Origin of the sequence: Sphingopyxis sp. H050 (assembly GCF_001468265.1) — a bacterium.
In the GTDB taxonomy this organism is placed as follows: domain Bacteria; phylum Pseudomonadota; class Alphaproteobacteria; order Sphingomonadales; family Sphingomonadaceae; genus Sphingopyxis.
Genome location: NZ_LNRZ01000004.1, coordinates 1 through 55,650 on the forward strand (window position 1 = coordinate 1; position 55,650 = coordinate 55,650).

Sequence of the window (55,650 nt, forward strand, 5' to 3'; positions counted from 1 at the left end):
CCCCCCCCCCTCGAAGCGTGCCGGGCCATTTTGCATTCCCAACCCGTAAAGAGGTGACTTATGACGTTTCGTGCGATCCTTCTCGCCCTGATGGCAAGCTTTCTGGTCGCTGGCTGCAATACGGTGAAAGGGGTTGGTCGCGATATCGAGTCGGTCGGTCAGGCGGGCAGCGACGCGATCGACTGATCGGGAAGACGACTTACCCACCAGCCTCTTCGAGAGGCTCGACAGGCGCCTCTTCGGCGCCTGTTTTGCGTCGGCGCTGGGTAAACCAGATCGCGACGATCGACATCTCGTACAGGAAGCAAAGCGGGATCGCGAGCAGCAGCTGGCTCAGGATGTCGGGCGGGGTGAACACGGCAGCGATCGCAAAGGCGCCGACGATCATATAGCGGCGCGCCCCAATGAGTTGCTGACGCGTCACCAGCCCCGCACGCTCGATCAGCATCAACAGGATCGGGAGCAGGAAGGCGATGCCGAACGCCATGATGAATTGCATCACGAAGCTGAGGTAGTTGCCGACCGATGGCAGCGCTTCCTGCGTCACCCCACCCACTTCGCCCTGATAGCCGAGCAGGAATTTGAGCGCGATGGGGATGGTGATGAAATAGGCGAAGCAGGCGCCGATGGTGAACAGCACCGGCGTCGCAAACAGGAACGGCAGCAACGCCCGCTTTTCCTTGCGGTAGAGCCCGGGCGCCACGAATTTCCACAGCTGGTTCGCGATCACCGGAAAGGCGATCATCATCGCCGCGAACAACGCGACCTTGATCTCGACGAAGAAGGCCTCGAACAGCTGGGTATAGATCAGCCTCCCCTGCCCGGCGACGACCAGCGGGTGAACCAGGATGCCGAAGATCGGCCGCGCAAAATAAAGACAGACCCCGAAAGCGAGGCCGATCGCCACCAACGACTTCAACAGCCGCGAGCGCAGCTCGATCAGATGGTCGAGCAGCGGCATCTTGCCGCCGCTGCCATCCTCATCGATGGTGACCGGGCTTTCCGCGGTCATGGCAGCGGTCCGCCGCGCGGCGGCATGTCATGCGTCTCGGGCTGGTTCGCCGCGGGCGCATCACCAGGCGTTTCGGACTGGCCATCGTCGGCCACGGCCGGAGCGGACGGCGGCGTGCCCGCCGCTACATCGTCCAGGCGGGGAAATTCGCGCATGATCGCGTCATTCTGCGCGCGCCACTGCTTTTCGAGCTCTTCGAGTTCGGCCTCGCGCATCATGGTATCCAGGCCCGAGCGGAAATGGCGCGCCATGCCGCGCGCCTTGCCGACCCATTTGCCGACAAAACGCATCGCCTTGGGCAGATCCTTGGGGCCGATGACGACCAGGGCCACCACGATGACGAGCAGCAACTCGGTCGGCGCGACGTCGAACATGAATTAAGGCTTCCCCCGCAGGCAGAAATGCGCGGTCAGCGGCTTTCAGTTTCGGCGGTCGGCGTCGGCGTCACATCAGGGGCGCGCTGGCCTTCGATCTGCTTCGGCGCAGGGGGCGTGTCGTCGTCCGCCATGCCCTTCTTGAAACTCTTGATGCCCTTGGCGACGTCGCCCATCATGTCGGAAAAGCGGCCCTTGCCGAACAGCAAGAGGACTAGGATACCGACCACGAGCCAGTGCCAGATGCTGAAGCTACCCATCTCAAATTCTCCTTGAAGGGCTCATCTAGGCTTCTTCGCCGTCTTTTACTAGATCCAGCTCGCCCATCGCCTCCTCGAAAGCAAGATCGACGGGATCGAGCAAGCCGGCCGCGCGCAAATCCTCGATTCCCGGCAGGTCCTTGCGGCTCGTGAGGCCGAAATGCTGCAGGAAGGCGTCGGTGGTCTTGTAGATCAGCGGCCGCCCCGGAACTTCGCGGCGCCCGGCGGGCGCGATCCACTCGGCTTCCATCAGCACGTCGAGCGTGCCCTTCGAGGTCTGGACCCCGCGGATCGCCTCGATCTCGGCGCGGCTGACCGGTTCGTGATACGCGACGATCGCCAGCACCTCGGCCGCCGCGCGCGACAGCTTGCGCGGATCGTCGCGTTCGCGGCGCAGCAGGTGCGCCAGATCGGCCGGCGTCTGGAAGTGCCAATGGCCGCCGCGCTCGACGAGCTCGATCCCGCTGCCGTCATGTCGTTCGGCGATCCTTGCGATGATCGCGCGCACCTCGCCGGCCGTCATTTCATCGCCGAGCCGACCCGCGACTTGCCGGGCGTCGAGCGGCTCGTCGCTCGCGAACAGCATCGCCTCGATGGCGCGTTCCAGATCGTCGATCATGCCGGTTGTTGTCCCATCTGGGCCGCTTTCAGATACAGGGGTTCGAACGCCCCCTCCTGTTTCAGGTCGACGCGCCCTTGCCGCGCAAGCTCGAGCGCCGCGACGAAACTCGACGCAATCGCCGAGCGGCGCAAGGGCCCGTCATAGTCCGCCGGCAGGAAAGCCGACAGCTCCGCCCAGTCGAGCTGAATGCCGATCAGCCGTTCCAGATGGTGCAACGCGGCGTCGAGCGTAATCACGGGACGCCGCGACACCATATGTACGACCGGCTCGGTACGCAGCTTCACCTGCCCATAGGCCGACAGGAGATCATAGAGGCTGGCATCCCAGCGCCGCAGCTTCACATCGCGCAGTCCCTCGGGCCGCGCGCGCAGGAACACGTCCCGGCCGACGCAATCGCGCGCGAGCAGCCGCGCCGCCGCCTCGCGCATCGCCGCAAGCCGCTGAAGACGCAGTTGCAGACGGAGCGCCAGTTCGTCGGGCGACGGCTCTTCGAGCGGATCCTTCGGAAGCAAGAGCGCCGACTTGAGATAGGCGAGCCACGCCGCCATTACGAGATAATCGGCCGCCACTTCCAGCTTCGCGCGCATCTCGGCGATGAAGCCCAGATATTGCTCGACAAGCTGAAGGATCGAAATCTGCCGCAGATCGACCTTCTGGCTGCGCGCCAGCGTCAACAGCAGGTCGAGCGGGCCTTCCCAGCTGTCCAGGCTGAGTTGCAGCGCGTCCTCGCGCTCCGCTGCCGCCGCCGGAGCCAGTTCGAAATCGAGCGGCAGCTCTTCCATCAGGATCTCAGGCGACCGCAAGCAGCGCATCGCGCTGGTCGACGAGCACCCCGAATTCGCGTGGGTCGTGCTTGCCCGAAATGCGGTCCATCGCGCCTTCCAGCCGCGCGCGCGATACGGTGCTGATCGGATCGAGGGCCTTGGCGATCCCGACCATGTCGTCCATCTTCGCCCAACAGTTGAGCGCGATATCGCAGCCGGCGGCAATCGCATCGGCGGCGCGCGAGGGTACGTCGCCCGACAGCGCTTTCATATCCAGATCGTCGGTCATCAACAGCCCGTGAAAGCCCACCCGCTGACGGATGATGCCGTCGATGATCGTCGGCGACAGCGTCGCCGGCAGATGCTCGTCCCATGCCTCGAACACCACATGGCAGGTCATCGCCATCGCCGCGTCGCGCAGCGCCGCGAAGGGTGCGAGATCGGTCAGCAGGTCGTGGTCCGACGCGGATACGCGCGACAATTTCTCGTGCGAGTCGAACAAGGCGCGGCCGTGGCCCGGGATGTGCTTGACGATCCCGACAACGCCGCCGTCCTGCAGGCCGCTCAGAATCGCGCGGCCGAGTGCCGCGACGCGCATCGGTTCGCTGCCCAGCGCACGGTCGCCGATCACGTCGCTCGCGCCGGGCTGACGCACGTCCAGCAACGGCAGGCAATCGACGGTTATACCGACCTCGGCCAGCATCGCGGCAAGCGCCATCGCGTTGAGCCGCGCCGCCTCGATCGCACTGGCGGGCGCGCGCTCATACAGCTCGTCGAACGCCGCGCCGCTCGGGAAATCGGGCCATTCGGGCGCCTTCATGCGCGCGACGCGTCCGCCCTCCTGATCGATCAGGATCGGCAAGTTTGTTCGCCCGTCGAGGCTCCGCAGATCGTCGGTCAGCCGCCGCAATTGCTCGCGATTCTCGATGTTGCGGCCGAACAGAATATAGCCCGCGGGATCGCTGTCGCGAAAAAAGGCGCGCTCGTCGTCGGTCAGGGTCAGGCCCGAAAGGCCAAAAATTGCAGGTATCATCGTGCGTCAACCTCCATAGGTCGGCGCCCCCTCTTTCCGCAATATGCCATGACGATGGTTATCAACCAATGTCCAGTGCGGCCAGAGGAGCCAAATCAGCGAACGACGACACAATTTTCGCCCGCAACGCGCATTTTTGCGCACAATGACTGGGCTCCGGCGGCCGATCCCGCCGAAGCCCTCAGGCGATAGACGGTCTTTTCGCCCGCCTCGGTCGGCGAAATCGATTTTCCGAGATCGGCAAGATACGGGAAACGCTTCGAAAGATTGGTCCACGCCTTGTTCGCGGCCGCTTCGCTGCTGAACGCGCCCAGCTGTATCGTGCCCGAACCGGGGGCCGCGCCCGGTCCCTTGGCGGCCGCCTCGCCGGTCTTCGCCGAGGAGGCGGCTGGCTTGGCCTTGCTTTTGTCGGCGGCGGCGATCCGCGCCGTTTCGGCTTTGGCGGCCGCATCGGCTTTCGCCTTCGCGGCGGTAGCCTTTGCAGCGGCCTCGCGCTCTTCGGGGGTCACCGCCGGCTCCTCGGGCAGGCGGCTCGCATCGACCCTGCCCGATGGTTCGGCGCCTTCGGTCGCAGCGAAGCTCGCGTCGCCCTCGCCCTCGAAGGTCTTGGCGCCGTCGGTCTTGGGGGCGACCTTGTAATCGCCCTTTTCGGCGACAATCAGCTCGCCCTTGCCGCGCGCACCGCCATTTTGCATCCACCACAGGCCGCCCAGAACCGCGCCGATCAGCAGCAAGCCGCCGAACACCATGATCAGCAGCCGCGCCGGCGAAACCTCGCCATCGTCCTCAAATTCATCCGCCGCCTCGAGCCAGGGCAGGCGTTCCTCGCCTTCCAGACCCAGGCCCGCCTCTTTGTCCTCCGCCATCAATTCAGCTCCTCGAGCGCCTCTACCCCCATCAGGTGGAGCCCGTTGCGGATAACCTGCCCGATTCCGTCCGCCAAATAAAGGCGGGTTGCGGTCAGTTCGGGGTCATTTGCCAAAATGACACGAGCCTCGGGACGATCATTACCCATGTTCCACCAGGCGTGGAACGCGGCGGCGACTTCGCCGAGGAAAAAGGCGATCCGGTGCGGCTCGCGCGCCGACGCCGCCGATTCGACGATCCGCGGGAACTGCGCGAGCAATTTGACGATCGCGAGTTCGTAATCGGCGAGCCGCGCCGGGATCGGGGCCGCCTCGGCAACGCCCGCCTCGGCGAGCTTGCGCTTCAGCGACGCGATCCGCGCATGGGCATATTGGACGTAAAACACCGGATTGTCGCGCGAGGCCTCGACCACCTTGGCAAAGTCGAAATCCATCTGCGCATCGGCTTTGCGCGTCAGCATGGTGAAACGCACCGCATCCTTGCCCACCTCGTCGACGATGTCGGCAAGCGTGACGAAATTGCCCGCGCGCTTCGACATCTTGAACGGCTCGCCATTTTTGAGCAGCCGCACCATCTGCACCAGTTTGACGTCGAATTTCTTCGTGCCGCCGGTCAGTGCGGCGACCGCGGCCTTGATCCGCTTCACCGTGCCGGCATGGTCCGCGCCCCAGATATCGATCAGCTCGTCGGCGTCCTGGCTCTTCTGGAAATGATATGCGAGATCCGCGCCGAAATAGGTCCAGCTGCCGTCCGACTTCTTGATCGGGCGGTCCTGATCGTCGCCGAACTGCGTCGAGCGGAACAGCGGCAGCTCGACCGGCTCCCAATCCTCCGGCGTCTCGCCCTTCGGCGCTTCGAGCACGCCGTCATAGACAAGCCCATGATCGCGCAGCCATTTTTCGGCATCGGCCGGCTTCCCCTCGGCCTGCAGCTGGGCTTCGGACGAGAAGAGGTCGTGGTGGATGCCAAGCTTGGCGAGATCGCCCCGGATCATGTCCATCATCGCGCTGACCGCCTCGGCACGGAACAGGCCGAGCCAAGCCTCTTCGGGCGCGCCAACATAGCGATCGCCATATTCGGCCGCGAGCTTCGCCGCGACGGGCTTCAGATAGTCGCCGGGATACAGCCCCTCCGGGATCGCGCCGATATCTTCGCCCAGCGCCTCGCGGTAACGCATGTGCACCGAGCGCGCGAGCACGTCGACCTGCGCGCCGGCATCGTTGACATAATATTCGCGGGTGACGGCATGTCCTGCATATTCGAGCAGCGCGGCGAGCGCGTCGCCGACAACCGCGCCCCGGCAATGCCCGACGTGCATGGGACCGGTCGGGTTGGCGGATACATATTCGACGTTTACGCGCCGACCTTCACCCATATTCGAGCGACCGTAATCGGCCGCCTCGGCATGGATCAAGGCCAGCTCGTCCCGCCAGCTGTCATCGGCGAGGCGCATGTTGATGAAGCCCGGCCCGGCGACGCTCGCTTCGGTCACTTCGCCCAAGGCGCCGAGCTCGGCGACAAGTGCCTCGGCCAGCGCTCGCGGATTGGTGGCGGCGGGCTTCGCGAGCACCATTGCGGCGTTGGTCGCGACGTCGCCGTGCGCGGGATCACGCGGCGGTTCGACGCTGATCGCACTGCGGTCGAGCCCCGCGGGCAACGCGTCACGCGCGACGAGCGCATCGAGCGCGGCGTTGATATGGTCGGTAAAACGGCTGAACAGGGTCACGGCGGATCCTAGCTTGGGTCAAATAGCGTTGCCGCGGGCCTAGCCCAGCTTCGACAACGCGAAAAGCCCTGCGCCGCCGGAAAGGCCACGCAGGGACGGCTCGAAGCGAACGGCGCGAACGGCGCCGCCGCACGCCTTATCGTCGGACGTTATATTCGAGCTGTTCCTGCGTCAGCTGAAAGCCGACGAGCAGTTCAAAGCTCGCCCGCTGCACCGCGGCGCGGACTTCGGGGATGCTAAGCGGGTCGATCGCGGCGTCTTCCTCGCCCGCCTTGCGCTTGCGGGTTATGCGTTCCTGGATGTCGGCGGGCAGCGTCGCGGCGGCGCGATCGACATAGGCCGACGCCTGACCATGGCCGGTGCCGCGCACCTGGCCCTCGGGGAACGTGACCGAAACCTGCCCGATCCGCTTCGCAACGACCGCGGTGCCGCCCTGCACCACCGTCGAAAAATAGGGCAAGGTCAGCGTCCGCGCCGGGCCGGCGTCACGGCGCGTCGCCATCACGTCGAAATCGACGAGCTGATAGACCTTCTCGCCGGTATCGTTGCAGGTCGGCTTCACATTGGTCACCGTCGCGACGACGTCGATCGCGCTCGCGTCGCGGCTCGTTGCGGGATCGAACAGCGTGATGTCGCCGGTGTGCATCGGCACGGCGACCGCCGGGCAGGCGCTGCGCGTCGCGGTAATGCCGACGCCGCCCGACACTTCGATGTCATTGTCCTTCGCGCAGCCGGCGGCGGTCGCCATGGCCGCGGTTCCGCACAGCACGGCGATGAGCTTGCGGGGCGAGGACGAGGTGAACATCATAAAGGTCAGGCTTTCCAAAACTTCTGCAGGGCGCGGCGAAAACGTCTGTTCGACGCTCCATGCGCGCCGCTTCTTATCGGTGCGATGAACGAGGCGCAACAGGACGAAGCGCCTTTACCCGCTACGCCTTGCTGCGCTAGAGCGCGCGCATCATGACCACGCCCGATCCGATCACACGCCCAGAGGGCGGCGAAACGCGAGAACTGAAGGTTTTGGTGGCCGCGCCGCGCGGCTTTTGTGCCGGGGTCGACCGCGCGATCCGTATCGTCGAGCTCGCGATCGAGCGTTTCGGCGCGCCGGTCTATGTCCGCCACGAGATCGTCCACAACCGCTACGTCGTTGAATCGCTGAAGGCCGGGGGCGCGATTTTCGTCGAATCGCTCGGACAGGTTCCCGACGGCGTTCCGGTCGTTTTCAGCGCCCACGGCGTCCCCAAGGCCGTGCCCGCGAAGGCCGAGGCGCGCGGGCTCGACTATATCGACGCCACCTGTCCGCTGGTGTCGAAGGTCCACCGTCAGGCGGAACGCGCCCATGAAGCAGGGCGCCACATCATTTTCGTCGGCCACGCCGGCCATCCCGAAGTCATCGGCACGCTCGGCCAGCTGCCGGAGGGCGCCATGACGCTCGTCGAATCGGTCGACGACGTTGCCGGGCTGTCGCCGTCCAACCCCGAAATGCTGTCGTTCCTGACGCAGACCACGCTGTCGGTCGACGATACGCGCGACATCGTCACCGCGCTCCAGCACCGTTTTCCTGCGATCAGCGGTCCGCGCGGCGAGGATATCTGCTACGCCACGTCGAACCGCCAGGACGCCGTCAAGGCGATCGCGGGAAAGTGCGACCGGATCATCGTGATCGGCGCGCCGAACAGCTCGAACAGCCTGCGCCTTGTCGAGGTCGCCGAGCGGCTCGGCACACCGGCGCACCTCGTCCAGCGCGGCGTCGACGTCGACCCGGCGTGGCTCGACGGCATCAGCACGCTGGGGATCACCGCGGGCGCCAGTGCGCCCGAGACGCTGGTTCGCGAGGTGATCGATGCTGTCGCGGCGCGCCGCTCGATCGTCGAGGAGGTTGTGATCACCGCCGAGGAAAATATGGTGTTCAAACTGCCGCGCGGCCTCGAAGCCGCCTGATGGCCGTCTACACCCTCGTCGATCCCGACGACCTCGCAGCACTTGTCGCGCGCTATGACATCGGCACGGTCATTTCGTGCAAGGGGATCGCCGAAGGCGTCGAAAACAGCAATTTCCTGCTCGAAACGACCGGCGGGCGCTTCATCCTGACGCTGTATGAAAAGCGCGTGCGCGAGAGCGACCTGCCGTTCTTCGTCGACCTGCTCGGCCATCTTGCGGCTAAAAACTGCCGGGTGCCGGCGATGATCTGCGACCGCGATGGTAACGCTATTCAGCGGATTGCCGATCGTGCCGCGTGCATCATCCAATTCCTGCCTGGCATCTCGCTGACGAAACCGACGACGGGCCAATGCGAGGCGGCCGGCGCAGCGCTCGGCGCGATGCACCGCGCCGTCGCCGACTTTCCCGGCGCGCGTGAGAACAGCATGGGCCATCGCCACTGGCGCGACATTGCCGCGTCGGCCGGCGACCTCGACATCGTGGTTCCGGGACTTCAGGCGATCGCGGATACGGAACTCGCGTGGCTCGATGCCCACTGGCCGACCGATCTTCCGGCCCACGTCATTCACGCCGACCTTTTTCCCGACAATGTGCTGATGCTTGGCGAGACGGTAACCGGGCTGATCGACTTCTATTTCGCTGCCACCGACTATCGCGCCTACGACGTCGCCGTAACCCATGCGTCCTGGGTCTTCTCGGCCGACGGCACGCGGTGCGACAGCGGCCGCGCCAAGGCGCTGATGCGGGGATATGCCGGCCAGATCGCGCTGACCGAGGCCGAGGTCGCCGCCCTTCCCCTGCTCGCTCGCGGCGCCTCGTTGCGGTTTCTGCTGACGCGCGCGCACGACTGGGTTCATACGCCTGCCGACGCACTGGTGACGCGCAAGGACCCGACGCCCTTTCTGAACCGCCTCCGCCGCTATCAGGCGGACGACGCCGTCAGCCTGTTCGCCGCCGCATGAGCGAAGGCAGGACGGTGATCGTCGCCACCGATGGCGCGTGCAAGGGCAATCCCGGTCCGGGCGGCTGGGGCGCGGTCCTGCGCTGGGGCGATGTCGTGAAGACCATTTCCGGGGGCGAGCCCGACACGACGAACAACCGCATGGAATTGCTGGCCGCGATCGAGGCGCTCGCCGCTCTCAAGCGCAGTTGCAACGTCGAGCTGTCGACCGACAGCGTCTATGTCCGCGACGGCATTACGAAATGGGTCTTCGGCTGGCAGAAGAACGGCTGGAAGACCGCGGCGAAGAAGCCCGTCGCCAACGCCGACCTTTGGCAGCGGCTGGTCGCCGAAGCGAAGCGCCACAAGATCGAGTGGCTGTGGGTCAAGGGCCATGCAGGGCATGGCGACAACGAGCTTGCCGACAAGCTCGCCAGCGATGCCGCGTTGGAAGTGGCGCGGGCGCGCTAGGCGCCCGCTCGCATCATTCGGCTTCGCGGGTTTCGGCGCCGGGGCCGTTCTTCTTGATCGACTCGATCGCGTTCACAGCGGAGGCCTTGCTGCTGTAGCCCTCGGTCCAGAAGATCGCTTCGCTATTATATTTGAAATAGGCGACAAATTCGCCGGCCTTGTTCTTCTTGATCTCGAAATAATGGGCCATGCCATCCTCCACGGGTCGGGCCGCGTCGGGGGTGGCGCGGCCAAACCTATGTTAAGCCCACCGTTTCCCGGCGCAAGCAGCTAGATGACGGTCAGGCGAAGCGCGACGCCGCAAAAGGCGCTGGATCGACGCGGCCGATCGCACCTTTTGGAGCCGGGGCGCCGAGTTGCGCCGCCAGCAACGCCGCGATCGCCGGCGAGGTCTGGATACCGGACCCGCCCTGCCCCGCGCACCAATAAAAGCCGTCCGCATGCGGGTCGGCGCCGAATATCGGGATGCGATCGGGCGCAAAGCTGCGCAGCCCGGCCCATTTCCGCTCGACCGCGGCAATCGGCCAGTCGACGACCTGTTGCAGCCGGTCGATCGCCAGCGCCACGTCGAACTCCTCGGGCGCGGCGTCGCACGGCTCGGACGGGGTCTCGTCGTGCGGGCTCAGCCAGATGCGGCCCTCGCCTTCGCCTTTGAAATAGAAATCGCCGCCGATGTGGATCACCAGCGGCAGCGACGCCGGAACCGGAACGCCGAGGCGAAGCTGGATGACGGTACGGCGATAGGGCTGGATGGCGAGCGGCGCGACGCCACAAAGCCCTGCAACCGCGTCAGCCCAGGCCCCCGCCGCGTTGACGATCACATGGGCGTGGAGGCTGTCCGCGCCAATTCCCACGTCCCATCCCCCCGCGGTGCGGCGCGCGCCGGTCAGGCGCGCGCCGGTGGCAAGTCTTGCTCCGGCTTGTTTCGCCGCGCGCAGATAGGCGGCATGCAGCGCGCCGACGTCGATATCGCTGCATGCGCCCTCATAGGCGGCTTCGCTCCATGCGGGCCGGATACCCGGGACGAGGCGAGCGACCTCGGCGCTCGAAACACGCTGTATGTCGACGCCTTTCGCGGCGAAGCCGGCAGTGAAGGCATCGACCGCCGCCGCCTCGTCGCGATGCCCCAGGTTCAGCGCGGCGCGCGGAGACAGGAAGCCGCGTCCGGAAAAGTCGGCCGGCGGATCGCGCAGAAAGTCGAACGACGCCGCCGACAGCGGCTGCACCTGCGCTCCACCATAGGTTTCATGCCAGAACGCCGCCGATCGCCCCGTCGCATGATAGCCCGGCGCCCCCTCGGCCTCGATCATCATCACCGACCGGTGCGGCGCCAGCGCCGCCGCAAGGCTGGCGCCCGCGATGCCCGCGCCGACAATCAGCACGTCGATCGAGGAAGGCGGCGCTTCGGTCATGTCGCGGCGCATATCGGCTGGTTCGCGGAATGCAAGCCGCGCCGCCGCGCAACGTGGTTACTTTTTGGTAAGCCATGATCGGTAGGAGAAACCCGATGGAAAGCGGTTCGATCTCCCTTGGCCTGGCGGCCGTGCTCGGCATCCTGATGATTGCCGCCGCGGTCAGCGATCTGCGCTCGCGATCGATTTCGAACGGTCTCAACGCCGCGATGGCGCTGCTCGTGATCCCTTATTGGATCGCCGGCGGACTGCCGTTGTGGCCCGATATTCTAATCCAGTTCGCCGCTGCCTTTGCCGTCTTCATGGTCTTCGCCGGCCTGTTCGCCATCGGGGCGATGGGGGGCGGCGATGTGAAGATGATCGGCGCGGTCATGCTGTGGATTCCGCTGAAACTGTTCATGCCGATGTTGATGGTCATGGCGATCGGCGGTGGAATCCTGTCGGCAGCGATGCTGGCACATTCGAAAATTCGCCCTTCTGACAAGCCGATAGAAGTTCCTTACGGGGTTGCGATCGCGGCGGCAGGACTTTGGGCGCTTCACCAACAATATCTTAACCACTTTCAGTCTATCGCATTGAGTTGAGGGCAAGCGCCACCGCTTCTGGTTGGCGCAGGAGGCGAAAAATCGTCATGGATACGCGAAAGATTATGCTGATCGTCGGCGCGCTGGTGATTGCCATTGGCGCGGCGTTCGGGGTCAACCAGATGATGCGGGGCGCAGCCGCCCCGCAGGCACGCGCCGCAGCGGCGCCGGAAATCAACGGTCCCATGATCCTTGTGGCGACCCGGCAGCTGCCGGTGGGCACGATCATCGGACCGGACAGCTTCCGCTTCCAGCCCTGGCCGCAGGAACTGGTCGAAAAGGCCTACTTCCTGAAAGAAAAGACCGACGTGAACACGCTGGTCGGCACGGTCGTGCGCTATCCGATCACGGCGGGCCAGCCGCTGACGCAGGGGGCCCTTGTCCATCCCGACGACCGCGGCTTCCTCGCCGCGGCGCTTGGCCCGGGCATGCGGGCTGTGACCGTCAAGGTCAGCCAGGAACAGGGCGTCGCCGGTTTCGTCTTCCCGGGCGATCGCGTCGATGTCGTGCTCGCTCAGGAAATTGCGATCGAGGAAGGCGGCAGCTATCCCGACAAGCAGCTTTTCACCGCCGAAACCATCGTCCGCAATGTTCGCGTGCTCGCCACCGACCAGCGCTTCGATGCCGAGGATGAAACCGGCAAGACGCCCGTCCTCACTTTCGGCTCCGTGACGCTCGAGGCCACGCCTGAAATCGCTGAGAAGATCGCGGTCGCCCAGAATATGGGCAAGCTGTCGCTGTCGCTGCGTCCCTTGGCCGAAAGCACGGGCGAGCTGGAATCGGCGATCGCATCGGGCGAAGTCAGCGTGCCGACCAAAGGCGGCACGGTTGCCGAAAAGAAAATGCTGGCGGAAGCCGCTGCCCGGCCGTCGTCGGCCCGGGATTCGGCGACAACCGGCGGCGATGTCTCGCGCTTCTGGATTCCGGTTCGCGGCCGCGTGTCGCAGCGCAGCCAGCAGCCTTCGAACAACGGCGGCGGCGGCGGCGCAGTGACCGTCGGCGCTCCCGCGGCGCCGCGGGGCCCGGTGGTCCGCGTTACGCGCGGCGAAACGGTGACCGAAGTTTCGGTTGGGGGTAAGTAAGATGAACAGCAAAGCCAAACTCAAGGCCGTGGCACTCGCTCGCACCCTGGCCATAGGCCTGGTGGCAGCGACCCTGGTGTCGGCCCCGGCGCAACAGGCCTCGGCCCAGGCGACGCAGAATGCGAACAGCAGCATCGACCTGTCGGTCGGCCGCGGTCGCCTGATCAGCCTCTCGGCGCCGATGACCGACGTCTTCGTCGCCGACGACAAGGTCGCCGACGTTCAGGTCCGCTCGGCCCGCCAGCTCTATGTCTTCGGCAAGAAGCCCGGCGAAACGAGCATCTATGCGACCGACGCCAGCGGCCGGGTTGTCTATTCGACCGTCGCCCGCGTCGGCAACAATATCGAGACGATCGATCAGATGCTCTCGCTCGCGATGCCCGATGCGACCATTTCGTCGAACACGATGAACGGCTTCGTCCTGCTGACCGGCACCGTCCAGTCGCCCGACGACGCAGCCGAGGCCGAACGCCTGGTCCAGGCTTTCGTGGGCGAAGGCACGAAGGTGCTCTCGCGCCTCCGCACCGCGACCCCGCTGCAGGTCAATCTGCAGGTCCGCATCGCCGAAGTGAACCGCACCTTGCTCAAGGAAATCAGCGGCAACGTGCTGACGCAGGACCGCAGCGGCGGCTTCCTGGGCGGCGTCTTCCGTGGCCGCCAGGCCGGGACCATCACGCAGAACCCCGACGGTTCGACGACTTACAACATCACCAATCCCTCGGGCACGAACAGCCTCGCCGCGGCGGGCCGTCTCTTCGGCCTCGACGTGATCGCGTCGCTCGATCTCGGCGAGCGCTCGGGCATGGTCGTCACGCTGGCGCAGCCGAACCTGACCGCGCTCTCCGGTGAAACCGCGGACTTCCTCGCGGGCGGCGAATTCCCGATCCCGATCCCCGGCAACTTTGCCGGCACGACGATCGAATATCGCAAATATGGCGTCAGCCTCGCCTACACGCCGACGGTGCTGTCCAACGGCCGCATCAGCCTGCGCGTTCGTCCCGAAGTGTCGGAACTGTCGACCGAAGGCGCGATCGAGCTCGACGGCTTCCAGATCCCCGCCCTGACGATCCGCCGCGCGGAAACCACCGTCGAGCTGGGTTCGGGTGAAAGCTTCATGATCGCCGGCCTCATGAACAACCGTTCGATCGGCGCGATCGACAAGATCCCCGGCCTCGGCGACGTTCCGCTGCTCGGCATGCTGTTCAAGTCGGACAGCTTCCGTCGCGGCGAGACCGAGCTGGTGATCGTGGTTACGCCCTATCTGGTCAACCCGGTCTCGGCGAACGACATCAAGCTGCCGACCGACGCGTTCAACGACGCCAACGATCTTCAGCGTCTGCTGCTCAACCAGACGACCGATGGCGTAAGCGGCGGCGAGCGTCCGAAGCCGCGGCTCGACACGAGCGTCGGCGATGCCGACCGCCCACGCGGCGGCGGCGCGGATCCGGCGCCCGGCTTCAGCCTCAAAAAGTGACACGCTGGTATTCAGGAGCACATGTGATGAAGAAAATCGCAACTTTTACCGCCCTGGCACTGGCAGCGTCGCTGGCAGGATGCACGGGCGCCTCGCAGGCCAATCGCAGTCTCGACTCGGTTCACCAACCGCTGGTCCGCAACAATGTCTATCAGTTCGACGTTGCCGCGGCCGGCGGTGACCTGGCGCCCAGCGAACAGGGCCGCCTGCAGGGCTGGCTCGACGCGATGGGCGTCCGCTACGGCGACCGCATCGCGATCGAAGATCCTTCGGTTTACGGCTCGAGCGCCGCGCAAGCGACCGTCCGCACGATGATCGAGCGCCGCGGTCTGATGCTGGTCAACGACGTTCCGGTCACCACCGGCACCGTCCCGGACGGCCATATCCGCATCGTGGTGACGCGCGCGACGGCCTTTGTGCCGGGCTGCCCCAACTGGAGCAGCAAGTCGTCGATCAACCTCAACAATGCGACCTCGTCCAACTATGGCTGCGCCGTCAACAGCAACCTCGCTTCGATGGTCGCCGACGCCAATGATCTGATCAAGGGCTCGACCAACCAGACGACCGATCCCAGCGCGGCGACGCGCGCGATCAAGACCTATCGTGAAAAACCGCAGACCGGTGCAGGCGACCTGCGCGGTTCGGCGACCAGCAACCAGGGTGGAGGCAGCCAGTGAACGCTCCTATCAAAGCAGCCGGGCTGCGCGATCCCTTCAACGCCTTCGTCTGCGACGACGATACTTTGGAGCTGATCCGTCTTGCCGCCGCCGACATGGGCTGGCCGATCGAAAAGTGCAACAAGGGCGGCCTCCGCAATGCGGTCCAGTCGCTTTCGGTCTCGGCAAGCCCGAACATCCTGTTCGTCGACATGTCGGAATCGGGCGATCCGATCAACGATATCAACGCGCTGGCCGAAGTATGCGAACCCGGCACCGTCGTGATCGCGGCGGGTCAGGTAAACGACGTCCGGCTCTACCGCGACCTGTTGTCGAGCGGCATTCAGGATTATCTGCTCAAGCCTTTGTCGCTCGATCAGGTCCGTGAATCGCTGACCATGGCGCAAGCGTTGCTATCGGCGCCGAAACATGCCGACATGCACGACGACAAGCCGCATCATATGATGGCTGTCGTGGGCGTGCGCGGCGGCGTCGGCGCCTCCTTGGTGTCGACCTCGCTCGCCTGGGCCATCAGCGAACAGGCCGATCGCCAGACGGCCCTGCTCGATCTCGATGTCCACTTCGGCACCGGCGCGCTGACGCTCGACCTCGAGCCCGGCCGCGGCCTGATCGATGCGATCGACAACCCGAGCCGCATCGACGGCCTGTTCATCGAGCGCGCCATGGTGCGCGCCTCGGACAAGCTCAGCCTGCTGTCGGCCGAGGCGCCGATCCACCAGCCGGTGATGACCGACGGCTCGGCCTTCTTCCAGCTGGAGGAAGAACTGCGCAACGCGTTCGAGATGACGATCGTCGACATTCCGCGTCAGGTCCTGATCCCCTTCCCGCATCTTGTGTCGGAAGCGGGCACGATCCTGCTCGTCAGCGACGTGACGCTCGCCTCGGCGCGCGACACCATCCGCCTGCTGTCGTGGTTCAAGCAGAATGTCCCCGGCGCGCGCGTCATCCTGGTCGCGAACAAGTTCCAGAGCGCGATCGGCGAACTGTCGCGCAAGGAATTCGAATCGTCCATCGAACGCCCGATCGACATCGTCATCCCGTTCGACCCGAAGCTGGTGAGCCAGGCGGCGAAGCTCGGCAAATCCTATGCCGAAATCTGCAAGGGCACCAAGGCCGCGGCCGTGTGGACCAGCCTGATGCGCCTCGTCATCGACGGCGCCGACGAAAGCGCCGACGAAACGCCTGTGGCCGCTGGCAAGGGCAAATCGGGCGGCTCGCTGCTCGGCAAGCTGGGCGGGCTCGGCGCGATGGTGTCGAAAAAGGGCGCAAAGTAAGAAAATCGCGATGGCCGGCTCGTCGGTCATCGCCATTTCCTCGGGTTAAGTGAGGCAAAGGGCGATCATGAACCTGCCAATGATCCTTATCATCGCTGCCGCCGTCGTGGCTATCGGCATGCTCGTGCTGGCATTCGCCGGCCCGTCGGCAGCCAAGGCCAAGGGGCGCCGCCTGGCATCGGTGCGCGATCGTCACGCCAATTCGACCGAGGCTGTCGTTGCCGCGCAGATGCGCAAGACGATCGCGGCGAGCGGGAGCAACGGTAGCCTGTCGAACCTGATGCCGCGCCGCGAGCTGATGGAAAAGCGGCTGAAGCGCACCGGCAAAAACTGGAATCTCAACCAATATCTTTTTACGTCGATGGGCTTGTTCGTCCTCGTGACCGCCGGCCTGTTCCTGATCCGCACCCCGCTGCTCCTCGGCGCGCTCGGCGGCCTGTTCTTCGGGATCGGCCTGCCCTATTTCTGGACCGGACGCCTGATCAAGAAGCGCGTCAACGCGTTCAACGCGCGCTTCCCCGACGCGATCGACCTGCTCGTGCGCGGCCTCAAATCCGGCCTGCCCGTGACCGAAACCTTTCAGGTGGTGAGCCACGAGCTCCCCGGTCCGGTCGGCGAAGAATTCCGGGGCGTCGTGGAACGCATACGCATCGGCAATACGATGGAGGCTGCGCTTCAAGAATCGGCCGAAATGCTGGGCACGCCCGAGTTCCAGTTCTTCTGCATCACGATCCAGATCCAGCGCGAGACGGGCGGCAACCTTGCTGAAACGCTCGCCAACCTCTCCGACGTGCTGCGCAAGCGCGCGCAAATGAAGCTCAAGATCAAGGCGATGTCGTCGGAAGCAAAGGCTTCGGCCTATATCGTCGGCGCGCTGCCTTTCTTCGTGTTCGGCATCGTTTGGATGATGAACCCCGAGTATCTTGCCGGCTTCTTTGTCGAAGAACGGCTGATGATCGCTGGGGTCGGCGGCCTCATCTGGATGAGCATTGGCGGCGGCATCATGGCCAAAATGGTCAATTTCGAGATCTGAGGGCGCAAGACAGATGAACAGCAACCTCCTCCTCTCCGCCTTCAACGGCGCTGCGTCGGGCCCGAAACTGATGGGCGTCGACGTGATCTGGGTCGCGACGATGCTGGCCGCGGTCGGCGTCGGGGCGGTTCTCTTCGCCATCTACAACGCGCTGACCGTCCGCAATCCGATGACAAAGCGCGTCAAGGCGCTGAACGAGCGCCGCGAGCAGCTCAAGGCCGGCATCACCGCCTCGACCGCCAAGCGTCGCGCCAAGCTGGTCCGCAAGAACCAGCATGCCGACAAGATGCGCACCTTCCTCGGCAAGTTGCAGGTTCTGCAGGAAAGCCAGATCAAGGAAGTGCAGCAAAAGCTGGCGCAGGCGGGCATCCGTTCGAAGGATCTGGCCGTCGCGGTGATCTTTGGCCGTCTCGTCCTGCCGATCATCTTCGGCGGCGTCGCGGCGTTTCTCATCTATTGGGTCGATATGTGGCCCGATCTGTCGACCATGAAGCGCTCGGGTTCGACGATGGCCGCGCTGCTGCTCGGCTACAAGGCGCCCGACCTGTTCGTCGATAACATGCGCCAGAAGCGCACGGACAAGATCCGCAAAGGCCTTCCCGACGCGCTCGACCTGCTGGTGATCTGCGCCGAAGCCGGCCTGACCGTCGATAGCGCCTTCTCGCGCGTGTCCAAGGAACTGGGCCGCGCCTACCCCGAACTCGGGGAAGAATTCGCGCTGACGTCGATCGAACTCGGCTTCCTGACCGAGCGCCGCCAGGCCTTCGAGAATCTGGCCTATCGCGTCAATCTGGAGTCGGTGAAGGGCGTCGTCACCACCATGATCCAGACCGAGAAATACGGGACGCCGCTCGCCAGCGCCCTGCGCGTTCTGTCGGCCGAGTTCCGCAACGAACGCATGATGCGCGCCGAAGAAAAGGCCGCGCGTCTGCCCGCGATCATGACCGTGCCGCTGATCCTGTTCATTCTGCCGGTGCTGTTCATCGTCATTCTGGGCCCCGCAGCCTGCGCGCTCAGCGACGCAATGAGTGGCGGCAGCTTCGGCAAGAGCGGCTGAGCCACCCGCCAGGAAAACGGAAAAAGGGCGGGATTTCTCCTTCCCTTTTTTCTGCCCGCTCAAGCGACGCTTTGTTCGATCGCTCCGAAGATACTGTGATGCCGCTCATCGTCCATCCAGATGCGAACGGTGTCGCCCGCTTTCATAAACGGGGTCTTGGGCTCGCCCTGCAGGATCGTTTCGACCGTCCGGACCTCGGCCAGGCAGCTGTAGCCGAGCCCGCCCTCGCTGATCGGCTTGCCGGGCCCGCCGTCGGAATCGCGATTCGACACCGTCCCCGATCCGATGATCGTGCCGGCGCCCAGATGGCGCGTCTTCGCGGCATGCGCGATCAGCTGGCCGAAATCGAAGGTCATGTCGACGCCGGCATCGGCGCGGCCGAGCGGCTGGCCGTTGAGATCGACCGACAGCGTGCCGTGGAGCTTGCCGTCCTTCCACCGGTCGCCCAGCGCGTCGGGGGTCACGAACACCGGCGACATCGCGCTCGACGGCTTCGACTGGAAAAAGCCGAACCCCTTGGCAAGTTCGGCGGGGATCAGGCCGCGCAGCGACACGTCGTTGGTCAGCCCAACCAGCAGGATCAGCCCGCGGGCTTCCGCGGCGCTCACACCTGCCGGAACGTCGCCGGTCACAACCACGACCTCGGCCTCCATGTCGCAGCCCCATGCGGGATCGCCGAGCGGGATCGGATCGCGCGGCGCGAGGAAGGCGTCGCTGCCGCCCTGATACATCAGCGGATCGTGCCAAAAGCTGTCGGGCATTTCGGCGCCGCGCGCCTGGCGGACGAGTGCGACGTGGTTCACATAGGCACTGCCGTCTGCCCACTGATATGCACGCGGCAACGGCGATGCGGCTTCGCGCTCGTGAAAGCGATCCTTCGGGATCGCATCATGGTTCAAATCTTCGGCCAGCGCAGCAAGCCGCGGCGCAGCATAGGCCCAATTGTCGAGCGCGGCCTGCATCGTCGTCGCGATCGCGCCCGCATCGGCGTACCAGGCAAGATCGTCGGAGACGACCACCAGCCGGCCGTCGCGGCCGGACTTGAGCGAAGCTAGTTTCACGAAATTCCCTTTGGCTGCGATGCCGCGCATCGCAGATCGGGGGAGCGATGATCAGCGCGGCATCTGGATCGATGCGAAACAGGTAAAGCCGCTCTGCCCCGCCTGCAAGCGCCGGATATATTGAAGATAGGCCTGCGACTGGTTGTAGGTCGTGCCGGGGAGCGTCTGGCCACGGAAGGCGCGCTTCACTTCTTCGCCGGTAAACGGCCTTGCGAACCCCGGAAAAGCGCCCTTCGTACCGGGTGCGACGGGCTTACCGTTCGGGTCGATATATTGCCCCGCCGCCGCGGGGCCGGGCACCGGAATCTGGCAATTCATCACCGACACCGCGGTCTGCGCAAAGGCCGGACGGATCGTCAGCGCCGCCGAAACGCCGAGCGCGCCTAGCGCCAGCATCTTGCGCCGCGACGGCACCGCTTCGTCGGCGTCAGGGCTGTTTTCGGTCGGGTTGTCGCTGTTTTCCATCACCGGGCGCATAAACCAATGAAGCGTTTAGGAAAAGCGAAAGACCGCCCGCCCGCCATCGCTTCCCGCTTTGGGACATTCGCGCGCCAGCCGTTAATCGCGGCGAAGCGCCTTGCGCCCGCCGCCGCTTCATGCGAGGCGCGCAGGCGATGTTCGATCGCCTCTCGAGCCTTGTCGCCGCGCTGACCCTGATCGCGGTCGCGGCGATCTTTGCCGCGCTGGCGGGCGGCGATGCGCTTTCGATCATCCTTCTCGCGCTCGCCGGAGGCGTCGGCGCCGCTATCGTCCATAACGCCCTTCCCTCGCTGCCTGCCCAGCCGCATTCGCAGCCTGCGGCGGCCGCGCCCGTCTCCCTTCTTCGCCATCCCGACTTCGCGCTGTGGGTCGATCAGGAAAAGGAACCGCTGATCGGCGTCGCCGGCAATGTCGTGACGATCGTCAACGACCCCGCGGTGCGCCTGCTCGGGCGCCACATCGTCGGCGCCGACATCCGCACCGCGATACGCCATCCCGCGGCGACCGAATGGCTGTCACGGATCAACCAGGACGCCGTCCTCGATACGTTCGATCTCGCCGATTTTCCTCGGCCGGGCCAGCGGTGGACGATGCGGATCGCCGCCTTGTCGGACGGCGAGCGGATCATCTTCCTTTCCGACCGCTCGGCGCTCGATGCCGCCGACCGGATGCGATCCGATTTCGTCGCCAACGCCAGCCACGAGCTGCGCACGCCGCTCGCCGCGATCCTCGGCTATGTCGAGACGCTGCAGGATATGAACGGCGACGCCGACGCGGCGACCCGGCACCGGTTCCTGTCGATCATCGAACGCGAGGCCGGAAGGATGCAGCAGCTCGTCATCGACCTGCTCTCGATCTCGCGCGTCGAGGCCGACCGCTTTCGCCGCCCGACGACGCCGGTCGACCTGGCGGCGATCCTCCGCAGCACCATTTCTCAGCTCAAGGACAGCGAGGCCGCACGCCCGACCGATATCGTCGCGAGGCTTGGCGACGAAAAGCTCCCGATCCTCGGCGACGAAGCACAGCTGGGCCAACTCGCGCACAATATCATCTCGAACGCGATGAAATATGGCCGCGCCGGCACACCGGTGACGGTGGAGCTGTTGCGCACGGGCCAACGCGTCCGCCTGTCGGTCAGCGACGAGGGCGACGGGATCGCCCCCGATCACCTGCCCCGCCTGACCGAGCGCTTCTACCGCGTCGACGAAGCCCGCAGCCGTTCGGTCGGCGGCACCGGGCTCGGCCTTGCGATCGTCAAACACATCAGCGAGCGCCACCAGGGCCAGCTCGACATCGAAAGCGAGCTGGGCAAGGGGACGACGGTCTCGGTGACCTTCCCGCTTGCGAGCGCCTAGTCGATCGTCTCGATCAGCTCCGCCAGCTTCCCGAACATCTCGTCGATCTGCGCCTTCTCGACGATCAGCGGCGGCGACAGCGCAATGATATCGCCGGTCGCGCGGACGAGCAGACCATTGTCGAAGCAGGCGTGGAACAGCTCCATCGCGCGCGCCGTCGGCGCGCCGGCGCGCGGTTCGAGCTCGATCCCGGCGACGAGGCCGATGGTGCGGATGTCGATCACATGCCGCCGCCCCTTCAGGCTGTGCGCGGCATCCTCCCAATAGGCGGCGAGATCGTTCGCCCGGTCGAACAGCCCCTCGCGCGCATAGAGGTCCAGCGTCGCGAGACCCGCGGCGCTCGCCAGCGGATGGCCCGAATAGGTGTAGCCGTGGAACAGCTCGATCCCGCCCGGCACGCTGTCGATCACCGCGTCGTGAAGTTCGCGCTTCACCGCCACCGCGCCCATCGGCACCGCGGCGTTGGTCAGCCCCTTCGCCATCGTGATGATGTCGGGCGTCACGCCCCACGCCTCCGCGGCGGTCGCCGCGCCGACGCGGCCGAAGGCGGTGATCACCTCGTCGAAGATCAGGATGATGCCATGCCTGTCGCAAATCTCGCGCAGCCGCTGGAGATAACCCACCGGCGGCACGAGGACGCCGGTCGAGCCCGCCATCGGCTCGACGATCACCGCAGCGATCGTCTCGGCGCCGTGCAGGTCGACGAGCCGCTGTAGGTCATCGGCGAGCTCGGCGCCGTGCTGCGGAAAGCCGCGCGTGAAGGCATTGCGCTCGATGTCGTGCGTGTGGCGGAGATGGTCGACGCCGGGCAGCCCGCCGCCGAAGGCGCGGCGGTTGTTGACGAGGCCGCCGACGCTGATCCCGCCGAAGCCGGTGCCATGATAGCCGCGCTCGCGCCCGATCAGCCGCGTCCGCGTCCCCTGCCCCTTCGCGCGCTGGATCGCGAGCGCGATCTTGAGCGCGGTATCGACCGATTCCGACCCGCTGTTGGTGAAGAAGATACGGTCGAGCCCCTCGGGCATCAGCGCCGCGACGCGCTGCGCCAGTTCGAAGGGCAGCGGGTGGCCAAGCTGGAAGGTCGGCGCAAAATCGAGCGTCGCCGCGGCGTTTGCGATCGCCTCGGCAATCTCGGGGCGGCAATGGCCGGCGTTGCTGCACCACAGGCCCGCGGTGCCGTCGAGGATCGTGCGCCCGTCGCTCGACCGATAATACATACCGCTCGCCGAGACGAGCTGGCGCGGGTGCGCTTTGTAAGACCGGTTGGCGGTGAACGGCATCCAGAAACTCGCCAGCTGGTCGTTGTCGCCCCTCATCGATCATCTCCATGCGGTGGCGGGATATTGGCTTGTCCGCCCCAAAGTTCGCCAAAGTTCAGCCTCGTGCGGCTTCCCGCTCCCCGCCGGCTTGGCGGCGCAACATATATCGCGGAACAGGACGTCGACATCCTGCGACGCTATCGCGCCCCAACAATGTAGGACAGCGAAAAATTGGGGGGTGGGGAGCGGACGTTAACATAGTCCGTCGCCCCCGCGAAGGCGGGGGCCGTCGTCGGCCTTGCGCAACGGCTCCAGCGGCCCCCGCCTTCGCGGGGGCGACGGCAACTACCCGTCGCTTTCGGTCGTTCCCTTATCCGTTCATGTCGAGCGAAGTCGAGACACCCATCGACCTCACATCGCGCCGAGGCATCAGGCGGCAACCGGTCGAATCCAGACGCCCCGCTCGCGCAACTACACCGCGAAAAATGGCCGATAACGGCCCCTCTGGCGCTTCGTTCAAGCTTGCGATAGGCTGGCCTTCCACAAACGGGCCGGCTCCTCGGCCCAATCGGGGGCTCATGTCAGTCAATCTGGAACAATGGATCAGCGACCATAAAATCGACGAAGTCGAATGTATCGTCCCCGACATCAACGGGGTGCAGCGCGGCAAGGTTCTGCCCGCCAAGAAGTTCCTCTCCTCGGTCAAGGACAAGTCGCTCCGCATCCCGGGCAGCGTCTTCATCTGCACGATCGACGGCCATTATCCCGAGGATATCGACGATATCTGGGACAAGGATCCCGACAAGATATTGATCGCCGACCCGAGCACCATCTGCGTCGCGCCCGGCTTCACCTCGCCGACCGCCTTCGTCATCGCCGACGCCTTCAACGGCGACGGGACCGAGGTCGACATTGCGCCGCGCACCATCCTCAAGAAAGTGCTCGGGCTCTATGCCGACAAGGGCTGGAAACCGATCATCGCGCCCGAGGTCGAATTCTACCTCGTCTCGCAGAACGCCGACCCCGATTTCCCGCTGACCCCGCCCATTGGTCGGTCGGGGCGCAGCGAAAGCGCGAGCCAGCCCTATGGGCTGGAGGCGATGAACGAATATGAGGATATCATCGATCATATCTATGACGATTGCGAGCTGATGGGGCTCGATATCGACACGATGATCCACGAAATGGGCGCCGCGCAGCTCGAGGTCAATTTCGAGCATGGCGACCCGCTGCGGCTCGCCGACGAGGTCTTCCTGTTCAAGCGCGTCGTGCGCAACGTCGCGAAGCAGCACGACGTCTATGCGACCTTCATGGCCAATCCGATGGCGGGCCAGCCGGGCAGCGCCATGCATATCCACCAGTCGGTCGTCGATGTCGCGAGCGGCAAGAATCTCTTCTCGACCGCGAACGGCCGCGACAGCGCCGCCTTCCGCTCCTATGTCGCGGGCCTGATCCGCTTCATGCCGCAAATCTCGCCGATGTGGGCGCCCAATGTGAACAGTTTCCGCCGGATGCGCCCTGACAGCGCGGCGCCGATCAATGTTCAGTGGGGCGTCGACAACCGGAGCTGCGGCTTCCGCGTGCCGGTGTCGGACAAGGCCAATCGCCGCGTCGAAAACCGCCTGCCCGGCGCCGACAGCAACCCCTATCTGGCGATCGCGGCGTCGCTCGTCTGCGGCTATATCGGCATGGTCGACCGGATGGTCCCGCCGCAGCCGATCACCGGCAGCGCCTACAACCGCGCGCGCACCCTGCCGCGCACGCTGGAGGCCGCGCTCGACCGGTTCAGCTCGTGCAAGAAGGTCCGCAATCTGCTCGGCGACGATTTCTTCGAAATCTTCTTCGCGGTGAAGGATTATGAGCTGTTCAACTATCAGTCGGTGGTGTCGAGCTGGGAGCGCGAACATCTGCTGATGCGGGTCTGACCGTGAGCATGCCCTACCCTCTCCCGTTCGCGTCGAGCGGAATTAGGGTTGGTGTCTGAATGACCGATCCGCTCAACCACAGCCATTATGCCGCGACCGCGCATGCATGGCGCCCACGCGCGTTCGACGGCGACAATTGTAGCTGCGACGTCGCGGTGATCGGCGGCGGCTTCACGGGCCTGTCCGCCGCCCTCGCCTGCGCCGAGCGCGGCTTTTCGGTCATCCTGATCGAGCGCGAACATATCGGCTTCGGGGCATCGGGACGCAACGGTGGTCAGTTGATTCCAGGGCTGCGCTGGACGGCATCGGAGCTGGAAGAGGAGTTCGGACGCGACCGCGCCGATGCACTGTTCGACCTCTGTTGGCGGGATAATCGCGTGAAGGCGCGGATCGAAAAGCACGGCCTCGTCTGCGACCTCAAGGCTGGGCATCTGGAGGCTGCATGGACGCCAAAGGATTTCGACGCGATGCGGCGCGAGGCCGACTATCTGGCGGACCGGTTCAGCTACCGGACCGACGTCGTCGCGAAGCCCGATATGGGCGTGCATATCGCCAGCCCGCTCTACCACGGCGGCGTCCACGACCCGCAAGGCGGGCATTTCCATCCGCTGAGCTATGCGATCGGCCTCGCGCAGGCCGCCGAAGCGGCCGGCGTTCGCATCTGGGAAAATGAGCGCGCCTATCGCATCACCGACGACCCGGAGGGGCCGGGGGTGATGACCGACCGCACGCATGTCGGCGCACGCTTCGTGATCGACGCGACCGACAGCTGGATCGGCCAGGTCGAACCCGACCTCGGCCGCTACACCGTGCCGATCATGAACTATAATATCGCAACCGCTCCGCTCGCGAATGCTGACGATTTGCTTCCCAGCGACGCCGCGGTCGCCGACAGCCGCTTCGTGCTCAACTATTTCCGCCTCTCTGCCGACAAGCGCCTGATCTTCGGCGGCGGCGAGCGTTATTCGCAGACGCCGCCGCGCGATATCGCGGCGTTCGTGCGGCCGTTCATGGCCGAGGTGTTCCCGCAGATCGCCAACGCAAAGATCGACTATGGCTGGGGCGGCGCGGTGGCGGTGACGATGAACCGGCTGCCGCACATCGGCCGGCGCGGGAACGTCTTCTTCGCGCATGGTTTTTCGGGGCATGGCGCGCTGGTCACAACGCTCGCGGGCGAGCTGATCGCCGAGGCGATGGCGGGAACCGCCGAACGCTTCGACGTCTTGGCCAACCTGCCGTCTCGGCCCTTCCCCGGCGGCAAATGGCTGCGCCGACCGCTCGCGACGCTGGGGCTGCTCTACTATGCGATGAAGGACAAACTCGGATGATTGCCGAGGCCGCCATCGCGCGCGTTGCTGAACGCGAGGCCGAACGCTTCCGCGCCGCCAACCCGCGCGCCTTTGCGCATCGGGCCGTCGCGACGGGCTGGTTCCAGTCGGTGCCCTTCCACTGGATGAAGGACTGGCCAAGTCCGGTGCCCATCGTCGCGGCGTCGGCACGAGACGCCACGCTCACCAGCATCGACGGCCACACCTATGACGATTTCTGCCTCGGCGACACGGCGAGCCTGTTCGGCCACTCGCCCCCTGCGCTTGCCGCGGCGCTAGCAAGGCAGGCGGGAGAAGGGCTGAGCTATATGCTCCCGACCGAACGCGGCGCGGCATTGTCGCAACGCCTCGCGGCGATGTTCGGCCTGCCACAATGGCAGGTCACGACGACCGCCAGCGAAGCCAACCGCGCCGTCATCCGTTGGTGCCGCGGGATCAGCGGGCGGCGCAAGATCCTGATCTTCAACGGTGCCTATCACGGCGCGGTCGACGACGCGTTCGTGGATCTGAAGGGCGGCGATCCGGCGATGCGCGCGAGCCTGATCGGGCAAGTCCACGACCTTCGCGACACCACGACCGTCATCGAGTTCAACGACCAGGACGCGGTCGCCGCCGCACTGCGCAGCGGCGACATCGCCTGCGTCCTTGCCGAACCGGTCATGACCAATGTCGGCATGGTGCGCGACGCGCCGGGCTTTCTCGCGGCGCTCCGCAAGCTTTGCGACGAGACCGCCACCCTGCTGGTGTTCGACGAAACGCACACCATCTCCTCGGGCTATGGCGGCCATGGCGTCACCCACGGCCCGCGGCCCGACCTGATGGTGATCGGCAAGTCGATCGGCGGCGGCGTGCCCTGCGCGGTCTATGGCTTCAGCGCCGAAGTTGCCGAACGCATGGCCGCACTCAACGCCGCGCGCCCGGCCGGGCACAGCGGCATCGGCACGACGCTCTCGGCCAACGCGCTCGCGATCACCGCGATGGACACGATGCTGGGCGACGTCATCACGCCCGCCGCCTACGATCATATGCTGCGCGGCGCGGCGCGGCTCCTCGCCGGGCTCGAAGCGGAAATCGCGGGCGTCGGTCTCGAATGGCGCGTTGCCCAGGTCGGCGCCCGGGTCGAGTTCCTGACCTGTCCCACCCCGCCCCGCAATGGCGGCGAGGCGAAGGCCGCGATGCACCCCGCCCTCGAGGCCGCGATCCACCTCTTCCTTGCGAACCGCGGGATTTTGCTGGCGCCGTTCCACAATATGATGTTGGTGAGCCCGGTTACGTCGGACGACCAGATCGACCGGCTCGTCGGCGCTTTCGCCGACTGTACAAGAGCGTTGAAGGAGTAGAGGGGCGATGTCGAAATCATCGGGCGCGATCGCGCCGCGGTCGGAGGCCGAGGAATTTTTCCGCGCCAATCCCGACGTCGATTCGATCGAGATGATCTATACCGACATGGGCGGCGTCCCGCGCGGCAAGCGCCTCCGCCAGCACGAAGTGCTCGCGGTCTATGAAAGCGGCCGCATGTTCCCCGGCTCGATCACCGTCGTCGACATCACCGGGCAGGATACAGTCGAGACCGGCCTCGTCTGGGAGGATGGCGACGCCGACCGCTCGATGAAGCCGATCCCCGGCACCCTCGTCCGCACCCCGTGGGGCGGCGACAATGCGGCGCAATTCCTCGTGGATTTTTACGAACTCGACGGCACCCCGCACGACCTCGACCCGCGCCACGTCCTCGGCCGCGTCATCGACCGCTTCACCGCCGACGGCCTGACCCCGGTGCTGGCGGTCGAGCTCGAATTCTACCTCGTCGACCCGCGCCGCGCCCGCGACGGACGGGTCCGCCCCGCCCGCCCCGCCTACAGCCGTGACAAGCCGCGCAATGTCGAGGTCTATGGCCTGCGCGAGCTTGACGATTTCCGGCCCTTCTTCGACGCGCTTTATGCGGCGACCGACGTGCAGGGCATTCCGCTCGAAAGCGCGATTTCGGAATTCGCACCCGGCCAGTTCGAACTGACCCTGCGCCACAAGCCCGATGCGCTCCGCGCTTGCGACGATGCGATCATGTACAAGCGCCTCGTCAAGGCGATCGCACAGCAACAGGGCCTCGAGGCGACCTTCATGGCCAAGCCGTTCGCCGATCAGGCGGGCAGCGGCATGCACATCCACGTCTCGGTCAACGATGACAAAGGCAGCAACATCTTCGCCAGCGAAGACCCCGAAGGCACCCCCGCGCTTCGCCACGCGATCGGCGGCATGATCGGCACCGTCGGCGACGGCTTCGCGCTCTTCGCCCCGCACGCGAACAGCTATCGCCGGTTCAAGGCGAACAGCTATGCCCCCGTCGCGCCGACCTGGGGCGTCAACAACCGCACCGTCTCCTTCCGCATCCCCGCCGGCCCGCCGCCGAGCCGCCATGTCGAGCATCGCGCGTGCGGCGCCGACGCCAATCCCTATCTCGCCGTCGCGGCCGTCCTCGCCGGAATGCATCACGGCATGACGAACCAGACCGACCCCGGCGCCGCCGTCGTCGGCAACGGCTACGACCGCGACAACAGCGGCGACGACAAGCCACCGTCGAACTGGTTCGCCGCCGTCGACCGCTTCCAAGCGTCACCGCTGATGCGCGACTATCTCGGCAACCGCTTCGTCGACATGTTCAGCATCGTGAAGCGCGTCGAACAGAACAACTATTTCAGCGTCGTCCCGACGCTCGATTACGACTGGTATCTGCGCAACGCATGACCCCCCGCTCGTCACCCTGAACTTGTTTCAGGGTCCATGGCGCGATCTTTCGATTTGCGCTGCGAATACGAACAGGGCCGACCATGGATGCTGAAACAAGTTCAGCATGACGAAAGACAAACACAGCCTTGCGGCAAGGCAACGCATGAATGTTCCACAATTTATTGGTGCAGCGCAAAAAAGCCTCTTCCCAAGGTGCCATTATTGAGTCAGCTTGACGTCACAATCAGGGAGGCAATCATGGATCTGAACGAACTGCTCGCGCAGGGCCGCAACCGTCGCTCGCTGCTCCAGGCCATGGGCGTCGCCGCCATCGGCATCAGCTTTGGAGGCCTCGCCGCCTGCAGCAAGGGCGAAGGCAAGAAGCTTGCGAACGGCGAAGAGGTCAAGCTCAACTTCTACAACTGGGATACTTACATCGGCGAGACGACGCTCGACGATTTCAAGGAAAGCAACGGCGTCGATGTCACGATGGACCTCTTCGACAGCAACGACACGCTGTTCGCGAAGTTCAAGGCGGGCAATCCCGGTTATGACGTCATCGTGCCGTCGAACGACTTCGTCGAGCGCATGGTCCGCGCCGACATGCTCCAGCCGCTCGATCACGCGTTGATCCCGAACATCAAGAATGTCGATCCGGCCTTCATCAACGTGGATTATGATCCGGGCCGCAAATTCTCGATGCCCTACACTTGGCTCGTCCTCGGCATCGGCTATCGCAAGTCGAAGGTGAAGGCCAAGCCCGACAGCTGGAAAGTGCTGTTCGACAGCCCCGAATATGCCGGCCGCATCGCCTGGCTGTCGGAGGCCGGCGATATGTTCCGCCTTTACGGCAAATATCTCGGCAAGTCGGTCAATTCGCTGACGCCCGCCGATGTCGAAACCATCTCGGCGATGATGATCAAGCAGAAGCCGAACGTGAAAAAATTCCACGAGGACGACGGGCAGGATTTGCTGCTGAAGGGCGACGTCGATCTGGTGCTCGAATATAATGGCGACATCGCGCAGGCGATGGTCGAGGACGACGATCTCGATTTCGTCGTGCCCAAGGAAGGCAGCCAGCTCAATTCCGACACGCTGTGCATTCCGAAGGGCGCGCCGCATCCGAAAAATGCCCACGCCTTCATCAACTATCTGCTCGATGCCGAGGTCGGCAAGAAGATCACCGAAACCATCCTCTACCCGACCCCGAACCTCGCGGCGAAGGCGCTGATGCCCGATACGTACAAGAACAACCCGGTCATCTTCCCGCCCGCGGATGTTCTCGCGAAATGCGAATATGCGAAGTTCAACGAGACGCTGCAGCCGCTCTATGAAGAAGCCTTCACCAAGGTGCGGGCTTCTTGATGTCAGGCATTGGAAAAGTACCTGTGTCCCCGCGAAGGCGGGGACCCATCTCCGGTCGGTCCGAAATAGCACCGTCCGGTGATGGGCTCCCGTCTGCGCGGGAGCACACAGCCTTTTATTCATAGGTCAACTGGAGGCATCGGGGGGATGGCCGAGCAGGACTGGAAATCGAACAAACGGGTGTTCGCGGCGGTGTCGCTGCCGACGATCCTGTGGGTTCTGCTCTTCTTCCTCGTGCCGATGGCGATCGTCTGGGTCTACAGCTTCGGCGAGAATCGCGGTCTGACCGACATCGAATTTTCGGGCACCCTCGAAAATTACAAGCGCGCGACCGAGTGGCTTTATGTGACCATCTTCGGCAAGAGCTTCGCGGTCGCGGCGCTCGTCACGCTGATCTGCCTGATCATCGGCTTTCCGGTGGCGATGGCGATCACCTTCGCCAGCGAGAAATGGCGGCCCTGGCTGCTGCTGGGTATCATGCTGCCCTTCTGGACCAACCTGCTCATCCGCACCTATGCGCTGATGATGCTGCTCGGGACGCAGGGCTATGCGAACAAGGGGCTGGAAAGCCTGTGGGGTGGCGCGAGCTGGTTTCGGACCCTCGTCGGCCTGCAGCCGCTGCCGACCTGGGAGCCGGTGCAGCTGCTCTTCAACAATTTCGCCGTCGTTTTCGGGTTGGTCTATGTCCACCTGCCCTTCATGGTGCTCCCGCTCTACGCCGCGCTCGACCGCCTCGACCGCAGCCTGATTGAGGCGAGCCTCGACCTTGGCGCCGGCCATTTCCGCACGATCATGCGCATCGTCGTCCCGCTTGCCGCGCCCGGCATCGTCGCGGGGGTGATGATCACGCTGATCCCCGCGCTCGGCGCGTATCTCACGCCCGATCTGATGGGCGGCACCGACAGCCAGATGATCGCCAACGTGATCGAACGCCAGTTCAAGAAGGCGAACGACTGGCCTTTCGGCGCCGCGCTCTCCTTCCTGCTGATCTACGCCATGTTCATCCTCATCGCGCTGCAGGCGATGCGCAAGAAAGTGCCGGAGGTTCGCTGATGGCCCTCTTCGCCCGCACCCCGATTGCTCCGCTCGAATATAGCCGCACACTGTGGATGCGGCTGTGGGTCGGGCTGGTGATGCTGTTCCTCTATGCGCCGCTCTTCGTGCTGATGATCTTCAGCTTCAACGACAGCAAGCGCAACGTCGTGTGGCGCGGCTTCACCACCAAATATTATGAAAAGGCGCTCGGCAACGACCAGCTGGTCGAGGCGCTCGTCAACTCGCTGACCATCGCGGCGCTCGCAACGATCGTCAGCCTGATGCTGGGCGCGGTCGCGGCGGTGATGCTGTGGCGCTTTCGCTTCCCGCTGAAGGGCGCCGTCGACGGGACGATCTCGCTGCCGATCATCGTCCCCGAAATCTGCATGGGTGTCGCCTTCCTGATCTTCTTCGCGAAGTGGCTCGAATGGCCAACCGACCTGATCTGGCCGTTCAATCTCGGCGCGATCATCATCGCGCACATCACCTTCTGTTTTCCCTTCGTGACGATGGTTGTGCGCTCGCGGCTCGCGAGCTTCAACCGCGAGCAGGAGGAGGCCGCAAAGGATCTTAGCGCGGGCGAATGGGCGGTGTTCCGCGACGTGCTGATCCCGCACATGAAGCCCGCACTCGTCGCGGGCGCGCTGCTGTCCTTCACCTTGAGCCTCGACGATTTCGTCATCACCTATTTCACCAGCGGGCCCGACACGATCACCTTCCCGGTCAAGGTCTATTCGATGGTGCGCTTCTCGGTGACGCCCGAGGTCAATGCCGCCTCGACCCTGCTCATCATCCTGACGGTCGTCCTGACCGCCGTCGCGCTGAAGCTTCAGGGCGTGAAGGCCATCGCGGAAACCCACTGATGGCCGGTCGTTTCATTCTCCCCGTCTGCATCCCCTTCTCCGTTCGCATCGAGCGAAGTCGAGATGCCCATCGGTCGTGCCCGCCTTCACGGTGTCTCGACTTAGCTCGACACGAACGGATTTAGGACATTTTATGACCGACGCGCCGAAAAAGCCGATCATCCAGATCCAGAATGTCACCAAGCGGTTCGGCAAGGTCGCGGCGGTCGACAATGTCAGCCTGGACATCCTGGCCGGTGAATTCTTCGTGCTGCTCGGCCCCTCGGGCTGCGGCAAGACGACGCTGCTGCGCATGATCGCGGGGTTCGAGCTGCCGACCGAAGGCAAGATAGTGATCGACGGGCAGGACATGGCGGGCATTCCGCCGAACAAGCGGCCGGTGAACATGGTGTTCCAGAGCTATGCCGTTTTCCCGCACATGAGCGTCGCCGACAATGTCGCCTATGGCCTGAAGATCGCCGGCGTGAAGGGCGGCGAGGTCAGGGACCGCGTCGCCGAGGCGCTCGAGCTGGTCAAGCTTGGCGGGTTCGAGGATCGGATGCCCGACCAGATGTCGGGCGGCCAGCGCCAGCGCGTCGCGCTTGCACGCAGCCTGATCATGCGTCCGAAGGTGCTGCTGCTCGACGAGCCGCTGTCGGCGCTCGACGCCAAGCTGCGCGCGCAGATGCAGTTCGAGCTCGCCGAATTGCAGGATCAGGTCGGCATCACCTTCGTCACCGTGACGCACGACCAGGACGAAGCGCTGTCGATGGCGAGCCGGATCGCGGTGATCAACAAGGGCGAGGTTTCGCAGCTTGCAGGGCCGGCGGACCTCTACGAATATCCCGCAAACCGCTTCGTCGCCGACTTCGTGGGGTCGGTGAACATCTTCGAGGGCAAGCTGACCCTCGACGAGCCCGACAAGGCGGCGGTCGACTGCCCGGGGCTCGGCAAGGTCTATCTCAATCACGGGGTCACCGGCCCGCACGGCGCCGACGTCTGGGTCGCGCTACGCCCCGAGAAAATCTATCTCCACGTTCCCGGCGAGGGCAAGGCGGTGCGCGCGGCGGCGCAGGACGCGCCCGAAGAGCATAATTTCGCGCGCGGCTGCATCAAGGGCATGTCCTATCTCGGCGACATCACACTTTACGACATATTGCTTGAATCGGGCGCTCGCCTGCGCGTCTCGCGCCCGAACCTGTCGCGCCACGACCAGGAGGATTTCACTTGGGACGACAAGGTCAGCATGCACTGGCGCGCCGACAGCCCGGTGGTGCTGCTGGGATAGCCTCGCGACATTCCCCTTTCGTCATCCCGGACTTGATCCGGGATCCATAGCAGCTTTGAAGTCTTGGACCCCGGATCAAGTCCGGGGTGACGAGTTAATGCGCCGCCTTCTTCCCCGGCAGAAAGTGCAGGACGCCGGCAATCACGCCGCCGAGCAGCAGCCCGAAAATGCCCGCCCCGCCCGCATTGATCAGCCATTCCCACACGCCCGCGCCGGGCAGGCCGCCCGCGACCGAATGCGCGAAATCATGGAGGCCGTGGCCGATATTGCCGATGTCATATTCGTCGAGCCCGTGCAGCACGATCTGGCCACCGACCCACAGCATCGCGGCGGTCCCGATCAGCGCGAGCGCCGCCAACAGCTTCGGCATGAAGGCGACCAGCCCGCGGCCGATCGCCTTGCGCGCCGCATTGCCCTCCCGGGCCATGTGCAGGCCGATATCGTCCATCTTCACGATCAGCCCGACGACGCCATAGACCGCGACCGTGATCACGATCGCCACCACGGCAAGCGTCGCGGCGCGCATCGCGAAATGCTCGTCGAGCACCTCGTTGAGCGCGATCACCATGATCTCGGCCGACAGGATGAAGTCGGTGCGCACCGCCCCCTTCACCATCGCCTCTTCATGATCCTTGTCGGCGACGATCCCGGCGTCTTCCTCCAGGCTCGTCTCGTCCTTCTGCAGCGAGTGCAGCACCTTCTCCGCCCCCTCGAAACACAGATAAGCGCCGCCCAGCATCAACAGCGGCGTGATCGCCCACGGCACGAAGGTCGACAGGATCAGCAGCGCCGGCAGGATCAGCACCAGCTTGTTGAAGATCGACCCCTTGGTGATCCGCCAGATGATCGGCAGTTCGCGGTCGGGGGTGAAGCCGGTGACATAGCGCGGCGTCACCGCGGTATCGTCGACCACGACCCCCGCCGCCTTGACCCCGGCCTTCGACGCCGCGGCGCCGATATCGTCGATGCTCGCGGCGGCGACCTTGGCGATGGTGGCGATGTCGTCGAGCAGGGCAAAAAGGCCGGATGGCATGGGGTTAAACGTTTCCTCTAAGTGATTGAGCTTCCCCTCTAACCGCTCGCCCTGAGCTTGTCGAAGGTCGTTTGCTCCCTTTTTGTCATCCCGGCGAAGGCCGGGATCTCACCCCGGCCGCCTGTCGCACCGGCGAGATCCCGGCCTTCGCCGGGATGACGAACCAAAGGTTCAGAAGGCGCGGAGTTTCGGCATCACCTCATCGAGCGATTTGCGGATGATGGCAACCATCTCGTCGATCTGTTCGGTGGTGATGATCAACGGCGGGCACATGACCAGACTGTCGCGGATCCCGCGCACCATCAGCCCGTTCGCGATGCACGCGTCGCGCGCCATTGGCCCCGCGGTTCCCTCGGCGCCGCCGAAGCGCGCCCGCGTTTCCTTGTCGGCGACGATCTCGACCGCGCCGAGCAGCCCGACCGAGCGCGTCTCGCCGACGAGCGGATGATCGTTCAGCGTCGCGAGCGCCGTCGCCAGATGCGGCCCGCTGACGCTGCCGGTGCGTTCGACGAGGCCCTCGCGCTCGATGATCTCGATATTCCTGAGCGCGACCGCCGCCGCGACCGGATGCCCCGAATAGGTAAAGCCGTGGACGAAATCGCCGCCGGTCTTCAGCGCATCCACGACATGGCTGGCGACCGCAGTCGCCGAGATCGGCAGATAACCCGACGACAGCCCCTTCGCCATCGGCATCAGGTCGGGGGTAAAGCCCATCGTCTCGTGCCCCCACATCCTGCCCGTCCGCCCGAAGCCGCAGATCACCTCGTCGGCGACGACCAGCAGGCCATATTTGCGCGCCACCGCCTCGACCTTGGGCCAATATCCCTTGGGCGGAATGATCACGCCGCCCGCGCCCTGCACCGGCTCGCCGATGAAGGCGGCGCAATTTTCGGGACCGACCTCCAGAATCTTGTCCTCGATCGCCTGCACGCAGGCATCGCAAAATTCCTCCTCGGTCATCCCCTGCCCCTCGTTAAAGGCATAGGGCTGGCGGACATGTTCGACGCCGGGGATCGGCAGATCGCCCTGCGCGTGCATCGCTTTCATCCCGCCGAGCGAGACGCCTGCGACGGTCGAACCATGATAGGCGTTCCAGCGGCTGATGAAGACGGTGCGCTTCGGCTCGCCCTTCAGCTTCCAATAATGGCGCACCATACGGAACACCGTATCGTTCGCCTCGCTGCCCGAGGCGTTGAAGAAGACATGCGGCAGGCGATTGCCGGTGAGCGAGGCGATTTTCGCCGCCAGCGTCACCGTCGGCGGCGTCGCGGTCTTGAAGAAGGTGTTGTAGAAGGGCAGCTCGCGCATCTGCGCCGCCGCCGCTTCGACCAGCTCCTCGCGGCCGTAACCGACGTTGACGCACCACAGGCCCGCCATCCCGTCGAGGATGCGGTGACCGTCACCGTCGTGGATATAGCAGCCCTCGGCATGCGTGATGATGCGGCTGCCGCCCAGCCGCTCGATCTCGGCCCAGTCGGCCTGCGCGGGAAGATGGTGCGCGACGTCGAGGCGGCGCAGTTCGGCGATGTCGTGATTGCGGGGCATGTCAAAACTCCTGATTGTCGGAAAACGGAAAGAAACCGGCTTCCGGACAATCAGGGCGAAAAGCTGATCCGCGCGAGATAGCGGTCATAACGGGTGACGCGGCGGTTCATAATTCGCCTCTTAACGCGCGCCCGAGAAGGTGGAAATAGGTCTGGCTCTGGCCGTTCGCATCGGTCGCCCATTCGGGATGCCATTGCACCGCAAGCAACGGCGCGCCGTTCGGCCGCGCGCTGTACGCCTCGACCAGCCCATCGGGCGCTCGTGCCTCGACCGTCAGCCCGTCGGCCAATTCGCCGATGCCCTGATAATGGACCGAGTTCACGTCCAGCGACGGCGTTTCATAAGCCGCCGCGAGCAAGCCGCCCTCGACTAGGTCGACCTTGTGATGATGATCGAACATCGCGTCGAACGCGACGCCGTCGGGCGCATGGTGGTGCAACAATTGCGCGCTCGCCGACGTATCCCGCCGCAGCGTGCCACCCAGGGCAACATTGATCTCCTGAAACCCCCGACAGATGCCGAAGAGCGGCCGCTGCGCCGCGATGACCGCCTCGACGAGTTCGGTCATCATCCGATCGCGGTCGGGATCGAACGGCCCCTCGCCCTCGGCCGGATCGCCGTACAGGGCGGGCGCGACATTGGAGGGCGTCCCGGTCAGCAGGACGCCATCGAGCCGTCCGACGATTTCGTCGGCCCGCATATAATCGGGCAGCGACGGGATGATCAGCGCCGCGCAGTCGGCATGGCGCATCGCCGCGGTCGCATAGCGGTTGATCACCGTTTGCGCGATCTCGGTCCCGACGGAGCGGTTGCAGGCGATGATGCCGAGGACGGGGCGTGCGGGCATGCGTCCTTGCTGCCGATTTTACCGCCGCTGCGCCAGCGGAATCTTAGGCGTACTGCCGCGCGAAGGCCGCCGCCGCGCCGAACAACCCCGGCTGCGGGTGGGTGATCAGCTTGACCGGGATCGCCGCCATGAAATTCTCGAACCGCCCCTTGGCGACGAAGCGCTCGGGAAAGCCCGAGCGGACGAGCTGGTCGCGGATGCGAAGGCCAAGACCGCCCGCGATGACAACCCCCGACGCGCCCTGCGCCAGCGCGAGATCGCCGGCGACGCTGCCGAGCGACAGGCAGAAGCGGTCGGCGGCGGCCGCTGCGAGCGCGTCCTCGCCGCTCATCGCCTGCGCCCAGATCGTCCGGTCGTCGAGCGGCGTGATCGCGCGGCCCTCCATGCTCGCCAGCGTCTCATAGATGTCGACGATGCCCGGTCCCGAGACGATCCGTTCGATCGACACGCGCCGGTGGCGCTTGCGCAGCCGCGCGAGGATCGCGTCCTCGATGCTGTCGAGCGGCGCGAAGTCGATATGCCCGCCCTCGGTCGCCTGCACCCGATACTGCCCGCCGTCGCGCCAGATATGCGCGACACCCAGGCCCGTGCCGGGACCGATGATGCTGATCGTGCCCTCCGCAGGCAGCGGCGCGTCCGGGCCCGCCAGATGCTCGAAATATCCGGCGTCCGCCTGCGCGACCGCATGACCGACCGCCTCGAAGTCATTGACCAGCACATGCCGATCGACGTTCAGCTTCTCGCCGATCAGCGCGGGACGGATGATCCAGGGGTTGTTGGTGAAACGAATGATCTCGCCGCGGGTCGGCCCTGCAATCGCAATGGCGACCGCGCGCGGCAACGCACCGCCTTGTTGCTGCTCGAAATCCTGCCACGCGGTCTGAAAACTCGCATGGTCCTTCGTATGGAGGGTGGTCTCCGGGCCGAGCGAGGTAACGCGCCCGCCCGCGACCTCGGCGATCGCAAATCGCGCGTGGGTGCCGCCGATATCGACCGTGACGATGGCTTCGCTCATGACTCTCCCTCGCCGGATAGTGGTTCCGGACGTGTTCGGAATGTCCCAGCGCCGTCGCCGATGCAACAGGGCATAGCTATGCGCGGCTCCCCGTCGCACCCGGCATCAGCCCGGGAAGCCGACGGATGCCGAAGCCCGCGCGCCGCGCCAAAAATCCGCAATTTTCGGGAAATGGCGCACCCGGAACGATTCGAACGTCCGACCCCCAGATTCGTAGTCTGGTGCTCTATCCAGCTGAGCTACGGGTGCGTGGAGGGGAGCCTTTAGGGGGCAGTTCGCGGGCGCGCAACCCCCTATTTCGGATTTGTGACCACGCGGCACGACGATTGGCGGCGCGCAGCGTCGAGAGCCCCGATTTCCGCCGGATCCTTCAGCAAAAGCCGGATCAGCGCGATGCCCTTGTCATGCCCGGTGCGGATGACCTCAGCGCCCGCCGGCACCGCCTGCCCCTCACGCGCAACGATGATTCGGTAGGGCTTGCCGCCTGCCTCGACATCGTTGCGGACGAAAATGACGTCGGTGGCGGCGTCGAAGACGCTCAAGGAACTATAGCGCCCCGGCACCGGCGTCACGTCGATCGCCAGCGGCCCTGCCGACAGGTCATAGGGACAGCTTGAATAGGCTAGGTCGGGGCTCGGCCGCACCACCGGCTGGCGCGCCGGGGTCGCCAGATTGCCATAGGACATGCGGTTGATCCCGCCCTGCCCCAGTCGCTCGATCGCGACATTCATCAGGCTGTACGGCAGGAAATGAATGACGGCCGCGGTGGTCGCCGCAGCGACGATCAGGCCGGCGAGAACGGGACCGAGCCAGCGCCGCATCTCAACACCCCTTCTTGACGATGCGCGGCAGCGCCGCCTTCGCCGGGTCGGCGCGGAAGTCTTGGCCGGGATTATACATGCGCAGCGTCAGATGAAAGGGCTGCCCCTTCGTTCCCGGCAGCCATGCACCGTCGGCCGGTTTGTCGGGCGCGACCGTGACGCGCCACTCGCCCTTGGCGTCGAGCGCGACATTGGCGCCGTTCACCGACCAGCGGTTTGCCGGATTGGCGACCAGATAGCCCGCGGCGTCATAGATGGTGACGCTCCACCAGCGCGCGTCGAGCGCGGTCCCCGACAGGCTGTATCGGCAATCGCCATCGAGCGGCGCACCGCTCGCGTCGGTCTTCGCCGACCAATAGACGGTTTCCTTGGCCGGCAGCGCGAGCAGCCCGCCGCGCGCCACTCGGGCGCGGGTCAACGCGTCGGTCGCCTTTGTCCCGTAACCGAGCGAGGTCGACCATGGGCCATTGTGGATCCCGCCGTCGCCGAAGCCGTTGCCGGTCAGCGCCCAGGCGGCGCCAAGACCCACCGCCAATCCGCCCGCCACAGCGATCGCATAACGGTGCCAGCTCTTCATGGCGTCTCCCCCCCCCTCGCGCTTATCCCTTTTTCAGGGCCGCCTGCGCCGCCGCCAGCCGGGCGATCGGCACGCGATACGGCGAAGCGCTGACGTAATCGAGGCTGGTTTTCTCGCAGAAATGGATGCTCGGCGCGTCGCCGCCATGCTCGCCGCAGATGCCGAGTTTGATGCCCGCGCGCGTGCCGCGGCCGCGCTCGGCGGCAAGCTCGATCAGCTGGCCCACCCCCTCGACGTCGAGGCTGACGAACGGGTCGGTCAGGAAGATGCCCTTGTCGACATATTGCGTCAGGAAGCGGCCCGCATCGTCGCGGCTTATCCCGATCGTCGTCTGCGTCAGGTCGTTGGTGCCGAAGCTGAAGAATTCGGCGCTCTCGGCAATCTCGCCCGCCATCAGCGCGGCGCGCGGCAATTCGATCATCGTGCCGACAAGGTACGCGATCTCGCGGCCCTTTTCGGCAAACACCGCCTTGGCTTGGCTATCGACGACCGCCTTCATCAGGTCGAATTCGCGGCGCGTCGCCACCAGCGGGATCATCACCTCGGGGATCGGCGCGGCTCCGGTGTCGGCGGCGACGTCGCACGCCGCCTCGAAGATCGCGCGCGCCTGCATCTCGTATATTTCGGGATAGGTGACGCCGAGGCGGCAGCCGCGATGGCCAAGCATCGGGTTGAACTCGTGGAGTTCATTGGCGCGTGCCTTGAGCGCCTCGATCCCGACGCCCGCCGCCTCGGCGACGTCGGCGAAATCCTCTTCGCGCGTCGGCAGGAATTCGTGGAGCGGCGGATCGAGCAGGCGGATCGTCACCGGCAACCCCGCCATCACCCGGAAGATCGCGGCAAAGTCGCCGCGCTGTTCAGGGAGCAGCTTGGCGAGCGCAGCGCGGCGGCCGTCCTCGCTGTCCGCCAGGATCATCTCGCGCACCGCGGTGATGCGCGCGGCGTCGAAGAACATATGCTCGGTGCGGCAGAGCCCGATGCCTTCGGCGCCGAAGTCGCGCGCGACCTGCGCGTCCTGCGGCGTCTCGGCGTTGGTGCGCACCTTCATGCGGCGCACCTTGTCGGCCCAAGCCATCAGCGTGCCGAAATCGCCGACCAGTTCGGGCAGCAAGGTCGGAACCTCGCCTGCCATCACCTCGCCGGTCGAACCGTCGAGGGTCAGGATATCGCCTTCGCGCAGTTCGCGCCCGCCAACGCGCAGCACGCGCGCCGCGCCGTCGATCGAGAGGCCCCCGGCGCCCGAGACGCACGGACGCCCCATGCCGCGTGCGACGACCGCCGCATGGCTGGTCATCCCGCCGCGCGCGGTCAGAATGCCCTTTGCGGCGTGCATGCCGTGAATATCCTCGGGGCTCGTTTCGACACGGACGAGGATCACCGCCTCGCCCATGCCTGCGGCCTTTTCGGCGCTGTCGGCGTCGAACATGATCTTGCCCGATGCCGCGCCGGGGCTGGCGGGCAGCCCCTTGGTCAGCACGTCGCGCGGCGCCTTCGGGTCGAGCGTCGGGTGGAGCAGCTGGTCGAGTGCGCCGGGATCGACGCGGCCCACGGCTTCCTCTTCGCTGATCAGCCCTTCGGCCGCCATGTCGACCGCGATCTTCAGCGCTGCCTTGGCGGTGCGCTTGCCCGAACGCGTCTGCAGCATCCACAGCGTCCCGCGTTCGACGGTGAACTCGATGTCCTGCATGTCGCGATAGTGCGTTTCGAGCGTATCGAAGACGCGGCCGAGCTCGGCGAAGGTCTCGGGCATCGCCTCTTCCATCGACAGCGGCTTGGCGCCGGCCTTTTCGCGCGCGATTTTCGTCAGATATTGCGGCGTGCGGATGCCCGCGACGACGTCCTCGCCCTGCGCGTTGATCAGCCATTCGCCGTACCAGGCGCGCTCGCCCGTCGCGGGGTCGCGGGTGAACGCAACGCCGGTGGCCGAGGTGTCGCCCATATTGCCGAACACCATCGCCTGCACATTGACCGCGGTCCCCCATTCGCCGGGGATCGAGTTCAGGCGGCGATAGACTTTCGCGCGGTCGCTTTCCCAGCTTGCAAAGACGGCGCCGATTGCGCCCCACAGCTGGTCCTTCGGCTCCTGCGGGAACGGCGCGCCGGTCTCGCGCGCAACGATCGCCTGATACTCCTTGACCAGCGCCTGCCAGTCCTCGGCCGCCATTTCGGTGTCGAGATAGAAGCCGCGGTCCTCCTTGGCGATTTCCAGTGCTTCCTCGAACTCGGCATGGTCGAGCCCCATGACGACGTCGGCGTACATCTGGACGAAGCGGCGATAACTGTCCCATGCGAAACGCGGGTCACCCGACGCTTCGGACAGGCCGACGACGGTGCGGTCGTTGAGGCCGAGGTTGAGGACGGTGTCCATCATCCCCGGCATCGACACGCGCGCGCCCGAACGGACCGAGACGAGCAAGGGATCGGCCGCGTCGCCGAATGTCTTGCCCGTGATGCCCTCGATATGCGCGATTCCCGCGGCCACTTCCTCGACCAGACCTGCCGGGAATTGCTCGCCATTCGCATAATATTGGGTGCAGACGTCGGTGGTGATCGTAAAGCCCGGGGGCACCGGCAGGCCGATCGAGGCCATTTCGGCGAGGTTCGATCCCTTGCCGCCCAGCAATTCCTTCGACCGCTCGCGCGTGGTCGCGTCGCCGCCGAACAAATGCACCATCGTCGTCATGTCTTACTCCTGCTGCCCCGGGGAGGAGGTTGCGGCTGGGTAGGTATGCAATCGCACTTCGTCGATTCAATTTTACTTCGTTCGTTATAAGCTAACCGGTATTCTTACCCCGTTCGCATCGCGCGAAGTCGAGATGCCCATCGGTCGTTCGTGCCTTCAGCGTGTCTCGACTTCGCTCGACACGAACGGAATTTCTGTGCCGGCCCCTACCCCTCGATCTTCGAGAAATCGGCGACCCCGTGCACCGCGCCGGTAAAGCGCGCGAGCAGACCGAGGCGATAAGCGCGGACCGCTTCGTCCGGATCGTTGACCATCACACCCTCGAAAAAGGCGTCGATCGGCGCGCGCAGCGAAGCGAGCGCAGCCATGGCATCGGTGAAGCGTTCTTCGGTGACGGCAGCGGCGGCGGCGGGCTCGGCGGCGTCGAGCGCAGCGAGCAGCACACGATCCACATCGGTCGCCCCCGCGAAGGCGGGGGCCGTTGTCGTGGGAGCACTACCTCCACCGGCCCCCGCCTCCGCGGGGGCGACAGCAATATCCGCCTGCTTCAGGATATTCGCCGCGCGCTTGTAGCCCGCGAGCAGGTTGGCGCCGTCCTCGGTCGCCATGAAGGCCTGCAACGCCTTCACGCGCGCGAGCAGGCGGACGAGATCATCCTCGCCGCCGAGCGCGAACACCGCGTCGATCAGGTCGTGGCGAACGCCCGCTTCGCGCTGCTGGACCTTGAGGCGGTCAGCGAAGAAGTCGAGAACGTCCCAAACCTCCTGCGCCAGTTCCTCGTCAAAGCCGTTTCTCGCCACCAAAACTGTTAGGCTTGGGCTACCCAGCACTGGCGCTCCGCTTTCAAGAGCATGCCTGTTTGACGCCGTCACCTGGGAAGACTCCTTCGCCAGTCTAACCGCGATCGAAAGAAGCTTCGTCAAAGGCAGCCGGAGGTTGCTGCTCTGTATCGTTGAGAGCGAAGCCAGCGCAGCACGTCGCAGCGCAAAAGGATCCTTTGAGCCTGTTGGGGGTAGCCGAATAGCAAAGAAGCTGGTCAGCGTATCCAGCTTGTCCGCCAACGCCACAGCCACCGTCACCGGCGCAGTCGGCACGTCATCACCCTGCCCGACCGGCTTGTAATGATCGCGGATCGCGTCGGCCACCGCATCGGGCAGGCCTTCGGCGCGGGCGTAATAGCCGCCCATCAGGCCCTGCAATTCGGGGAATTCGCCGACCATTTCGGTGACGAGGTCGGCCTTTGCCAGTTCGGCCGCCTGCCGCGCGAGCGCGGGGTCGCAGTTCGGGACGATGCCTTCGCTCGCCAGCCATTCGGCGAGCTTCGCGACGCGCTCGACCTTATCCGCAACCGTGCCTAGCTTTTCGTGGAAGGTGATGCGATCCAGCTTTTTCGCGTGATCTGCCAGCTTGGTCTTGCGATCCTGCTCCCAGAAGAACCGCGCATCCGACAGCCGCGCCGCGAGCACCTTACGGTTGCCCGCGACGATCTCCGCGCCGCCGTCCTTCGCGTCGATGTTCGCGGTGCAGACGAAGCCGTTGGCGAGCTTGCCGTCGGCGCCGTTCACGACGAAATATTTCTGGTTTACGCGCGCGGTGAGCTGGATGACCTCGGGCGGCACCTCCAGAAACGCTTCGTCGAACCGCCCGAGCAAAGGCACCGGCCATTCGGTCAGCCCGGCATTCTCGATCACCAGCCCCTCGTCCTCTACTAAGCTCAGCCCGGCGTCAGCCGCGGCCTTGGCGGCGCCGTCGCGGATAATCGCCTGTCGCTCCTCATGGTCGACGATGACGTGGCAGGCGCGCAGCTTTTCGGCATAGTCCGCCGCCGAACCGATGGTGATCTCGCCCGGGCAGTGAAAGCGGTGGCCGCGCGTCGCGAAGCCCGACGCAATCCCGCCGATTTCGCACGGCACCAGTTCCTCGCCGAAGATCGCAACGATCCCCGACAGCGGGCGGACCCAGCGCAGGCTTTCGCTGCTCGCGCTGTCCTTGCCCCAGCGCATCGACTTGGGCCAGGCAAAGGCGCGGACGATCGCGGGGATCGCCTCGGCCAGAACCTCGGCGGTCGCGCGGCCGGGCTTGTCGATCACCGCGAAATACACGCCGTCGCGGTCTTCCAGCTGATCCTGCGTCAGCCCGGTCTTGCGCAAAAACCCTTCGAGCGCCTGCGGCGGCGCGCTGCTGCGCGGACCTTTCAGTTCCTCGCTGACGGCGGCGGTCGCTTGCGGAAGATCGCGTGCGATCAGCGCGAGGCGCCGCGGCGTCGACCAGACGGTAAGATCGCCCGCTTCAAGCCCCGCGGCGCTTAACTGCGCGCGGAACAATTTCTCCAGCTCGGCGCGCGCGCCGGCCTGCATGCGGGCGGGAATCTCTTCCGAGCGCAGTTCGAGAAGAAAGTCGGTCACAGCAAATCCTCCGAATCCCAAACCCCGTTCGCATCGAGCGAAGTCGAGATGCCGTGATGGAGAGCGCTTGCCTGATGGGTGTCTCGATTTCGCTCGACACGAACGGAGCTGAGAGCGGCGCGAGGATTTTGCAGAGCGGTCACAGCGTCCACCCCGGATATTTTGCGGTCCAGCGCTCCGACTGGCTGTCGATCCACGCCTTGCAGCTGCCTTTCGCGAGATCGCGAACGCGCGCCATATAATTGGCGCGTTCCTGCACACTGATCACGCCGCGCGCCTGGAGCAGGTTGAAGAGGTGGCTCGCCTCGATCGCCTGGTCATAGGCGGCGAGCGGCACGCCCGCGTCGATCGCGCGCTTGCACTCTTCCTCGGCCGCCTTGAACCCCGCGAACAAAGTATCGGTGTCGGCGACCTCGAAATTCCACTTCGAGAATTGCCGCTCATTCTCGAGAAACACGTCGCCATAGCTCACCGCCGCAACATCGCCGACCGCGTCCGAAAAGCGCAGGTCGTACACATTGTCGACATTCTGGATATACATGGCGAGGCGTTCGAGCCCGTAGGTCAGCTCGCCCGCGACGGGCTTGCAGTCGAAGCCGCCCATCTGCTGAAAGTAAGTGAACTGGGTGACTTCCATCCCGTCGCACCAGACTTCCCAGCCCAGACCCCACGCGCCGAGTGTGGGCGACTCCCAGTCGTCCTCGACGAAGCGGATGTCGTGGAGCAGCGGGTCGATGCCGATCGCGGCGAGCGAGCCCAGATATTGTTCCTGCAGGTCGGCGGGCGACGGCTTCAGGATCACCTGATACTGGTAATAATGCTGAAGGCGGTTCGGGTTCTCGCCATAGCGGCCGTCGGTCGGGCGGCGGCTAGGCTGGACATAGGCGACGTTCCACGGCTCCGGCCCAAGACTGCGCAAGGTCGTCGCGGGGTGGAAGGTCCCCGCCCCCACGCGCATGTCATAGGGCTGCAGGATCGCGCAGCCGCGCGCGCTCCAATAGGCGTGCAGCGTCAGGATCATATCCTGAAAGCTCAGGACTTTCTTTTCCGCCCCTTCGGTCACCTTTTTCCCGTCTTTCGCAGGTGCAACAATATCCGTCGCCCTTGGCGCAGCAGGACCGCAGGGTCAAGGGACGGCGCGTCCGGGAGCGGGGCAATGTCACCCTCGCATTACAAAATATCAGGTCTTGTTGACAAGGTCAGCGAATCATGTCATTTAGTCAACAACACCTGACATTCGGTCAGGGTCGCTTGACGGAATGCCGATGAACAACCAGTTGAAGGTGCTGCGCGCGATGCGGAACTGGAGCCAGGCCGAACTGGCCGACCGGCTCGATGTATCGCGGCAGGCGGTCAATGCGATCGAGACGGGCAAATATGACCCCTCGCTTCCGCTCGCCTTCAAGCTGGCGCGGCTTTTCGACATGCCGATCGAGGAGATTTTCGACGATGGTTTCCAGGGGAGCAGCGATGACTGATGTCGACAAGCCTGCAAAGCGGCCCATGTCGCGGCGCCGCAAATGCTATCTGACCGCACTCGGCCTCGCCGGCCTGTTCGGCGGCATTTTGGGCGCTTGGATGCAGGTCGCGCAAAGCGGCGGATCCGCCTCCGACCTCGCGATGCTGAGCAACGGGCCACTGCCAACAAACTTCGCGATCGGCGCGTCGATCATCTGGGTGGTCGGCATGATCCTATCGCTCATCCTCTATCACCGCTCGGTCGACGACCATGAGGAACGCGCCTATCTCTGGGCGGGAACCGCTGCCTGGTACACGATCACTCTCGCCGGTCCGACCTGGTGGGTGCTCCACCGCGCAAGCTTGGCCCCGACCCCCGACCTGATGCTCGTCTTCGTCGGCGCCCTCGCGGTCAACCTGCTGGTATGGCTCTGGCTCAAGTATCGCTGACTTTCCCTCTCCCCTTCCCCCGCCGATCCGGCCATAACGGCCAAATAAGAAAGGATATTCTCCCATGAAGACCTGGTTCAAGTCGCTCGTCTCGACCTGCGCGATCATTCCCTTCGCCGCCTGCGCGCTGACGCCCAGCCCCACCGCGATGGCCAAGGAGCCCGCGGGGGCCGCGACCGCGGCGGTCACCACCGCCAAGCCCGCGATCTGGTCGGTGTCGGACGCCGACACCACCATCTATCTGTTCGGGTCGGTGCATGTGCTGAAGCCCGGCCTCAGCTGGTTCGACGGCGCGGTGAAGCAGGCCTTCGACAAGTCGGACGAGCTGATCCTCGAACTCGTCCTGCCCGACGACCCGGCCGAAACCGCGGGCGTCATGATGCCGCTGGCGCTGGACCAGACCGGCAAGACCATCCCGTCGCGGCTCACCCCCGACGAGCTGAAAGCCTATCAGGCGGCGATGGTTAGCGTCGGCCTGCCCCCGGCGCAGTTCGACGCCTTCGAACCCTGGTTCGCCGCCGTGACCCTGTCGGTGTTGCCGCTCACCAAGCTGGGGTACGATCCGAACAGCGGCGTCGAAAAGCAGCTGACCGGCTTCGCCAAGACCGCGAACAAGCCGGTTTCGGGCTTCGAGACGCTGGAGGAACAGCTCGGCTTCTTCGACGCGCTGCCCGAGGCGCAGCAGGTCGCATTCCTCAATTCGACCGTGAAGGAACTCGACCAGCTCGGCCCGATGCTCGACAAGATGGTCGTGCTGTGGGGCAAGGGCGATCCCGACGCGCTGGCGGTGACGATGAACGAGAGTTTGGCGGCGACCCCCGAACTTGCGAAGGTGCTGCTGTGGGATCGCAACGCGCGCTGGGCCGACAAGATCAAGGAACGCCTGCGCCAGCCGGGCACGGTGTTCGTCGCGGTCGGCGCCGGCCATCTCGCGGGGGATCACAGCGTGCAGGAATATCTGAAACTGCGCGGGCTGACCGCCAGGCGAATCGCCAATTGACCGCAAAAGGCGCCCTTCCCCGGCGCCGGGGCCGTCCCTTGCGGGCGGCCCTTTCGGCGTTGCTGCTCGCCGGATGTCCGTCGCAGCCCGCGACCGACGCGCGCCCCGCGATGTGGCTGGTCGAGGATGCCGACACGCGCATCTATATGCTGGGCAGCATGCACGCGCTGCCCGCCGGCACCGACTGGAACAAGGGCAAGGTTGCCGCCGTGGTCGCCTCGGCGGACGAGCTGATGCTCGAACTGTCGCCGCAACAGCTCGCCGGGGCCGGTGACGTGTTCCGGACCCTCGCACCGCGCAGCGCGCCGCTGGCGATGGCCAAGCGCCTGCCGCCGCGGGCGCTGGCAGGCTATCGCGCGATCGAGGCAGGTGGCGATTTCGGCGGCGACAGGCTCGACGACTGGGCCGTGCTCGTGCTGATGGGCCAGCGGGTCGCGGAGCAGGCCGACCTGACACCCGCCGACGGGGTAGAGAGCCGGCTGACGGCGGCGTTCCGGAAAGCCGGCAAACCGATCTCCGGCTTGGAGAGCGCCCAGACCCAATTGATGACGTTCGAGACGCTCGACGCGTCCACCCAGCGCCTGCTGCTGACCCGGGCGGCCGAAAATTCAGCGGGTGCGGTCCAGGACGTGCGGGCGATGGCGGCGGCATGGTCGCGCGGCGACACCGATGCGCTCGCGAAGATCATCAACGAGGATGTCGACCGCGTCCCCGCGGCGCGCAAGGCGATCATCACCGACCGCAACCGCCGCTGGAGCGCCTGGATCACGACCCGGATGGAGCAGCCCGGCACGGTGCTGATGGCGGTCGGCGCAGGACATCTGGTCGGCGCCGACGCCGTACCGGCGATGCTGACGGCCGAGGGCTATAGGGTGACGCGAGTCCAATAAAGTGAATCGTGGACGATGGCTTCGGCGTGGGGGAGCTGCCCCTCGCTTCACGTCGTGCTGAAACAAGTTCGGGATGACGAAGCCATAAATGTCCTGCTTCGCTCGAAACCCGCCGATCAATTACCCTCGGGCTGCGGCAGCAGCAGCGCGAGCAGGATCGCGCGGCATTCGCCGCAGATTGTGCCGTCGATGAGTTCGGGGCGGAAGCGGCGCTGGAAGGCGACGGTCGCGGCGAACCCGTCGGTCACGTCATAGCCGAAGCGTTCGAGCGCGAGCAGGAAGCCCGCGTCGGTCCATAGCGGATCGGTGAGTTTCTTCGTCGGGCGCGGCAGCGCGAGGCGGCGGCGCGCGAGTTCTTCCCACGGAAAAAGCTCGCCGGGGTCCTGCTTGCGCGTCGGCGCGATGTCCGAATGGCCGACGACATTCCCGCGCGTGATCGCGTGGCGGTCCTTGATCATATGAACGAGGCGGACGACCGAGGCGACTTGCGGATCGGGAAAGGGGACATATCCCCATTCGTGGCCCGGATTGACGATCTCGATCCCGACGCTGGCCGAATTGATGTCGCTCGTGCCGCGCCAGTGCGATTTGCCCGCGTGCCAGGCGCGCTTGTCCTCGGGAACCATGACGGTGATCTGCCCGTCTTCGCTGACGACGTAGTGAGCGGAGACCTTCGATTCGGGATTGGCAAGCCATTCAATGGCTTCGGCCCCGCTCTTCATGCCGGTATAATGAAGCACGATCATCGATATGGGCAGCGCGCGCTCGTCGAAATTCGGAGACCAGCGTTCGATGAAATCGCTCATGCGCTTGTTCGGCCCATTCTGTGCTTGCCCCGGCTTCGATTGCGCCAGCGGGGCGCAAAAAGCAAGGTCAGGCGGCGAGCGGGCGTGTGAGGTCCGGCCGGCGCACCTGCTGGTCGGCCGGCTCGTAGAGACCGCGGAGCCGCGGGCTGGCGACGAACTGGTCCGTCTGGCCGAGCACGGTCTCGCCCGCGCCCAGCACGAGGAAGCTTTGCGGCGCCGCCATCGCGCGGAGGCGCGCGAACGCCTTTTGCCGCATCGGCAGCGAGAAATAGAGCAGAAGGTTGCGGCAGAAGATCAAGTCGGCCGACGAGGCGAGCGGCGGCCGGTCGGTGAGCATATTCTGCACCGAAAAGTCGATCCGGCGACGCAGATCGGCCTTGGCGAGCCAGCCCGCCTCGGTCTGGTCGAACCAGCGCACCATGCGCTGCACGGGCAGGCCGCGCTGGATCTCGAACTGGGTGTAGAGGCCGACGCGCGCGCGGGCGATCGCGTGATAGCTGACGTCGGTGCCGACGATATCGATCTGCCACCCCGCCCATTTGGCTTCCTGCTCGGCGAGGAGCATCGCGAGCGAATAGGCCTCCTGCCCCGTCGAAACGCCGCAATGCCAGATAGTCAGGCGGCGGGTGCGCGCGTTGATGGTGCGGATATGTTCAAGCGCATTGTTCGCGATGTCGTCGAATACACTGTGTTCACGATAGAAAAATGTCTCGTTGTTGAGCATGGCGTCAACGGTGTCGTCGAGGAGCTGGCGGCTGTTCGAGGTGACGAGACCCGCGACGAGCGCGTCGAGATCGGCGATACCGTGGCGCTGCATCACCGGCTTCAGCGACATTTCGATGCGCCAGATGCGGTTCGGCGACAGCGTCTGACCGGTGCGCGACTCGAGTACGCCCATCAACACGCGATAGGCCGACTCGCTCGCGCTGCCGCCCATCATGGCCGCGTCCGTCCCGCGATATAGCTGCCGAGCATCAGGGCGATCGCATCGGGGTTCAGCGTCGCCGCGGCCAGCCCCGCTTTCGCAACCGCGCCCGGCATGCCCCAGATGACGCAGCTTTCGGGCGCCTGCGCGAAGATCGTGCCGCCCGCCGCCTTCAATTTCCCGGCGCCGCTCGCGCCGTCGCGGCCCATACCGCTGAGCACCACCCCCACGCCCCCCGCGCCGTAGGCGTCGGCGACCGACGCCAGCATCGGATCGGCCGACGGGCAGCAGCCATTCTCCACCGGCCGCCGGTCGAGTGCAATTTCGCGATGCCGGCCGATGGCGACGACGGTCAGATGCGCGTCGCCCGGCGCGAGATAGATATGGTTCGCCTCGACCTTCATCCCCGCGGCGGCGACCCGGACGGTCCGCTTGGTCATCGTCGCGATCTGCTTGGCGTAAAACTCCATGAAGGCGTCGGGCAGATGCTGGGTAAGCAGGATCGGCGCGGTGACGCGCGGATCGAGGTGGGTGATGAAATTGGTGAACGCCGGAATGCCGCCGGTCGAGGCCGCGACGGCGATGCATTCGAGGCCCTGATCGGGGTCGATCGCAACCGGGGTTGGCGGCACCGGAGGGCGGTAGGCGACGCGCGCGACCGCCGGAATCTCGCGCTGCTGACCAAGCGAGCGGATGCGGTCGGTAAGAATCTCCGCAAAGCGGCCCGAAAAGCTGCCGCGGCCAGGCTTGGCGAGCGTGTCGCTGGCGCCGAGCGCAAGCGCCTCGATCGCGGCGGGGCCGCCCTCGACGCAGTTGGACGACAGGATGAGGACGCGGGCGCTGGTCGCGCGTTCCAGAATATGCGGCAATGCGTCGATGCCGTTCATTCCCGGCATTTCGATATCGAGCACAACGACGTCGATCGGCTCGCGCGCCAGCACCGCTAGCGCTTCGCTCGCCGAGGCGACCGAGGCGCACACCTGCAGACCGGCATTCTGGTCGACGATGCGCTCGAGAATGCTGCGGACGACGAGACTGTCGTCGACGAGCATCACGCGGACCGGACGGCCCGCCGGCATCTCGTCCCCGGGGGGGCTGGATATCAGGGGTTGGGGCGTCGCCATCGTCGCCCCTCTCAGGCGACGCCGACGAGTTGCAGCTTTCCTTCGAGCGTTTCGCGGTCGAACGGCTTCATCACATATTCGTCGGCGCCCGCCTCGATCGCGGCACGGATATGGTCGATGCTGTTCTCGGTCGTACAGAAGACGACGCGAGGGCGCTCGTCGAAGCCGAAATCGAGGTCGTTGAACACGGTAAGGAACTCCATGCCGCTCATCACCGGCATGTTCCAATCGAGCAGAATCACGTCGGGGCGGTTGGCGCGGCAATAGGTCAGCGCTTCCTGCCCGTCGGCGGCTTCCTCGACAGAAAAGTCCATTCCTTCAAGGATATGCCGCGCGACCTTGCGGATGACTTTGCTGTCATCGACGACCAGACAAGACTTCGACATTGGTACCTCCGCAACCCCGTTTCGCGTAATGCTAATCCGAATGGGTATTCAGCTCGTTAATTCAGGCAGCCTTTAAGGCCGGTAAATTGATGAAATGCGACGGATCGACGACGAGGAGAGAATGCCCCTCATGCTCGATCATCGCCTCGGCGACGCGGGCCCAGCCGGGCAGCAGCTTGCCGGTGACGCGCGTTTCGGGCGCCTCGATGAAGCACACATCCTCGATCTCGTCGGCGAGCAGGGCATAGCCATGGTCGGCGACATCGACCACCACGACGCGCTGGCCCGGCGCGACTGGCACCGACGACAGACCGACGACGACATGCGGGTCGATCAGCGTGAAGACGCGGCTGCGCAGCGCGAACAGCCCCGCGACATGCGGCGGCGCGGCCGGCACTTCGACGACCGCACCGACGGTGACGACCGAGTGGATCGCACGGCTGCGCAGCGCAACGCGCGTGTCGGCAATCCGTGCGACGAGGTAGAGCTTGTCCATCATGCGCGGGTTCCTCCGACGCGGCGGCGCAGCGCCTCGAGCAGCGCGCCGCGGTCGTAGCGATAGACGGTGTCGTCGTCGGGGCTGGCGGCGGCGGCCGACGCGCGAAGGCGGATCACGGGGACGTCGCCGGGATGGGCAGCGGCACCGTCGTCGGTCAGGCAGAGCAGCACGTCGGCGGCCTCGGTCGACGCCCCCGACACGACGCGATAGCCGGCGTTCTGGAGGATCGGGGCGAGGAAATTGTCGCCCCAGCCATCGGGATCGTCGGCAATGCGGCACACCGGCGGACGCAGAACCGGCGCGGCGGCGCCACCCGCATATTGCTCCATCAGCCAGAAGGGATCGATCAGCTCGACCGGCTCGCCGCCGACGAGGACGACGCCCGCGATCAGGCCGGGGGCGAGCGCGGGCTGCACCATGTCGGGCAGGCGGACGATGTCGATAACCGCATCGATCGGATAGCACAGCACCATGTGGCCGTCGTGGAGGCGGAGCAGCTTGAGCGTGCCGTCGCCTTCCGGCAGCGTCGCGGCATGGACGGGGAAGATGTCGGCGCCGATCTGCGCCTGGATGCGGCCGGCGCTTTCGAATAGGGCGAGCGCGGGGACTTCTTCGACGCGCTCGATCACCGACAGGCGAACGCCGCGGCTGCGGCCGTTCGTGTCGCGGAACAGCAGGAGCTGTGCGGCGTGGCGCTCGGCAGCTGCGGCGGCTTCGGCCTCGACGGCCTCCTCCATCCGGCGGCCGGCCTCCGAGGCGTCGATCGCGGAAACGGCGAGAATGCCCTGGACATCGAGCAGCAGCACCGGGCGGCCGTTGTCCGGAAGCGTCGTGCCGGCGTAGAGCCCGGTCGCCATGATCATCGGCGCGGCAGGCTTGATCACCAGCTCTTCATGGTCATGAATCGCGGCGACGCTGAGCGCGTAGCTCTGGCCCTGTCCGGGGCGGACGATGACCAGTGCGCGGTCTTCGACATCGTCACGGTGGTCGCGGTTGCGGCCGAGGACGGTTTCGAGGCGAAGTAGCGGATAATGCTCGCCGCGCACGATTGCGAGTTCGCCGCCACCGACGCGTTCGATGCGGACGCTGTCGCTGGTTTCGAGCAGGATTTCGCGGACCGAGCCGCGCGGAATCGCGAAATATTGCCCCGCGGCACGGACCATCAGCCCCGAAATGATCGTCAGCGTCATCGGCACGCGAAGCAGGATCGAGAGCCCCCGCCCTTCTTCGCTGCGCAGTTCGACGATGCCGCCGATCTTTTCGACATTGGCCTTGACGATATCCATGCCGACGCCGCGGCCCGAGATGGCGGTGATCTTGGCCGCGGTCGAAAAGCCGGGGCGGAAGATCAGGTCGAGCTTCTCCTTCGGTGTCAGCGCACGGGCGTCGGTGGCCGAGAGGATACGCGACGCCATCGCCTTGGCGACGAGCGCGTCGGGCGACAGGCCTCGGCCGTCGTCGCGCACCTCGATCTCGATCTGGTTGCCCGACTGGCGCGCCGACACCGCGATGGTCGCGGTGACGTCCTTGCCCGCGGCGACGCGCTCGTCGAGGCCCTCGATGCCGTGATCGATCGCGTTGCGGACGATGTGGATCAGCGGATCGCGGATATTCTCCATCATCTCGCGGTCGAGTTCGACTTCGCCGCCGCTGGTGGCGAAACGGACCTTCTTGCCGAGGTCCTGCGCCAGGTCGCGGACGATGCGGGGAAGCGGCGAGAACAGCTTGTCGATACGCTGCATGCGCATCTGGCTGACCGACTGGCGCATCCCGGCGATCGAGTCGGAGAGGCGGTCGAACGAGGCGATCAGCGACGGATTGGCGCCAGATTCGCGCAGCATCCGGGCAAATTCGTTGCGCGCAAGAACGATGTCGGTAACCCCGGTCATCACGCTGTCGAGCAGCGGCAGCGGCACGCGGATCGAGCGCCATCCCTGCAGGTCGGTCGCGATGTCGTCTTCGCGGCGAAGCTGGACCTCTCCGGTTTCGGTGGGCGCCTTGGGCACAGTGTCGGCAACAGCCAGCGCGGCGATGACGTCGCCGTCGTCGCCCGCGGGCTCGACGCCCTTCTTGCCGAGAATCTCGCAAAGCTGGCCCAGGCGGTCGATGATCGCGAGGACGCCGGTGACGAGCGCGGCGTCGGCGGTGCGTTTGCCGCGGCGGACCTGATCGAGCGCATCCTCGGCGGCGTGGGAGAGCGCGGTAACGCGCGGCAGCGCGAGGAAACCCGAGCTGCCCTTGATCGTGTGGACGAGGCGGAAAATCGCGTCGAGCTGCGCGCGATCGGCGGGGTCGGCCTCCCACGCGACGAGCGCCCCGCCGGCCTCGGCAAGGATTTCCGCCGTTTCGGCGAGGAAATCGTTCAGCAGATCGTCCATCAAAGTACCGGTGCGCCCCAAAAATCGAGGCTCCACCATGGCGGACAATGGTTAATGGAGGGTTTGCTCAGCGCCGCGCGACAAGAAAAATACCGCGAGGATTTGCAGCGAAATCAGCGGCCTTTGAGGATGGCGCCGACAAGGAGCGAGGTCGGCGTCTCGCGGGCGAGCATCACCGTGCCGCCATTCTGCTTCGCGACCGCCTGAACGAGCACCGCCGGTGCGGTGCGCGAGGTCATCGCCGCCGCGCCCTCGCCTTCTGCAAGAATGCGTTCGACGTCGGCGTCGAGGAAGATGCGCTCGGCCTCGACGTGCAGCGCGATCTCGATGCCCTCGCCTTGGTTCTCGCAGCCGACATCGAGCCGGCCGCCGCGCACCAGCGCATCGACGAGGAGAAGCGAGAGGTTCAGGATGATCTTCACCGCGGGCTTCGGCAGCGGCTCGGGGCCGATCATCCAGTTGAGGTCGATCGCGCGGTCGCCGATGATGCCCTCGATCGCCGATTTTGCCTCGTCGGCCGGAACCAGCTCGCCGAAGCCGCCCGCCGAACCGAAGGCGAGGCGGAAGAATTTGAGCTTGTTCGCCGACGTCCTGGCGCTTTGTTCGAGCAGGTCGATGCAGCGCGCACGCATTTCGGGGTCTTTTTCGTCGGCCAGCAGCTCGAGGCCGTTCGCGAACGCGCCGACCGGGCTGAGCAGGTCGTGGCACAGGCGCGATGCCAGCATGGACGCGAAATCGACGCGATCGTCGGACATGGATCTTGGGCTCCCGCGAGGCCGGCAGTTTCCGGCTCGCGCTGCTCCTACGGCAGCAATATGGTTAAGGGCAAGCGTCGAGGCGCAGTCCCTTGAAATTCGGGGCCTCCCACCCATATCGCCGACGATGTTGGGGGACGACGAAATACTGACCGTGACGCTGGCGGACAGCGCGGCCGGGCTGCGGCTCGACCGGGCGCTGGCCGAAGCGCTCCCCGAGCTTTCCCGCGAGCGGTTGAAGACCCTGATCAAGGGCGGCCGTGTCGCCGACGCCAGGGGCGCGATCCTGTGGGACCCGGCGGCGAAGGCGGCCGCAGCGGCGACGCTCGCGGTCCGCCTGCCCGCCCCGACCCCGGCGCACAATGTCGCGCAGGACATGGGCCTCGTCATCGCCTATGAAGACGAGCATCTGATCGTCGTCGACAAGCCGGCGGGGATGGTCGTTCATCCCGCCGCGGGCAACCTCGACGGGACGTTGGTGAATGCCCTGCTCCACCATTGCGCGGGGCAATTGTCGGGGATCGGCGGCGTCGCGCGCCCCGGCATCGTCCACCGGATCGACAAGGATACGAGCGGGCTGATCGTCGCGGCCAAGCATGACAAGGCGCATGAAGGCCTCGCGAAGCAGTTCGCGGCGCACAGCATCGACCGCCGCTACATCGCCATCGCAGCCGGGCGCCCGATGCCCGCGAACGGCACCATCGACGCGGCGCTCGGCCGCTCGAGCACGAACCGCAAGAAGATGGCGGTGGTCGCGACAAGCCGCGGCAAGCATGCGATCACGCACTACCGGA

The 55,650-nt window shown here is 65.5% G+C and carries 55 protein-coding genes and 1 tRNA gene (1 of these 56 only partly in view); 25 read left to right on the forward strand and 31 right to left on the reverse strand.

From position 1 onward, the window contains the following. Nucleotides 1-60 precede the first annotated feature (60 nt). The gene (locus tag ATE67_RS09070; protein WP_058816442.1) at nt 61-186 is read left to right on the forward strand and encodes an entericidin A/B family lipoprotein; all 126 of its coding nucleotides are present in this window, start codon (nt 61-63) and stop codon (nt 184-186) included. 13 nt (nt 187-199) lie between these two features. Here the strand turns inward: ATE67_RS09070 and tatC are convergent, their stop codons facing one another. From tatC to ATE67_RS09115, 9 genes are all read right to left on the reverse strand, one after another. Then, nucleotides 200-1,012, reverse strand: a complete 813-nt coding sequence (tatC, locus tag ATE67_RS09075; RefSeq protein WP_058816443.1) for a twin-arginine translocase subunit TatC — start codon at nt 1,010-1,012, stop codon at nt 200-202. Further along, nucleotides 1,009-1,386, reverse strand: coding sequence for a Sec-independent protein translocase protein TatB (gene tatB, locus ATE67_RS09080; RefSeq protein ID WP_058816444.1), 378 nt, complete (start codon nt 1,384-1,386; stop codon nt 1,009-1,011). The genes tatC and tatB overlap by 4 nt, the downstream gene beginning before the upstream one ends. 35 nt (nt 1,387-1,421) lie before the next feature. Then, nucleotides 1,422-1,646, reverse strand: coding sequence for a twin-arginine translocase TatA/TatE family subunit (locus ATE67_RS09085; protein ID WP_058816445.1), 225 nt, complete (start codon nt 1,644-1,646; stop codon nt 1,422-1,424). A 25-nt stretch (nt 1,647-1,671) separates the two neighbouring features. Further along, nucleotides 1,672-2,265: an SMC-Scp complex subunit ScpB gene (gene scpB / locus ATE67_RS09090; RefSeq protein WP_058816446.1), complete on the reverse strand. Its 594-nt coding sequence runs from the start codon at nt 2,263-2,265 to the stop codon at nt 1,672-1,674. Continuing rightward, nucleotides 2,262-3,050, reverse strand: a complete 789-nt coding sequence (locus tag ATE67_RS09095; protein ID WP_058816447.1) for a segregation and condensation protein A — start codon at nt 3,048-3,050, stop codon at nt 2,262-2,264. Before ATE67_RS09095 ends, scpB begins: the two co-directional genes overlap by 4 nt. A gap of 7 nt (nt 3,051-3,057) precedes the next feature. Further along, the gene (gene nagZ / locus ATE67_RS09100) at nt 3,058-4,065 is read right to left on the reverse strand and encodes a beta-N-acetylhexosaminidase (protein WP_058816448.1); all 1,008 of its coding nucleotides are present in this window, start codon (nt 4,063-4,065) and stop codon (nt 3,058-3,060) included. 95 nt (nt 4,066-4,160) lie between these two features. Continuing rightward, nucleotides 4,161-4,931, reverse strand: a complete 771-nt coding sequence (locus ATE67_RS09105; protein WP_058816449.1) for an SPOR domain-containing protein — start codon at nt 4,929-4,931, stop codon at nt 4,161-4,163. Continuing rightward, the gene (gene argS, locus ATE67_RS09110; RefSeq protein ID WP_058816450.1) at nt 4,931-6,658 is read right to left on the reverse strand and encodes an arginine--tRNA ligase; all 1,728 of its coding nucleotides are present in this window, start codon (nt 6,656-6,658) and stop codon (nt 4,931-4,933) included. Before argS ends, ATE67_RS09105 begins: the two co-directional genes overlap by 1 nt. A gap of 136 nt (nt 6,659-6,794) precedes the next feature. Then, on the reverse strand, nt 6,795-7,466 hold the full coding sequence (locus tag ATE67_RS09115) for a hypothetical protein (protein WP_058816726.1): 672 nt from the start codon (nt 7,464-7,466) through the stop codon (nt 6,795-6,797). Nucleotides 7,467-7,618: 152 nt separating this feature from the next. Here ATE67_RS09115 and ispH point away from each other — a divergent pair, with 152 nt between their 5' ends. Genes ispH through rnhA form a run of 3 tightly spaced genes read left to right on the forward strand, consistent with a single transcriptional unit; the run spans nt 7,619 to nt 10,010 of the window. Then, nucleotides 7,619-8,599: a 4-hydroxy-3-methylbut-2-enyl diphosphate reductase gene (gene ispH / locus ATE67_RS09120; protein ID WP_058816451.1), complete on the forward strand. Its 981-nt coding sequence runs from the start codon at nt 7,619-7,621 to the stop codon at nt 8,597-8,599. After that, complete coding sequence (gene thrB, locus ATE67_RS09125; RefSeq protein WP_058816452.1) at nt 8,599-9,561, forward strand: homoserine kinase; 963 nt, start codon at nt 8,599-8,601, stop codon at nt 9,559-9,561. Before ispH ends, thrB begins: the two co-directional genes overlap by 1 nt. Continuing rightward, a complete protein-coding gene (gene rnhA, locus ATE67_RS09130; protein WP_058816453.1) occupies nt 9,558-10,010 on the forward strand; it encodes a ribonuclease HI in 453 nt (150 codons plus the stop codon). Before thrB ends, rnhA begins: the two co-directional genes overlap by 4 nt. A gap of 13 nt (nt 10,011-10,023) precedes the next feature. Here rnhA and ATE67_RS20980 read toward each other — a convergent pair whose 3' ends face one another. Both ATE67_RS20980 and ATE67_RS09135 read right to left on the reverse strand, forming a co-directional pair. After that, a complete protein-coding gene (locus ATE67_RS20980; RefSeq protein WP_082660288.1) occupies nt 10,024-10,200 on the reverse strand; it encodes a YegP family protein in 177 nt (58 codons plus the stop codon). 91 nt (nt 10,201-10,291) lie between these two features. Beyond that, complete coding sequence (locus ATE67_RS09135; RefSeq protein ID WP_058816727.1) at nt 10,292-11,422, reverse strand: NAD(P)/FAD-dependent oxidoreductase; 1,131 nt, start codon at nt 11,420-11,422, stop codon at nt 10,292-10,294. 95 nt (nt 11,423-11,517) lie between these two features. Between ATE67_RS09135 and ATE67_RS09140 the strand changes: the two genes are divergently transcribed. The 7 genes from ATE67_RS09140 (at nt 11,518) to ATE67_RS09170 (ending at nt 18,603) form a co-directional block, all read left to right on the forward strand. After that, nucleotides 11,518-12,006, forward strand: coding sequence for an A24 family peptidase (locus tag ATE67_RS09140; protein WP_058816454.1), 489 nt, complete (start codon nt 11,518-11,520; stop codon nt 12,004-12,006). A 47-nt stretch (nt 12,007-12,053) separates the two neighbouring features. Next, complete coding sequence (gene cpaB, locus ATE67_RS09145; protein ID WP_058816455.1) at nt 12,054-13,088, forward strand: Flp pilus assembly protein CpaB; 1,035 nt, start codon at nt 12,054-12,056, stop codon at nt 13,086-13,088. A 1-nt stretch (nt 13,089) separates the two neighbouring features. Then, nucleotides 13,090-14,562, forward strand: coding sequence for a type II and III secretion system protein family protein (locus tag ATE67_RS09150; RefSeq protein ID WP_058816456.1), 1,473 nt, complete (start codon nt 13,090-13,092; stop codon nt 14,560-14,562). 26 nt (nt 14,563-14,588) lie between these two features. Beyond that, on the forward strand, nt 14,589-15,239 hold the full coding sequence (locus tag ATE67_RS09155) for a CpaD family pilus assembly protein (protein WP_058816457.1): 651 nt from the start codon (nt 14,589-14,591) through the stop codon (nt 15,237-15,239). After that, nucleotides 15,236-16,513 (forward strand): pilus assembly protein CpaE, encoded by a 1,278-nt coding sequence (locus ATE67_RS09160; protein WP_058816458.1) that lies wholly within the window; start codon nt 15,236-15,238, stop codon nt 16,511-16,513. The genes ATE67_RS09155 and ATE67_RS09160 overlap by 4 nt, the downstream gene beginning before the upstream one ends. A 79-nt stretch (nt 16,514-16,592) precedes the next feature. Further along, the gene (locus ATE67_RS09165) at nt 16,593-17,546 is read left to right on the forward strand and encodes a type II secretion system F family protein (RefSeq protein WP_443028750.1); all 954 of its coding nucleotides are present in this window, start codon (nt 16,593-16,595) and stop codon (nt 17,544-17,546) included. Between the two features lie 13 nt (nt 17,547-17,559). Then, entirely contained in the window at nt 17,560-18,603 is a 1,044-nt protein-coding gene (locus ATE67_RS09170; protein ID WP_197411912.1) for a type II secretion system F family protein, read from the forward strand. A 59-nt stretch (nt 18,604-18,662) separates the two neighbouring features. Here ATE67_RS09170 and ATE67_RS09175 read toward each other — a convergent pair whose 3' ends face one another. Further along, on the reverse strand, nt 18,663-19,664 hold the full coding sequence (locus tag ATE67_RS09175; protein ID WP_058816729.1) for a fumarylacetoacetate hydrolase family protein: 1,002 nt from the start codon (nt 19,662-19,664) through the stop codon (nt 18,663-18,665). A 51-nt stretch (nt 19,665-19,715) separates the two neighbouring features. Further along, nucleotides 19,716-20,129, reverse strand: coding sequence for a hypothetical protein (locus ATE67_RS09180; protein WP_058816730.1), 414 nt, complete (start codon nt 20,127-20,129; stop codon nt 19,716-19,718). A gap of 149 nt (nt 20,130-20,278) precedes the next feature. Here ATE67_RS09180 and ATE67_RS09185 point away from each other — a divergent pair, with 149 nt between their 5' ends. After that, complete coding sequence (locus ATE67_RS09185; RefSeq protein ID WP_058816731.1) at nt 20,279-21,499, forward strand: sensor histidine kinase; 1,221 nt, start codon at nt 20,279-20,281, stop codon at nt 21,497-21,499. On the opposite strand, the gene ATE67_RS09190 is transcribed toward ATE67_RS09185, so the two are convergent. After that, complete coding sequence (locus tag ATE67_RS09190; protein WP_058816460.1) at nt 21,496-22,812, reverse strand: aspartate aminotransferase family protein; 1,317 nt, start codon at nt 22,810-22,812, stop codon at nt 21,496-21,498. The two genes, ATE67_RS09185 and ATE67_RS09190, sit on opposite strands and share 4 nt — an antisense overlap. A 521-nt stretch (nt 22,813-23,333) precedes the next feature. Between ATE67_RS09190 and ATE67_RS09195 the strand changes: the two genes are divergently transcribed. From ATE67_RS09195 to ATE67_RS09230, 8 genes are all read left to right on the forward strand, one after another. Beyond that, nucleotides 23,334-24,680 (forward strand): glutamine synthetase family protein, encoded by a 1,347-nt coding sequence (locus ATE67_RS09195; RefSeq protein ID WP_058816461.1) that lies wholly within the window; start codon nt 23,334-23,336, stop codon nt 24,678-24,680. A gap of 59 nt (nt 24,681-24,739) precedes the next feature. Next, complete coding sequence (locus tag ATE67_RS09200) at nt 24,740-26,008, forward strand: NAD(P)/FAD-dependent oxidoreductase (RefSeq protein ID WP_058816462.1); 1,269 nt, start codon at nt 24,740-24,742, stop codon at nt 26,006-26,008. After that, nucleotides 26,005-27,348 carry an aspartate aminotransferase family protein gene (locus ATE67_RS09205; protein WP_058816463.1) on the forward strand — a complete coding sequence of 448 codons (1,344 nt, stop codon included), beginning with the start codon at nt 26,005-26,007 and terminating at the stop codon, nt 27,346-27,348. The genes ATE67_RS09200 and ATE67_RS09205 overlap by 4 nt, the downstream gene beginning before the upstream one ends. A gap of 7 nt (nt 27,349-27,355) precedes the next feature. Further along, on the forward strand, nt 27,356-28,747 hold the full coding sequence (locus tag ATE67_RS09210) for a glutamine synthetase family protein (RefSeq protein ID WP_058816464.1): 1,392 nt from the start codon (nt 27,356-27,358) through the stop codon (nt 28,745-28,747). A 240-nt stretch (nt 28,748-28,987) separates the two neighbouring features. After that, the gene (locus ATE67_RS09215; RefSeq protein WP_058816465.1) at nt 28,988-30,094 is read left to right on the forward strand and encodes an ABC transporter substrate-binding protein; all 1,107 of its coding nucleotides are present in this window, start codon (nt 28,988-28,990) and stop codon (nt 30,092-30,094) included. Between the two features lie 147 nt (nt 30,095-30,241). Then, a complete protein-coding gene (locus ATE67_RS09220) occupies nt 30,242-31,147 on the forward strand; it encodes an ABC transporter permease (protein ID WP_058816466.1) in 906 nt (301 codons plus the stop codon). Next, nucleotides 31,147-31,992 carry an ABC transporter permease gene (locus tag ATE67_RS09225; RefSeq protein WP_058816467.1) on the forward strand — a complete coding sequence of 282 codons (846 nt, stop codon included), beginning with the start codon at nt 31,147-31,149 and terminating at the stop codon, nt 31,990-31,992. The genes ATE67_RS09220 and ATE67_RS09225 overlap by 1 nt, the downstream gene beginning before the upstream one ends. Before the next feature lie 133 nt (nt 31,993-32,125). Beyond that, nucleotides 32,126-33,259: an ABC transporter ATP-binding protein gene (locus tag ATE67_RS09230; protein ID WP_058816468.1), complete on the forward strand. Its 1,134-nt coding sequence runs from the start codon at nt 32,126-32,128 to the stop codon at nt 33,257-33,259. 94 nt (nt 33,260-33,353) lie between these two features. Here ATE67_RS09230 and ATE67_RS09235 read toward each other — a convergent pair whose 3' ends face one another. From ATE67_RS09235 to ATE67_RS09280, 10 genes are all read right to left on the reverse strand, one after another. Continuing rightward, entirely contained in the window at nt 33,354-34,292 is a 939-nt protein-coding gene (locus ATE67_RS09235; RefSeq protein ID WP_058816469.1) for a DUF808 domain-containing protein, read from the reverse strand. Nucleotides 34,293-34,463: 171 nt separating this feature from the next. Then, nucleotides 34,464-35,837 (reverse strand): aspartate aminotransferase family protein, encoded by a 1,374-nt coding sequence (locus ATE67_RS09240; RefSeq protein ID WP_058816470.1) that lies wholly within the window; start codon nt 35,835-35,837, stop codon nt 34,464-34,466. A gap of 106 nt (nt 35,838-35,943) precedes the next feature. Further along, complete coding sequence (locus ATE67_RS09245) at nt 35,944-36,684, reverse strand: gamma-glutamyl-gamma-aminobutyrate hydrolase family protein (RefSeq protein WP_058816471.1); 741 nt, start codon at nt 36,682-36,684, stop codon at nt 35,944-35,946. A gap of 43 nt (nt 36,685-36,727) precedes the next feature. Beyond that, nucleotides 36,728-37,699, reverse strand: a complete 972-nt coding sequence (gene glk / locus ATE67_RS09250) for a glucokinase (RefSeq protein WP_058816472.1) — start codon at nt 37,697-37,699, stop codon at nt 36,728-36,730. A gap of 172 nt (nt 37,700-37,871) precedes the next feature. Continuing rightward, nucleotides 37,872-37,948, reverse strand: a tRNA-Arg gene (locus tag ATE67_RS09255). A gap of 44 nt (nt 37,949-37,992) precedes the next feature. Further along, entirely contained in the window at nt 37,993-38,520 is a 528-nt protein-coding gene (locus ATE67_RS09260; protein ID WP_058816473.1) for a DUF1254 domain-containing protein, read from the reverse strand. Between the two features lies 1 nt (nt 38,521). Then, a complete protein-coding gene (locus ATE67_RS09265) occupies nt 38,522-39,097 on the reverse strand; it encodes a DUF1214 domain-containing protein (RefSeq protein WP_058816474.1) in 576 nt (191 codons plus the stop codon). Between the two features lie 22 nt (nt 39,098-39,119). After that, nucleotides 39,120-41,780 carry a pyruvate, phosphate dikinase gene (ppdK, locus tag ATE67_RS09270; protein ID WP_058816475.1) on the reverse strand — a complete coding sequence of 887 codons (2,661 nt, stop codon included), beginning with the start codon at nt 41,778-41,780 and terminating at the stop codon, nt 39,120-39,122. A gap of 206 nt (nt 41,781-41,986) precedes the next feature. Next, entirely contained in the window at nt 41,987-44,185 is a 2,199-nt protein-coding gene (gene glyS / locus ATE67_RS09275) for a glycine--tRNA ligase subunit beta (RefSeq protein ID WP_058816476.1), read from the reverse strand. Nucleotides 44,186-44,324: 139 nt separating this feature from the next. Further along, the gene (locus ATE67_RS09280; protein WP_058816732.1) at nt 44,325-45,206 is read right to left on the reverse strand and encodes a glycine--tRNA ligase subunit alpha; all 882 of its coding nucleotides are present in this window, start codon (nt 45,204-45,206) and stop codon (nt 44,325-44,327) included. A 244-nt stretch (nt 45,207-45,450) separates the two neighbouring features. On the opposite strand from ATE67_RS09280, the gene ATE67_RS09285 reads away from it, so the two are divergent. The 4 genes from ATE67_RS09285 to ATE67_RS09300 all read left to right on the forward strand — a co-directional run bounded on the left by ATE67_RS09285 (nt 45,451) and on the right by ATE67_RS09300 (nt 47,983). Next, nucleotides 45,451-45,663 (forward strand): helix-turn-helix transcriptional regulator, encoded by a 213-nt coding sequence (locus tag ATE67_RS09285; protein WP_058816477.1) that lies wholly within the window; start codon nt 45,451-45,453, stop codon nt 45,661-45,663. After that, nucleotides 45,656-46,093 carry a hypothetical protein gene (locus ATE67_RS09290; RefSeq protein ID WP_058816478.1) on the forward strand — a complete coding sequence of 146 codons (438 nt, stop codon included), beginning with the start codon at nt 45,656-45,658 and terminating at the stop codon, nt 46,091-46,093. The genes ATE67_RS09285 and ATE67_RS09290 overlap by 8 nt, the downstream gene beginning before the upstream one ends. 64 nt (nt 46,094-46,157) lie before the next feature. Beyond that, nucleotides 46,158-47,093 carry a TraB/GumN family protein gene (locus ATE67_RS09295; RefSeq protein WP_058816479.1) on the forward strand — a complete coding sequence of 312 codons (936 nt, stop codon included), beginning with the start codon at nt 46,158-46,160 and terminating at the stop codon, nt 47,091-47,093. Nucleotides 47,094-47,131: 38 nt separating this feature from the next. Beyond that, complete coding sequence (locus tag ATE67_RS09300) at nt 47,132-47,983, forward strand: TraB/GumN family protein (protein ID WP_231728094.1); 852 nt, start codon at nt 47,132-47,134, stop codon at nt 47,981-47,983. 116 nt (nt 47,984-48,099) lie between these two features. On the opposite strand, the gene ATE67_RS09305 is transcribed toward ATE67_RS09300, so the two are convergent. The 7 genes from ATE67_RS09305 to ATE67_RS09335 all read right to left on the reverse strand — a co-directional run bounded on the left by ATE67_RS09305 (nt 48,100) and on the right by ATE67_RS09335 (nt 54,856). Continuing rightward, nucleotides 48,100-48,789 (reverse strand): N-acetylmuramoyl-L-alanine amidase, encoded by a 690-nt coding sequence (locus tag ATE67_RS09305; protein WP_058816481.1) that lies wholly within the window; start codon nt 48,787-48,789, stop codon nt 48,100-48,102. 67 nt (nt 48,790-48,856) lie between these two features. Further along, nucleotides 48,857-49,729, reverse strand: a complete 873-nt coding sequence (locus tag ATE67_RS09310) for a CheR family methyltransferase (RefSeq protein ID WP_058816482.1) — start codon at nt 49,727-49,729, stop codon at nt 48,857-48,859. Further along, on the reverse strand, nt 49,726-50,793 hold the full coding sequence (cheB, locus tag ATE67_RS09315) for a chemotaxis-specific protein-glutamate methyltransferase CheB (protein WP_231728095.1): 1,068 nt from the start codon (nt 50,791-50,793) through the stop codon (nt 49,726-49,728). Before cheB ends, ATE67_RS09310 begins: the two co-directional genes overlap by 4 nt. Before the next feature lie 56 nt (nt 50,794-50,849). Continuing rightward, nucleotides 50,850-51,224 (reverse strand): response regulator, encoded by a 375-nt coding sequence (locus ATE67_RS09320; RefSeq protein ID WP_058816484.1) that lies wholly within the window; start codon nt 51,222-51,224, stop codon nt 50,850-50,852. 61 nt (nt 51,225-51,285) lie between these two features. After that, nucleotides 51,286-51,723, reverse strand: a complete 438-nt coding sequence (locus tag ATE67_RS09325) for a chemotaxis protein CheW (RefSeq protein ID WP_058816485.1) — start codon at nt 51,721-51,723, stop codon at nt 51,286-51,288. After that, a complete protein-coding gene (locus ATE67_RS09330) occupies nt 51,720-54,101 on the reverse strand; it encodes a chemotaxis protein CheA (protein WP_058816486.1) in 2,382 nt (793 codons plus the stop codon). The genes ATE67_RS09325 and ATE67_RS09330 overlap by 4 nt, the downstream gene beginning before the upstream one ends. A 113-nt stretch (nt 54,102-54,214) precedes the next feature. Next, nucleotides 54,215-54,856 (reverse strand): histidine phosphotransferase family protein, encoded by a 642-nt coding sequence (locus ATE67_RS09335; protein WP_058816487.1) that lies wholly within the window; start codon nt 54,854-54,856, stop codon nt 54,215-54,217. 127 nt (nt 54,857-54,983) lie between these two features. On the opposite strand from ATE67_RS09335, the gene ATE67_RS09340 reads away from it, so the two are divergent. Continuing rightward, a protein-coding gene (locus tag ATE67_RS09340) for an RluA family pseudouridine synthase (RefSeq protein ID WP_058816488.1) crosses the window boundary here: on the forward strand, nt 54,984-55,650 show its 5' portion. 290 nt of this gene lie beyond the right edge of the window; only the first 667 of its 957 coding nucleotides appear in the window; its start codon is at nt 54,984-54,986; its stop codon lies beyond the right edge, outside the window.

Bases quoted from the DNA above. Each gene is read 5' to 3' on its own strand.
- ATE67_RS09155 (WP_058816457.1), top strand. From the start codon at position 14,589: ATGAAGAAAATCGCAACTTTTACCGCCCTGGCACTGGCAGCGTCGCTG.
- ATE67_RS09140 (WP_058816454.1), top strand. From the start codon at position 11,518: ATGGAAAGCGGTTCGATCTCCCTTGGCCTGGCGGCCGTGCTCGGCATC.
- glk (WP_058816472.1), bottom strand. From the start codon at position 37,699: ATGAGCGAAGCCATCGTCACGGTCGATATCGGCGGCACCCACGCGCGA.
- ATE67_RS09295 (WP_058816479.1), top strand. From the start codon at position 46,158: ATGAAGACCTGGTTCAAGTCGCTCGTCTCGACCTGCGCGATCATTCCC.
- ATE67_RS09220 (WP_058816466.1), top strand. From the start codon at position 30,242: ATGGCCGAGCAGGACTGGAAATCGAACAAACGGGTGTTCGCGGCGGTG.
- ATE67_RS09235 (WP_058816469.1), bottom strand. From the start codon at position 34,292: ATGCCATCCGGCCTTTTTGCCCTGCTCGACGACATCGCCACCATCGCC.
- ATE67_RS09245 (WP_058816471.1), bottom strand. From the start codon at position 36,684: ATGCCCGCACGCCCCGTCCTCGGCATCATCGCCTGCAACCGCTCCGTC.
- ATE67_RS20980 (WP_082660288.1), bottom strand. From the start codon at position 10,200: ATGGCCCATTATTTCGAGATCAAGAAGAACAAGGCCGGCGAATTTGTC.
- ATE67_RS09285 (WP_058816477.1), top strand. From the start codon at position 45,451: ATGAACAACCAGTTGAAGGTGCTGCGCGCGATGCGGAACTGGAGCCAG.
- ispH (WP_058816451.1), top strand. From the start codon at position 7,619: ATGACCACGCCCGATCCGATCACACGCCCAGAGGGCGGCGAAACGCGA.
- ATE67_RS09225 (WP_058816467.1), top strand. From the start codon at position 31,147: ATGGCCCTCTTCGCCCGCACCCCGATTGCTCCGCTCGAATATAGCCGC.
- tatB (WP_058816444.1), bottom strand. From the start codon at position 1,386: ATGTTCGACGTCGCGCCGACCGAGTTGCTGCTCGTCATCGTGGTGGCC.
- ATE67_RS09180 (WP_058816730.1), bottom strand. From the start codon at position 20,129: ATGGAAAACAGCGACAACCCGACCGAAAACAGCCCTGACGCCGACGAA.
- ATE67_RS09280 (WP_058816732.1), bottom strand. From the start codon at position 45,206: ATGATCCTGACGCTGCACGCCTATTGGAGCGCGCGCGGCTGCGCGATC.
- ATE67_RS09105 (WP_058816449.1), bottom strand. From the start codon at position 4,931: ATGGCGGAGGACAAAGAGGCGGGCCTGGGTCTGGAAGGCGAGGAACGC.
- rnhA (WP_058816453.1), top strand. From the start codon at position 9,558: ATGAGCGAAGGCAGGACGGTGATCGTCGCCACCGATGGCGCGTGCAAG.
- ATE67_RS09150 (WP_058816456.1), top strand. From the start codon at position 13,090: ATGAACAGCAAAGCCAAACTCAAGGCCGTGGCACTCGCTCGCACCCTG.
- ATE67_RS09265 (WP_058816474.1), bottom strand. From the start codon at position 39,097: ATGAAGAGCTGGCACCGTTATGCGATCGCTGTGGCGGGCGGATTGGCG.
- ATE67_RS09115 (WP_058816726.1), bottom strand. From the start codon at position 7,466: ATGATGTTCACCTCGTCCTCGCCCCGCAAGCTCATCGCCGTGCTGTGC.
- ATE67_RS09260 (WP_058816473.1), bottom strand. From the start codon at position 38,520: ATGCGGCGCTGGCTCGGTCCCGTTCTCGCCGGCCTGATCGTCGCTGCG.
- ATE67_RS09170 (WP_197411912.1), top strand. From the start codon at position 17,560: ATGAACAGCAACCTCCTCCTCTCCGCCTTCAACGGCGCTGCGTCGGGC.
- nagZ (WP_058816448.1), bottom strand. From the start codon at position 4,065: ATGATACCTGCAATTTTTGGCCTTTCGGGCCTGACCCTGACCGACGAC.
- ATE67_RS09135 (WP_058816727.1), bottom strand. From the start codon at position 11,422: ATGACCGAAGCGCCGCCTTCCTCGATCGACGTGCTGATTGTCGGCGCG.
- ATE67_RS09335 (WP_058816487.1), bottom strand. From the start codon at position 54,856: ATGTCCGACGATCGCGTCGATTTCGCGTCCATGCTGGCATCGCGCCTG.
- tatC (WP_058816443.1), bottom strand. From the start codon at position 1,012: ATGACCGCGGAAAGCCCGGTCACCATCGATGAGGATGGCAGCGGCGGC.
- ATE67_RS09200 (WP_058816462.1), top strand. From the start codon at position 24,740: ATGACCGATCCGCTCAACCACAGCCATTATGCCGCGACCGCGCATGCA.
- ATE67_RS09310 (WP_058816482.1), bottom strand. From the start codon at position 49,729: ATGATGGGCGGCAGCGCGAGCGAGTCGGCCTATCGCGTGTTGATGGGC.
- ATE67_RS09205 (WP_058816463.1), top strand. From the start codon at position 26,005: ATGATTGCCGAGGCCGCCATCGCGCGCGTTGCTGAACGCGAGGCCGAA.
- ATE67_RS09305 (WP_058816481.1), bottom strand. From the start codon at position 48,789: ATGAGCGATTTCATCGAACGCTGGTCTCCGAATTTCGACGAGCGCGCG.
- ATE67_RS09325 (WP_058816485.1), bottom strand. From the start codon at position 51,723: ATGATGGACAAGCTCTACCTCGTCGCACGGATTGCCGACACGCGCGTT.
- scpB (WP_058816446.1), bottom strand. From the start codon at position 2,265: ATGATCGACGATCTGGAACGCGCCATCGAGGCGATGCTGTTCGCGAGC.
- ATE67_RS09085 (WP_058816445.1), bottom strand. From the start codon at position 1,646: ATGGGTAGCTTCAGCATCTGGCACTGGCTCGTGGTCGGTATCCTAGTC.
- ppdK (WP_058816475.1), bottom strand. From the start codon at position 41,780: ATGACGACGATGGTGCATTTGTTCGGCGGCGACGCGACCACGCGCGAG.
- ATE67_RS09290 (WP_058816478.1), top strand. From the start codon at position 45,656: ATGACTGATGTCGACAAGCCTGCAAAGCGGCCCATGTCGCGGCGCCGC.
- ATE67_RS09165 (WP_443028750.1), top strand. From the start codon at position 16,593: ATGATCCTTATCATCGCTGCCGCCGTCGTGGCTATCGGCATGCTCGTG.
- ATE67_RS09230 (WP_058816468.1), top strand. From the start codon at position 32,126: ATGACCGACGCGCCGAAAAAGCCGATCATCCAGATCCAGAATGTCACC.
- ATE67_RS09095 (WP_058816447.1), bottom strand. From the start codon at position 3,050: ATGGAAGAGCTGCCGCTCGATTTCGAACTGGCTCCGGCGGCGGCAGCG.
- ATE67_RS09190 (WP_058816460.1), bottom strand. From the start codon at position 22,812: ATGAGGGGCGACAACGACCAGCTGGCGAGTTTCTGGATGCCGTTCACC.
- thrB (WP_058816452.1), top strand. From the start codon at position 8,599: ATGGCCGTCTACACCCTCGTCGATCCCGACGACCTCGCAGCACTTGTC.
- ATE67_RS09215 (WP_058816465.1), top strand. From the start codon at position 28,988: ATGGATCTGAACGAACTGCTCGCGCAGGGCCGCAACCGTCGCTCGCTG.
- ATE67_RS09210 (WP_058816464.1), top strand. From the start codon at position 27,356: ATGTCGAAATCATCGGGCGCGATCGCGCCGCGGTCGGAGGCCGAGGAA.
- ATE67_RS09320 (WP_058816484.1), bottom strand. From the start codon at position 51,224: ATGTCGAAGTCTTGTCTGGTCGTCGATGACAGCAAAGTCATCCGCAAG.
- ATE67_RS09330 (WP_058816486.1), bottom strand. From the start codon at position 54,101: ATGGACGATCTGCTGAACGATTTCCTCGCCGAAACGGCGGAAATCCTT.
- ATE67_RS09195 (WP_058816461.1), top strand. From the start codon at position 23,334: ATGTCAGTCAATCTGGAACAATGGATCAGCGACCATAAAATCGACGAA.
- cheB (WP_231728095.1), bottom strand. From the start codon at position 50,793: ATGCCGGCGGGCCGTCCGGTCCGCGTGATGCTCGTCGACGACAGTCTC.
- cpaB (WP_058816455.1), top strand. From the start codon at position 12,054: ATGGATACGCGAAAGATTATGCTGATCGTCGGCGCGCTGGTGATTGCC.
- ATE67_RS09185 (WP_058816731.1), top strand. From the start codon at position 20,279: ATGTTCGATCGCCTCTCGAGCCTTGTCGCCGCGCTGACCCTGATCGCG.
- ATE67_RS09070 (WP_058816442.1), top strand. From the start codon at position 61: ATGACGTTTCGTGCGATCCTTCTCGCCCTGATGGCAAGCTTTCTGGTC.
- ATE67_RS09240 (WP_058816470.1), bottom strand. From the start codon at position 35,837: ATGCCCCGCAATCACGACATCGCCGAACTGCGCCGCCTCGACGTCGCG.